At 43.2% G+C, this 57,287-nt stretch carries 68 protein-coding genes and 2 other annotated features (2 of these 70 cut by a window edge); of the genes, 2 read left to right on the top strand and 66 right to left on the bottom strand.

Annotated features, from left to right (window positions below; translation table 11 throughout):
- The 63 genes from QT711_RS09185 to QT711_RS09495 form a co-directional block, all read right to left on the bottom strand.
- On the bottom strand, nt 1-230 hold the beginning of the coding sequence (locus tag QT711_RS09185) for an energy-coupling factor transporter transmembrane component T family protein (RefSeq protein ID WP_317943653.1). Its footprint begins 574 nt before the window's first position; only the first 230 of its 804 coding nucleotides appear in the window; it begins with the start codon at nt 228-230; the stop codon falls past the left edge of the window.
- Nucleotides 230-1,099 carry an energy-coupling factor ABC transporter ATP-binding protein gene (locus QT711_RS09190; RefSeq protein ID WP_317943655.1) on the bottom strand — a complete coding sequence of 290 codons (870 nt, stop codon included), beginning with the start codon at nt 1,097-1,099 and terminating at the stop codon, nt 230-232. The genes QT711_RS09185 and QT711_RS09190 overlap by 1 nt, the downstream gene beginning before the upstream one ends.
- Complete coding sequence (locus QT711_RS09195; RefSeq protein ID WP_317943797.1) at nt 1,075-1,920, bottom strand: energy-coupling factor ABC transporter ATP-binding protein; 846 nt, start codon at nt 1,918-1,920, stop codon at nt 1,075-1,077. Before QT711_RS09195 ends, QT711_RS09190 begins: the two co-directional genes overlap by 25 nt.
- A gap of 291 nt (nt 1,921-2,211) precedes the next feature.
- The gene (gene rplQ / locus QT711_RS09200) at nt 2,212-2,592 is read right to left on the bottom strand and encodes a 50S ribosomal protein L17 (protein ID WP_317943657.1); all 381 of its coding nucleotides are present in this window, start codon (nt 2,590-2,592) and stop codon (nt 2,212-2,214) included.
- A gap of 30 nt (nt 2,593-2,622) precedes the next feature.
- Complete coding sequence (locus QT711_RS09205) at nt 2,623-3,567, bottom strand: DNA-directed RNA polymerase subunit alpha (RefSeq protein WP_317943659.1); 945 nt, start codon at nt 3,565-3,567, stop codon at nt 2,623-2,625.
- Nucleotides 3,568-3,702: 135 nt separating this feature from the next.
- On the bottom strand, nt 3,703-4,092 hold the full coding sequence (gene rpsK / locus QT711_RS09210) for a 30S ribosomal protein S11 (RefSeq protein ID WP_239430248.1): 390 nt from the start codon (nt 4,090-4,092) through the stop codon (nt 3,703-3,705).
- A 25-nt stretch (nt 4,093-4,117) separates the two neighbouring features.
- On the bottom strand, nt 4,118-4,483 hold the full coding sequence (rpsM, locus tag QT711_RS09215) for a 30S ribosomal protein S13 (RefSeq protein WP_317943661.1): 366 nt from the start codon (nt 4,481-4,483) through the stop codon (nt 4,118-4,120).
- Nucleotides 4,484-4,507: 24 nt separating this feature from the next.
- Nucleotides 4,508-4,621 (bottom strand): 50S ribosomal protein L36, encoded by a 114-nt coding sequence (gene rpmJ / locus QT711_RS09220; protein ID WP_076758849.1) that lies wholly within the window; start codon nt 4,619-4,621, stop codon nt 4,508-4,510.
- 40 nt (nt 4,622-4,661) lie between these two features.
- On the bottom strand, nt 4,662-4,880 hold the full coding sequence (infA, locus tag QT711_RS09225; RefSeq protein ID WP_060203457.1) for a translation initiation factor IF-1: 219 nt from the start codon (nt 4,878-4,880) through the stop codon (nt 4,662-4,664).
- On the bottom strand, nt 4,880-5,215 hold the full coding sequence (locus tag QT711_RS09230; protein ID WP_317943662.1) for a hypothetical protein: 336 nt from the start codon (nt 5,213-5,215) through the stop codon (nt 4,880-4,882). Before QT711_RS09230 ends, infA begins: the two co-directional genes overlap by 1 nt.
- A 92-nt stretch (nt 5,216-5,307) precedes the next feature.
- Nucleotides 5,308-5,961: an adenylate kinase gene (locus tag QT711_RS09235; protein ID WP_317943664.1), complete on the bottom strand. Its 654-nt coding sequence runs from the start codon at nt 5,959-5,961 to the stop codon at nt 5,308-5,310.
- Between the two features lie 49 nt (nt 5,962-6,010).
- On the bottom strand, nt 6,011-7,303 hold the full coding sequence (gene secY, locus QT711_RS09240; RefSeq protein WP_317943666.1) for a preprotein translocase subunit SecY: 1,293 nt from the start codon (nt 7,301-7,303) through the stop codon (nt 6,011-6,013).
- On the bottom strand, nt 7,303-7,743 hold the full coding sequence (gene rplO, locus QT711_RS09245; protein ID WP_317943668.1) for a 50S ribosomal protein L15: 441 nt from the start codon (nt 7,741-7,743) through the stop codon (nt 7,303-7,305). Before rplO ends, secY begins: the two co-directional genes overlap by 1 nt.
- Nucleotides 7,744-7,776: 33 nt before the next feature.
- Complete coding sequence (rpmD, locus tag QT711_RS09250; RefSeq protein ID WP_317943670.1) at nt 7,777-7,959, bottom strand: 50S ribosomal protein L30; 183 nt, start codon at nt 7,957-7,959, stop codon at nt 7,777-7,779.
- A gap of 13 nt (nt 7,960-7,972) precedes the next feature.
- Entirely contained in the window at nt 7,973-8,473 is a 501-nt protein-coding gene (gene rpsE / locus QT711_RS09255; RefSeq protein WP_317943672.1) for a 30S ribosomal protein S5, read from the bottom strand.
- Nucleotides 8,474-8,495: 22 nt separating this feature from the next.
- On the bottom strand, nt 8,496-8,858 hold the full coding sequence (rplR, locus tag QT711_RS09260) for a 50S ribosomal protein L18 (protein WP_317943674.1): 363 nt from the start codon (nt 8,856-8,858) through the stop codon (nt 8,496-8,498).
- A 32-nt stretch (nt 8,859-8,890) separates the two neighbouring features.
- Nucleotides 8,891-9,430, bottom strand: a complete 540-nt coding sequence (gene rplF / locus QT711_RS09265; RefSeq protein WP_317943675.1) for a 50S ribosomal protein L6 — start codon at nt 9,428-9,430, stop codon at nt 8,891-8,893.
- Between the two features lie 30 nt (nt 9,431-9,460).
- Complete coding sequence (rpsH, locus tag QT711_RS09270; RefSeq protein WP_317943676.1) at nt 9,461-9,859, bottom strand: 30S ribosomal protein S8; 399 nt, start codon at nt 9,857-9,859, stop codon at nt 9,461-9,463.
- A 29-nt stretch (nt 9,860-9,888) separates the two neighbouring features.
- A complete protein-coding gene (gene rpsN / locus QT711_RS09275; RefSeq protein WP_020062302.1) occupies nt 9,889-10,074 on the bottom strand; it encodes a 30S ribosomal protein S14 in 186 nt (61 codons plus the stop codon).
- Between the two features lie 19 nt (nt 10,075-10,093).
- A complete protein-coding gene (gene rplE, locus QT711_RS09280) occupies nt 10,094-10,633 on the bottom strand; it encodes a 50S ribosomal protein L5 (protein WP_317943677.1) in 540 nt (179 codons plus the stop codon).
- 26 nt (nt 10,634-10,659) lie between these two features.
- On the bottom strand, nt 10,660-10,971 hold the full coding sequence (gene rplX, locus QT711_RS09285; RefSeq protein ID WP_317943679.1) for a 50S ribosomal protein L24: 312 nt from the start codon (nt 10,969-10,971) through the stop codon (nt 10,660-10,662).
- Nucleotides 10,972-11,006: 35 nt separating this feature from the next.
- Nucleotides 11,007-11,375 carry a 50S ribosomal protein L14 gene (rplN, locus tag QT711_RS09290; RefSeq protein ID WP_317943681.1) on the bottom strand — a complete coding sequence of 123 codons (369 nt, stop codon included), beginning with the start codon at nt 11,373-11,375 and terminating at the stop codon, nt 11,007-11,009.
- Nucleotides 11,376-11,414: 39 nt separating this feature from the next.
- Entirely contained in the window at nt 11,415-11,678 is a 264-nt protein-coding gene (gene rpsQ / locus QT711_RS09295) for a 30S ribosomal protein S17 (protein ID WP_147057446.1), read from the bottom strand.
- A 17-nt stretch (nt 11,679-11,695) separates the two neighbouring features.
- The gene (rpmC, locus tag QT711_RS09300; protein WP_009499049.1) at nt 11,696-11,896 is read right to left on the bottom strand and encodes a 50S ribosomal protein L29; all 201 of its coding nucleotides are present in this window, start codon (nt 11,894-11,896) and stop codon (nt 11,696-11,698) included.
- A complete protein-coding gene (gene rplP / locus QT711_RS09305; protein ID WP_317943685.1) occupies nt 11,886-12,320 on the bottom strand; it encodes a 50S ribosomal protein L16 in 435 nt (144 codons plus the stop codon). Before rplP ends, rpmC begins: the two co-directional genes overlap by 11 nt.
- Nucleotides 12,321-12,322: 2 nt before the next feature.
- Nucleotides 12,323-12,979, bottom strand: a complete 657-nt coding sequence (gene rpsC / locus QT711_RS09310; protein WP_317943687.1) for a 30S ribosomal protein S3 — start codon at nt 12,977-12,979, stop codon at nt 12,323-12,325.
- 3 nt (nt 12,980-12,982) lie between these two features.
- Nucleotides 12,983-13,327: a 50S ribosomal protein L22 gene (gene rplV, locus QT711_RS09315; RefSeq protein ID WP_317943689.1), complete on the bottom strand. Its 345-nt coding sequence runs from the start codon at nt 13,325-13,327 to the stop codon at nt 12,983-12,985.
- A gap of 19 nt (nt 13,328-13,346) precedes the next feature.
- On the bottom strand, nt 13,347-13,625 hold the full coding sequence (rpsS, locus tag QT711_RS09320; RefSeq protein ID WP_060203421.1) for a 30S ribosomal protein S19: 279 nt from the start codon (nt 13,623-13,625) through the stop codon (nt 13,347-13,349).
- Nucleotides 13,626-13,688: 63 nt separating this feature from the next.
- Nucleotides 13,689-14,519, bottom strand: coding sequence for a 50S ribosomal protein L2 (rplB, locus tag QT711_RS09325; protein ID WP_317943690.1), 831 nt, complete (start codon nt 14,517-14,519; stop codon nt 13,689-13,691).
- Between the two features lie 33 nt (nt 14,520-14,552).
- Nucleotides 14,553-14,837 carry a 50S ribosomal protein L23 gene (rplW, locus tag QT711_RS09330; protein WP_248510330.1) on the bottom strand — a complete coding sequence of 95 codons (285 nt, stop codon included), beginning with the start codon at nt 14,835-14,837 and terminating at the stop codon, nt 14,553-14,555.
- Nucleotides 14,837-15,460 (bottom strand): 50S ribosomal protein L4, encoded by a 624-nt coding sequence (gene rplD / locus QT711_RS09335; RefSeq protein WP_317943694.1) that lies wholly within the window; start codon nt 15,458-15,460, stop codon nt 14,837-14,839. The genes rplW and rplD overlap by 1 nt, the downstream gene beginning before the upstream one ends.
- A gap of 24 nt (nt 15,461-15,484) precedes the next feature.
- Nucleotides 15,485-16,111: a 50S ribosomal protein L3 gene (rplC, locus tag QT711_RS09340; RefSeq protein ID WP_317943696.1), complete on the bottom strand. Its 627-nt coding sequence runs from the start codon at nt 16,109-16,111 to the stop codon at nt 15,485-15,487.
- 41 nt (nt 16,112-16,152) lie between these two features.
- Entirely contained in the window at nt 16,153-16,461 is a 309-nt protein-coding gene (gene rpsJ / locus QT711_RS09345; RefSeq protein ID WP_060203412.1) for a 30S ribosomal protein S10, read from the bottom strand.
- A 1,497-nt stretch (nt 16,462-17,958) separates the two neighbouring features.
- Nucleotides 17,959-19,146, bottom strand: a complete 1,188-nt coding sequence (gene tuf / locus QT711_RS09350) for an elongation factor Tu (protein WP_317943698.1) — start codon at nt 19,144-19,146, stop codon at nt 17,959-17,961.
- A gap of 125 nt (nt 19,147-19,271) precedes the next feature.
- The gene (fusA, locus tag QT711_RS09355; protein ID WP_317943700.1) at nt 19,272-21,350 is read right to left on the bottom strand and encodes an elongation factor G; all 2,079 of its coding nucleotides are present in this window, start codon (nt 21,348-21,350) and stop codon (nt 19,272-19,274) included.
- A 51-nt stretch (nt 21,351-21,401) separates the two neighbouring features.
- Complete coding sequence (gene rpsG / locus QT711_RS09360; RefSeq protein WP_207959161.1) at nt 21,402-21,872, bottom strand: 30S ribosomal protein S7; 471 nt, start codon at nt 21,870-21,872, stop codon at nt 21,402-21,404.
- 41 nt (nt 21,873-21,913) lie between these two features.
- Nucleotides 21,914-22,336 carry a 30S ribosomal protein S12 gene (gene rpsL, locus QT711_RS09365; RefSeq protein ID WP_317943702.1) on the bottom strand — a complete coding sequence of 141 codons (423 nt, stop codon included), beginning with the start codon at nt 22,334-22,336 and terminating at the stop codon, nt 21,914-21,916.
- A gap of 102 nt (nt 22,337-22,438) precedes the next feature.
- Nucleotides 22,439-22,687, bottom strand: a complete 249-nt coding sequence (locus QT711_RS09370) for a ribosomal L7Ae/L30e/S12e/Gadd45 family protein (RefSeq protein WP_317943703.1) — start codon at nt 22,685-22,687, stop codon at nt 22,439-22,441.
- A gap of 125 nt (nt 22,688-22,812) precedes the next feature.
- Entirely contained in the window at nt 22,813-26,406 is a 3,594-nt protein-coding gene (gene rpoC, locus QT711_RS09375) for a DNA-directed RNA polymerase subunit beta' (RefSeq protein WP_317943704.1), read from the bottom strand.
- A 170-nt stretch (nt 26,407-26,576) separates the two neighbouring features.
- Nucleotides 26,577-30,119, bottom strand: a complete 3,543-nt coding sequence (gene rpoB / locus QT711_RS09380; RefSeq protein ID WP_317943705.1) for a DNA-directed RNA polymerase subunit beta — start codon at nt 30,117-30,119, stop codon at nt 26,577-26,579.
- A gap of 213 nt (nt 30,120-30,332) precedes the next feature.
- Entirely contained in the window at nt 30,333-30,941 is a 609-nt protein-coding gene (locus QT711_RS09385; RefSeq protein WP_317943707.1) for a class I SAM-dependent methyltransferase, read from the bottom strand.
- Nucleotides 30,942-31,168: 227 nt separating this feature from the next.
- Nucleotides 31,169-31,534, bottom strand: coding sequence for a 50S ribosomal protein L7/L12 (gene rplL, locus QT711_RS09390; RefSeq protein ID WP_317943709.1), 366 nt, complete (start codon nt 31,532-31,534; stop codon nt 31,169-31,171).
- Nucleotides 31,535-31,609: 75 nt separating this feature from the next.
- Nucleotides 31,610-32,110, bottom strand: coding sequence for a 50S ribosomal protein L10 (rplJ, locus tag QT711_RS09395; protein WP_317943711.1), 501 nt, complete (start codon nt 32,108-32,110; stop codon nt 31,610-31,612).
- A gap of 33 nt (nt 32,111-32,143) precedes the next feature.
- Nucleotides 32,144-32,291 (bottom strand) — a sequence feature (ribosomal protein L10 leader region).
- Nucleotides 32,292-32,337: 46 nt separating this feature from the next.
- Entirely contained in the window at nt 32,338-33,036 is a 699-nt protein-coding gene (gene rplA, locus QT711_RS09400; RefSeq protein WP_317943712.1) for a 50S ribosomal protein L1, read from the bottom strand.
- A 116-nt stretch (nt 33,037-33,152) separates the two neighbouring features.
- Entirely contained in the window at nt 33,153-33,578 is a 426-nt protein-coding gene (rplK, locus tag QT711_RS09405; protein WP_060203386.1) for a 50S ribosomal protein L11, read from the bottom strand.
- Nucleotides 33,579-33,748: 170 nt separating this feature from the next.
- On the bottom strand, nt 33,749-34,282 hold the full coding sequence (gene nusG, locus QT711_RS09410; protein ID WP_317943713.1) for a transcription termination/antitermination protein NusG: 534 nt from the start codon (nt 34,280-34,282) through the stop codon (nt 33,749-33,751).
- Between the two features lie 149 nt (nt 34,283-34,431).
- Nucleotides 34,432-34,617, bottom strand: coding sequence for a preprotein translocase subunit SecE (gene secE / locus QT711_RS09415; RefSeq protein ID WP_317943715.1), 186 nt, complete (start codon nt 34,615-34,617; stop codon nt 34,432-34,434).
- 46 nt (nt 34,618-34,663) lie between these two features.
- Nucleotides 34,664-34,813, bottom strand: coding sequence for a 50S ribosomal protein L33 (gene rpmG / locus QT711_RS09420; RefSeq protein ID WP_317943717.1), 150 nt, complete (start codon nt 34,811-34,813; stop codon nt 34,664-34,666).
- 183 nt (nt 34,814-34,996) lie between these two features.
- On the bottom strand, nt 34,997-35,647 hold the full coding sequence (gene sigH, locus QT711_RS09425) for an RNA polymerase sporulation sigma factor SigH (RefSeq protein WP_371390409.1): 651 nt from the start codon (nt 35,645-35,647) through the stop codon (nt 34,997-34,999).
- A 69-nt stretch (nt 35,648-35,716) separates the two neighbouring features.
- Nucleotides 35,717-36,232 carry an NYN domain-containing protein gene (locus tag QT711_RS09430; protein ID WP_317943720.1) on the bottom strand — a complete coding sequence of 172 codons (516 nt, stop codon included), beginning with the start codon at nt 36,230-36,232 and terminating at the stop codon, nt 35,717-35,719.
- Nucleotides 36,229-36,987, bottom strand: a complete 759-nt coding sequence (gene rlmB / locus QT711_RS09435; RefSeq protein WP_317943721.1) for a 23S rRNA (guanosine(2251)-2'-O)-methyltransferase RlmB — start codon at nt 36,985-36,987, stop codon at nt 36,229-36,231. Before rlmB ends, QT711_RS09430 begins: the two co-directional genes overlap by 4 nt.
- Nucleotides 36,984-37,406 (bottom strand): Mini-ribonuclease 3, encoded by a 423-nt coding sequence (locus tag QT711_RS09440; protein ID WP_317943799.1) that lies wholly within the window; start codon nt 37,404-37,406, stop codon nt 36,984-36,986. The genes rlmB and QT711_RS09440 overlap by 4 nt, the downstream gene beginning before the upstream one ends.
- Before the next feature lie 5 nt (nt 37,407-37,411).
- Nucleotides 37,412-38,812 carry a cysteine--tRNA ligase gene (cysS, locus tag QT711_RS09445; protein WP_317943722.1) on the bottom strand — a complete coding sequence of 467 codons (1,401 nt, stop codon included), beginning with the start codon at nt 38,810-38,812 and terminating at the stop codon, nt 37,412-37,414.
- Complete coding sequence (cysE, locus tag QT711_RS09450; protein ID WP_317943724.1) at nt 38,793-39,461, bottom strand: serine O-acetyltransferase; 669 nt, start codon at nt 39,459-39,461, stop codon at nt 38,793-38,795. The genes cysS and cysE overlap by 20 nt, the downstream gene beginning before the upstream one ends.
- Before the next feature lie 58 nt (nt 39,462-39,519).
- Nucleotides 39,520-39,747, bottom strand: a binding site (T-box leader).
- 326 nt (nt 39,748-40,073) lie between these two features.
- Nucleotides 40,074-41,537, bottom strand: a complete 1,464-nt coding sequence (gltX, locus tag QT711_RS09455; RefSeq protein WP_317943726.1) for a glutamate--tRNA ligase — start codon at nt 41,535-41,537, stop codon at nt 40,074-40,076.
- Between the two features lie 166 nt (nt 41,538-41,703).
- Nucleotides 41,704-42,183 (bottom strand): 2-C-methyl-D-erythritol 2,4-cyclodiphosphate synthase, encoded by a 480-nt coding sequence (gene ispF, locus QT711_RS09460; RefSeq protein ID WP_317943727.1) that lies wholly within the window; start codon nt 42,181-42,183, stop codon nt 41,704-41,706.
- 11 nt (nt 42,184-42,194) lie between these two features.
- Nucleotides 42,195-42,878 (bottom strand): 2-C-methyl-D-erythritol 4-phosphate cytidylyltransferase, encoded by a 684-nt coding sequence (gene ispD / locus QT711_RS09465; protein WP_317943729.1) that lies wholly within the window; start codon nt 42,876-42,878, stop codon nt 42,195-42,197.
- A 15-nt stretch (nt 42,879-42,893) separates the two neighbouring features.
- Nucleotides 42,894-43,994: a PIN/TRAM domain-containing protein gene (locus QT711_RS09470; protein WP_317943730.1), complete on the bottom strand. Its 1,101-nt coding sequence runs from the start codon at nt 43,992-43,994 to the stop codon at nt 42,894-42,896.
- Between the two features lie 633 nt (nt 43,995-44,627).
- On the bottom strand, nt 44,628-45,995 hold the full coding sequence (gene radA, locus QT711_RS09475; RefSeq protein WP_317943731.1) for a DNA repair protein RadA: 1,368 nt from the start codon (nt 45,993-45,995) through the stop codon (nt 44,628-44,630).
- Nucleotides 45,996-46,066: 71 nt separating this feature from the next.
- Nucleotides 46,067-48,514, bottom strand: coding sequence for an ATP-dependent protease ATP-binding subunit ClpC (gene clpC, locus QT711_RS09480; protein WP_317943732.1), 2,448 nt, complete (start codon nt 48,512-48,514; stop codon nt 46,067-46,069).
- A 176-nt stretch (nt 48,515-48,690) separates the two neighbouring features.
- Entirely contained in the window at nt 48,691-49,773 is a 1,083-nt protein-coding gene (locus QT711_RS09485) for a protein arginine kinase (RefSeq protein WP_317943733.1), read from the bottom strand.
- Nucleotides 49,763-50,326: a UvrB/UvrC motif-containing protein gene (locus QT711_RS09490; protein ID WP_317943734.1), complete on the bottom strand. Its 564-nt coding sequence runs from the start codon at nt 50,324-50,326 to the stop codon at nt 49,763-49,765. Before QT711_RS09490 ends, QT711_RS09485 begins: the two co-directional genes overlap by 11 nt.
- 29 nt (nt 50,327-50,355) lie before the next feature.
- A complete protein-coding gene (locus QT711_RS09495) occupies nt 50,356-50,817 on the bottom strand; it encodes a CtsR family transcriptional regulator (RefSeq protein WP_317943736.1) in 462 nt (153 codons plus the stop codon).
- A gap of 609 nt (nt 50,818-51,426) precedes the next feature.
- Between QT711_RS09495 and QT711_RS09500 the strand changes: the two genes are divergently transcribed.
- Nucleotides 51,427-52,011, top strand: coding sequence for an N-acetyltransferase (locus QT711_RS09500; RefSeq protein WP_317943738.1), 585 nt, complete (start codon nt 51,427-51,429; stop codon nt 52,009-52,011).
- 304 nt (nt 52,012-52,315) lie between these two features.
- Here QT711_RS09500 and QT711_RS09505 read toward each other — a convergent pair whose 3' ends face one another.
- The gene (locus QT711_RS09505) at nt 52,316-52,789 is read right to left on the bottom strand and encodes a hypothetical protein (RefSeq protein ID WP_317943740.1); all 474 of its coding nucleotides are present in this window, start codon (nt 52,787-52,789) and stop codon (nt 52,316-52,318) included.
- Nucleotides 52,790-53,368: 579 nt separating this feature from the next.
- Here QT711_RS09505 and QT711_RS09510 point away from each other — a divergent pair.
- Entirely contained in the window at nt 53,369-54,898 is a 1,530-nt protein-coding gene (locus QT711_RS09510) for an AbgT family transporter (protein WP_317943742.1), read from the top strand.
- 72 nt (nt 54,899-54,970) lie between these two features.
- Here QT711_RS09510 and QT711_RS09515 read toward each other — a convergent pair whose 3' ends face one another.
- Together QT711_RS09515 and bioB are read right to left on the bottom strand one after the other, a co-directional pair.
- Complete coding sequence (locus tag QT711_RS09515; RefSeq protein WP_317943801.1) at nt 54,971-56,650, bottom strand: hypothetical protein; 1,680 nt, start codon at nt 56,648-56,650, stop codon at nt 54,971-54,973.
- Nucleotides 56,651-56,779: 129 nt separating this feature from the next.
- Nucleotides 56,780-57,287, bottom strand: the 3' portion of a protein-coding gene (gene bioB / locus QT711_RS09520) for a biotin synthase BioB (RefSeq protein WP_317943743.1). The gene runs 500 nt beyond the window's last position; only the last 508 of its 1,008 coding nucleotides appear in the window; its start codon lies beyond the right edge, outside the window; the stop codon is at nt 56,780-56,782.

The following is a 57,287-nucleotide window of genomic DNA, read 5'->3' on the forward strand; positions in this document are numbered from 1 at the left end:
ATAAGGAATAAGATAGGTTTTAAACCATTGAATAAAAAGTAGAGACGGATTCTGGCAACGAATATGATGAACAACGTAAATACTAACAACAAGCTATAGGTCACTGTATTATTCGCTAGAAACACTGCGATGATAAACATAAAAACAAATAGAAGTTTTGATCTTGGATCCAATTTATGGACGAATGAATCACCAGGTACATATCGGCCAAAAATCATTTTTTCTAGCATTAACGCTCACCTTCTTTCGTAAGCGCTTCTGCAATCGCAGCAGCCAATTGTTCTTCTGTCAGTGCTAACATGTTCAACTCTTTGCCAAACAACTTTTCTATGTCCCTCTGGAATGCCACAGAACGCGGTAAACCGAGTCTGTACGTCTTTAGCTTGTCCGCATCCGCAAACACCTCTTGCGGCGGTCCAGCCATTACAGAACGACCTTCATGCATGACTAGAATTTGATCGGCATATTTTGCGGCATCTTCCATACTGTGTGTGACGAGAATCGTTGTAAGATTCTCCTCCTCATGCAACCGATGAAACAGTTCCATAATTTCTTTACGTCCTCTTGGATCCAATCCAGCTGTTGGTTCATCCAAAATGAGAATGGACGGTTTAAACGCCAGAACACCTGCAATGGCAACGCGCCGCATTTGCCCACCCGATAAGTCGAATGGAGATTTTTCCGCAACATCCTCTGGTAGGCCTAACAACTTGATCAGCGCATGTGCCCGTTCTCTCGCTTCTTCCACAGGCACCCCGAAATTCAAAGGACCGAACATAATATCTTTCTCGACTGTTTCTTCAAAAAGTTGGTGTTCGGGAAATTGAAAAACAATTCCAACGTGCTGACGGATAGATTTCAACTCTTTCCCTTTTGTCTCAGATGTTATTTTTATATCGCCAACTTGTACGACACCCTCCGTCGGCTTTAGCAATCCATTTAAATGGAGCAATAACGTCGATTTCCCTGATCCGGTATGGCCGATTACAGCTGTATAGGATCCTGACTTTATTGTCGCATTAACTTCATACAATGCCTTTTTCTCAAAAGGCGTACCTTTCGCATAGGAGTAGCCTACTTGTTGAAGTGAGATGTCCATAACTCATTCACCAACTCTTCTTCTGTCATATGTTCACCTTGAAGTTGCACACCATGCTCCCGTAGCGATTTTGACACACGGTAAGCGAATGGCAAATCCAAACCGATTGCTTCAAGTTCTTCACCATGTGCAAAAATCTCTTCAGGCTTGCCTGTCATCATTAATTTTCCTTTATTCATCACAATGACGCGATCCGCCCTTAAAACTTCTTCTAAGTCATGTGTAATAGATAAAACGGTTAAACCGGTCGTGCGTTTTAAGTCATCAACGACACGAATTACTTCATCTCTACCTTGCGGGTCAAGCATTGACGTCGCTTCATCAAGAATTAATAGCTTCGGTTGCATCGCAAGCGCTCCAGCAATGGCGACACGTTGTTTTTGTCCACCGGAAAGATGGTGAGGTTCATGATTCAGAAACCCTTCCATTTTCACTTGTGCCAATGAATCATACACACGAGGCACCATTTCCTCAAAAGGGACTCCGTTATTTTCTAAAGAGAATGCAACGTCATCTTGTACTGTGGAACCGACAAACTGGTTATCTGGATTTTGAAATACAATTCCCATTTTAGAACGAATTGACCATAGTGTGTCTGCATTTAACTGCTCTAAGAAAACGTTCACTTCTCCTTCTTCCGGAAAAAGCAGTCCAATCATAAGTTTTGCTAGCGTTGACTTGCCTGATCCGTTGTGGCCAACTATTGCAATCCACTCACCATCACGGACTGTGAACGATACATCATCTATCGCCTTACGTGGATTTGTCTCATCTGATTCATATGTATACGACACATGATCCAACGATAAAATTTCTTTCACATCTTTCACCCCCGGCATTTCTTCGATTATGTATAAAGATTGAATTCTATAATATTTCATGAGAATAAATAAAAAAAGCGCGCACCTCATCCGAAGAAATGCGCTCAATTCTATTCTGATAATGGGTGCTCAATCCTTATCAGCGGATGAGATGCGTAGAGCTAGACCGATCAGCTATACTGTCGATCGTAACACTCAGCTTTTAATATTTGTCGTATAAATCATTATTGATGAAAAGGGTGTGGCTGTGCGTATGACAGACACACCCTTACATAGTTATTTAATACAAAATTACACTAGCTCAATTACGACAACAGGTGCTCCGTCTCCACGACGAGGTCCCATCTTCATAATACGTGTGTAACCGCCTTGGCGATCTGCGTAACGTGGTGCAACAGTATCGAACAATTTTTGAAGTGCAAAGATTTCTTTCTCATTACCTTCTTCGTCCGCAGTTGTCACCAACTCGCGACGGATGAATTGTGCAGCTTGACGGCGTGCATGCAAGTCACCGCGCTTACCAAGAGTGATCATCTTTTCAACGACTGAACGCAATTCTTTCGCACGCGCTTCAGTTGTTTGGATGCGCTCATGTACGATAAGGTCTGTCGCTAAGTCGCGAAGCATTGCTTTACGTTGTGAACTTGTGCGTCCAAGTTTTCTGTAACCCATAGAAGTTTCCCTCCCTCAATCTATATGTTCTTAATCTTCCAAGCGTAACCCAAGGTTCAACTCGTCCAATTTTGCCTTCACTTCTTCAAGTGATTTACGGCCCAGGTTGCGCACTTTCATCATTTCGTCTTCTGACTTGTTTGCAAGTTCGAGGACTGTATTGATGCCTGCACGTTTCAGGCAGTTATAAGAGCGAACAGAAAGATCGAGCTCTTCGATAGTCATCTCAAGCACTTTTTCTTTTTGGTCTTCTTCTTTTTCTACCATGATTTCTGCAGATTGTGCTTCGTCTGTCATGCCAACAAAGATGTTAAGATGCTCCGTCAGGATTTTGGCTCCGAGCGAAACAGCTTCTTTCGGACCGATGCTACCATCTGTCCAAATATCAAACGTCAACTTATCAAAGTTCGTACTTTGACCTACACGAGTATTCTCGACTTGGAAATTGACGCGTGAAACTGGAGTGTAAATAGAGTCGATCGGAATTACACCAATCGCAAGATCCTCACGTTTGTTTTGATCAGAAGGTGCATAGCCTCGCCCACGAACAGCATACATACGCATACGTAAATGGCCGTTCTTGCCGAGTGTGGCGATTTGAAGATCAGGATTTAATACTTCGACATCACTATCATGAGTAATGTCTGCAGCAGTCACCTTGCCTTCACCTTTTACATCTATTTCAATCACTTTCTCGTCATCTGAATAGATTTTAAGAGCAAGTTTCTTCACATTCAAAATAATTGTTGCAACGTCTTCAACGACACCTTCAATTGTAGAGAATTCATGAAGAACTCCGTCGATCTGGATAGATGTCACGGCAGCTCCTGGCAATGATGAAAGAAGCACGCGGCGCAAGGAATTCCCTAAAGTATTTCCGTATCCACGTTCCAATGGTTCAATAATGAACTTACCAAACTTGGAATCTTCACTGATCATAACTGTTTCAATCTTCGGTTTCTCAATCTCGATCATTTATTTACCCTCCTTCAAAACGTCTAGTATAGTGGCCGTTCCATATTGAAATCGATTATCAAATACGATCACCATGCAATCACACAATCATTTTTGCCAAAAATTGTGCTTCTCAATCAATTGGAAAACAAACCATTACACACGACGACGTTTTGGTGGGCGGCAACCGTTATGCGGAACCGGAGTTACGTCTCTAATAGCAGTTACTTCAAGACCTGCAGCTTGTAGTGAACGGATAGCAGCTTCACGACCAGCACCTGGTCCTTTAACAGTAACCTCCAAAGACTTTAAGCCGTGCTCCATAGCAGCTTTAGCAGCTGTTTCAGCAGCCATTTGTGCAGCAAACGGAGTTGATTTACGAGATCCTCTGAATCCTAATGCACCTGCACTAGACCAAGAAAGGGCATTCCCGTGGCTATCAGTGATCGTTACGATTGTATTGTTGAACGTCGAACGGATATGTGCAATACCAGTTTCAATATTCTTTTTCACACGACGTTTACGAGTTTGTTGTTTACGTGCCATGTCTACGAAAAACCTCCTTTACCTATTATTTCTTCTTGTTAGCAACTGTCCGTTTAGGACCTTTACGTGTACGTGCGTTGTTTTTCGTGTTTTGTCCACGAACAGGTAATCCACGACGGTGACGGATTCCACGGAAGCTTCCGATTTCCATCAAACGTTTGATGTTTAAAGAAGTTTCACGACGAAGGTCCCCTTCAACTTTCAAACCGTCGATTTGCTCACGGATTTTATCAAGTTCTGCTTCAGTAAGATCGCGAACGCGAGTATCTTCAGAAATACCAGCTTCAGCAAGGATCTTTTGTGCAGTTGTTTTACCAATTCCAAAAATGTATGTCAATGAAATGACTACGCGCTTATCGCGCGGTACGTCTACACCAGCAATACGTGCCATATAGATTGTGCACCTCCCTTTGTATTAGCCTTGTCTTTGTTTATGTTTTGGATTTTCACAGATTACCATTACTCGGCCGCGTCTGCGAATAACTTTACATTTTTCACAGATCGGTTTTACAGATGGCCTTACTTTCATCTTACCCAACCTCCTTCAATATTCCGGAGTTGCAAAAGTTTTATTTGAAACGGTATGTGATACGACCGCGTGTCAAATCATAAGGTGAGAGTTCCATCGTCACTTTGTCACCAGGTAGGATACGGATAAAGTGCATGCGGATCTTGCCTGAAACATGTGCAAGAATCGTATGACCGTTTTCCAATTCCACCTTGAACATCGCGTTCGGCAACGTTTCGACTACGGTACCTTCAACTTCAATTACGTCGTCCTTCGCCATCAATCCTGTCTCCCTTCTATATCCAATAAAGGTCTTAACCATCGAGCGGCAACTGTCGCCTTCAAAGCTTCCTTCAACATATGTCCGGATTGCATGAGTGATGTTCGAAAGACGTCTGTCACACTTCGTTTCCCGTTAGTCAGTCCCCGACTTTTGTTGTGGAAAATCGCATCGGAAAAGACACAAACGACAGGATTGCCGTTGGTGCACTCCAACTTTGCGGAATATTTCCGGACACATTCTACATTATATCCACCGAAATGAATATTTGCATGTACAACGTCCCAAAAACGTTCTACTAGTGGATGATCACCAATTCCTATACCGGGCACCATATGCTTTTGCAGCTCGTTAATTAAACGTTCTTTCCGTGCAATAGTGCGATGCTGCCCACAATATGGCGTGCATGAATTGCGTCCGGAAAGGATCACTGGCCACTCTCTTGTAAGATCGCGTCCAGGTCTTTAAAAACATCATTGATGTCTTTTTGACCATCTATATTCGTCAACACGCCTTTATTGTCATAAAACGCTAAGAGCGGTGCTGTTTGATTCATATTTACTTCCAGACGGTTCGTGACAGTTTCCGGATTGTCATCCGCTCGCTGATAAAGTTCCCCGCCATCCTTGTCACATACACCTTCAACCTTAGGTGGATTGAACTGTAAGTGGTAGGATGTGCCGCATACTTTACAAATTCTGCGACCGGTCAATCTAGCGATAAGTTCATCTTTTTCTACTTTGATGTTAAGCACATGCTCAATTTTCCGTCCCATGTCCAAAAGCAACGCATCGAGTGCTTCTGCTTGAGGAACTGTTCTTGGAAAACCATCAAGTAGGAATCCATTATCACAGTCGGATTTGCTTAATCGTTCACGAACGATACCAATTGTCACTTCATCAGGAACAAGAGCACCTTGATCCATGAACGATTTTGCTTTGACTCCAAGTTCCGTGCCTTCCTGAATAGCAGCACGGAACATATCGCCTGTAGAAATATGAGGGATTTCGTACTTCTCGACAATTTTGTCTGCTTGTGTACCTTTACCGGCACCCGGCAGACCCATTAAGACGATATTCATACGTCTTGCCCTCCATCCGTATTCAAAACAGGAAAACCTGAGTTGAATATTATTTCATGAACCCTTTGTAATGCCTTTTCACAAGTTGTGATTCAAGCTGTTTCATCGTTTCAAGGGCAACCCCGACGACGATTAGCAAGCTTGTTCCTCCAATTTGAAGGGACTGTGGAAGGCTAGCCAAGTTTATGAAAAGAATTGGCATGACTGCAACGACAGCTAGGAAAATCGAGCCGACAAATGTCAGTCTATACAAAGTGCTTGTTAAATAATCTTGCGTGTTTTGACCTGGACGAATGCCAGGAATATACGCGCCTTGTTTCTTCAGATTATCTGCCATGTTTTCCGGATTCACTTGAATGAATGCATAGAAATACGTGAAGGCAAGAATGAGTGCTACATACAAGATCATCCCGATCGGTTCATTGTAATCAAATGTCCGCGCGATGAATTTCGTAACACTGTTTTCTCCAAAGAAATTAGCAATTTGTTGTGGTGTAATGAAGAACGCCACCGCAAAGATTACTGGAATAACTCCTGCAGCATTCAATTTCAATGGCAAGTGAGTTTGTTGTCCAGCCGACGATTGTTGACGACCAGTCATGCGTTTTGCATATTGAATTGGAATTTTACGAAGTGCTTCTTGTACGTAAATCACTCCGACGATGATTGCTAATACAACAATCAACAACAATACCATCATTGCAATACGGATATACAACGCGTCACCCGCATCTTGAATTTGGGATGCATACAACTGTGACAATGACGTTGGAATTGCTGAGACAATTCCCGCAAAGATAATAATGGAAATCCCATTACCAACACCTTTTGCAGTAATTTGCTCACCAAGCCATAGCAAGAAAGAAGTACCCGCAGTTAACACAATCGCAATTACTACATATGTAGCAATTCCTTCATCTTTAATCAACGTACCACCAAACATTTGGTTGAATCCAAATGACATAGCAATCGCTTGAATGAAAGCAAGAACGACTGTGAAATATCTTGTAAATTGCGCAAGCTTCCGTCTACCGACATCGCCTTGCTTCGCCCATTCAGTAAACTTCGGAACAACATCCATCTGCAATAATTGCACAATGATGGAGGCAGTGATGTACGGCATGATTCCCATCGCAAAAATGGAGAACTGACCTAACGCACCACCACCAAATGTGTCCAAGAGGTTAATGAATGAGTTGTTTGACTGTTGTAAAGCCGTGGCATCAACGTTTGGGACTGGAACGAAAGATCCTAGTCTGAATACGATGAGCACTAGTAGTGTGAAAATGATTTTAGACCTGATATCTCTAACGCGCATAAAGTTGGAGATTGTCTGAAACATTAAATCACCTCAGTTTGCCCGCCCGCTTTCTCGATCGCTTCTTTTGCAGAAGCAGAGAATTTATGAGCTTTGACAGTAATCTTTTTCTCAAGAGTCCCATTGCCAAGAATCTTAATTCCTGATTTTTCATTGCTCACGATTCCAGTTTCAATCAACAATTCAGGTGTAACTTCGGTACCTTCGTCAAAACGGTTAAGTACGTCCAAGTTCACGATTGCGTATTCTTTACGGTTAATGTTCGTAAATCCACGCTTCGGAAGTCTTTGGAAAAGTGGAATTTGTCCACCCTCAAATCCAAGACGAACGCCTCCGCCAGAACGAGCGTTTTGCCCTTTATGACCTTTACCGGAAGTTTTCCCTGTACCGGAACCGATTCCACGACCAATGCGTTTACGTGATTTACGTGCGCCTTCAGCTGGTTTCATCTCGTGTAATTTCATCTTATCGGCACCTCCTTATTCTGAAAATCTAACTTATTGTTCTTTAACAGTGACTAAGTGGCTTACTTTATTGATCATGCCACGAATCGCAACATTGTCTTGATGCTCAACTGTTTGATTCATCTTACGTAGACCGAGAGCTTCAACTGTTTTACGTTGTGCCGGCTTTGCGCCGATGACACTTTTCGTAAGGGTGATTTCAAGTTTGTTTGCCATTGTGTTTCCCCCCTTAACCTAACAGTTCTTCTACGGATTTTCCGCGCAATTTAGCAACGTCTTCAGCGCGTTTCAAATTCTTCAATCCTTCAATTGTAGCACGAACCATGTTAATCGGTGTGCTTGATCCTAAGGATTTTGAAAGGATATCCGTGATGCCTGCAAGTTCAAGTACCGCACGGACAGGTCCTCCGGCGATTACTCCTGTACCAGGTGCTGCAGGTTTGATAAGGATTGTTCCTGCACCAAAACGTCCAAGGATTTCGTGCGGAGTCGTTCCTTTAACCATTGGTACTTCGATTAAGTTCTTCTTCGCATCTTCGATCGCTTTACGGATCGCATCTGGAACCTCTTGTGCTTTACCAGTTCCGAAACCGACACGGCCGTTTTTATCACCGACAACGACAAGTGCTGTAAAGCGGAAACGACGTCCACCTTTCACTACTTTCGCTACGCGGTTGATCGTTACTACGCGTTCTTCGAATTCACTTCTATTCTGATCATTACGACGCATGAAATATGTCCCTCCTTCTTAATTAAAATTCCAGACCATTTTCGCGTGCTGCGTCTGCAAGAGCTTTAACACGGCCGTGAAATAAGTATCCGCCACGGTCGAAAACAACCGATTTGACATCTTTTTCAACGGCTTTCTTCGCGATCATTTCGCCAACTTTAGCTGCTGCTTCAGCATTCGCTTTAGAGTCCATTTCGAACCCTTTATCCATAGTGGAAGCACTAGCAATCGTTACGCCAGTTACGTCATCGATTAATTGTGCATAGATATGTTTGTTTGAACGATAAACATTCAAGCGTGGACGCGTTGAAGATCCGCTGATTTTCGTACGCACACGTGCGTGACGTTTTTTACGGACAGCGTTCTTATCTTGTTTCGTAATCATCGTGGTCACTCCTTCCGAATGCCTAAGCGGCATTATTTACCTGTTTTACCTTCTTTACGACGGATTTGTTCGCCTTCGTACTTAATACCTTTACCTTTATAAGGCTCTGGTGGACGTACTTTGCGAATGTTCGACGCTAGAGCACCAACACGTTCTTTATTAATACCGCGAACGATAATTTTTGTATTGGCAGGAACTTCAACTTCAATTCCTTCTTCCGGTGTGAATTCAACCGGGTGAGAGTAACCAACATTCAATACTAGTTTTTGGCCTTGAAGTTGAGCACGGTACCCAACCCCGATCAATTCTAGTGTACGTTCGAATCCTTTAGATACACCAACAACCATGTTGTCTAAAAGTGAACGAGTTGTTCCGTGCATGGAACGGTGTTCTTTAGAATCAGAAGGACGAGTCAACGTAATGATGTTGCCTTCTTGTTCGATTTTAATATCAGCGTTAAATGTATTTGTAAGTTCGCCTTTAGGGCCTTTAACAGTAACTTGGTTATTATCAGCGATTGTAACCGTTACGTTTTCAGGTACCTCGATTGGGCGTTTACCAATTCGGGACATCCTATTGCACCTCCATTCAATTGTTACGGATTACCAAACGTAAGCTACGACTTCTCCGCCTACTTGTTTTGCACGTGCTTCCTTATCAGTAAGGAGACCGTTTGACGTGGATACGAGGGCGATACCTAGGCCATTCAAAACTTTAGGTACTTCATTCGTTTTTGCGTAAACGCGAAGACCAGGTTTTGAAATACGTTTAAGACCAGTGATAACACGCTCGTTGTTTTGACCATATTTAAGGAAAATGCGGATAATGCCTTGTTTGCTATCTTCCACATATTCAACATCGCGAATGAAACCTTCACGCTTTAAGATTTCTGCGATTTCTTTTTTCATGTTTGAAGCAGGTACTTCAAGCTTCTCGTGGCGAACCATGTTCGCGTTACGGATGCGTGTAAGCATGTCTGCAATCGGATCACTCATTGTCATTACATTAACCTCCTTCCCAAGTTAGGGGATTACCAGCTTGCTTTTTTGACGCCAGGAATTTGTCCCTTATATGCGAGTTCGCGGAAACAAATACGGCAAAGTTTGAATTTGCGATATACAGAATGCGGACGACCACAGCGCTCGCAACGTGTATAATCTTGAACTTTGAACTTTGGCGTACGTTTCTGTTTTGCGATCATTGATTTCTTAGCCACGTTTTCGCCTCCCTTTAGTTTACTTTTGGAACGGCATGCCGAACTGCGTTAATAACTCACGTGCTTCTTCATCGGAGTTAGCAGTCGTAACGATGACGATATCCATTCCGCGTACTTTAGATACTTTATCGTAGTCGATTTCAGGGAAAATTAGCTGTTCCTTCACACCAAGTGTGTAGTTACCGCGACCATCGAATGATTTTTTAGAAACACCACGGAAGTCACGTACACGCGGAAGTGAAACTGCAATCAGCTTATCCAGGAATTCGTACATGCGCTCACCACGAAGTGTTACTTTAGCTCCAATCGGCATTCCTTCACGTAGACGGAAACCAGCGATTGATTTCTTCGCTTTTGTAACAACTGGCTTTTGACCGGAAATGATTGTTAGATCTTCCACTGCCGCGTCAAGTGCTTTAGAGTTCTGAACAGCATCACCAACACCCATATTGATGACGATTTTTTCTACTTTAGGTACTTGCATTACTGAACTATATTCAAACTTGCTCATTAGAGCAGGTGTGATTTCTTTTGAAAACTTATCTTTTAATCGGCTCATCAGTTGGACCTCCTTTCATCCATTACTCATTTATCCAGCGCTTCACCGGATTTTTTAGCAATACGAATCTTCTTGCCATCTTCGATTTTGTATCCAACGCGAGTAGGCTCGCCTGTTTTAGGATCGATTGGCATGACATTAGATACATGGATAGCTGCCTCTTGGCTGATAATTCCGCCTTGAGGATTTGCTTGGTTCGGTTTCGTATGTTTCTTTACGATGTTGATACCTTCAACAAGCACGCGATCCTTTTTGGGGAAAGCAGCTAAGATTACGCCGGTCTTACCTTTATCTTTTCCGGTGATGACCATAACTTTATCGCCTTTTTTAACGTGCATTTTATCGCACCTCCTTGATTGGCACTGTCATGTAATTAAAGAACTTCTGGAGCAAGTGAAATGATTTTCATGAAGTTGCTGTCGCGTAGTTCGCGGGCAACAGGTCCGAAAATACGTGTTCCACGTGGACTCTTGTCATCACGGATGATAACACATGCGTTTTCGTCAAACGTAATGTAGGAGCCATCTTTACGACGCACCCCGCTTTTTGTACGGACGATAACAGCTTTGACAACTTCACCTTTCTTGACAACGCCACCAGGTGTTGCTTTTTTCACTGTTACAACAACGACATCACCGATGTTTGCAGTTTTACGACCTGTTCCACCTAGAACTTTAATCGTTAACACTTCACGTGCACCTGAGTTATCGGCAACTTTCATACGACTTTCTTGTTGAATCATTGAGGCTACCTCCTCTCGGAATTTACTTTCCGAACGATATTAGATGATGACCGCTTTTTCGACTACTTCAATGAGGCGGAAACGCTTTGTAGCTGAAAGTGGACGAGTTTCCATAATGCGAACTACGTCGCCGATTTTCGCTTCATTAAGTTCATCATGGGCCTTGAATTTTTTAGAGTACTTTACACGTTTGCCGTATAAAGAGTGTTTTTTGTGTGTTTCTACCATTACGGTAACCGTCTTATCCATTTTGTCAGATACGACACGGCCTGTGTACACTTTGCGCTGGTTACGCTCAGTCATGGCTGCAACCTCCTTCATCAGTTATTTGCACTGATCTCTCTTTGACGTATTACAGTTTTCATGCGCGCAATCGATTTGCGAACTTCACGGATGCGTGCAGTGTTTTCTAATTGTCCTGTCGCTAATTGGAAGCGAAGGTTGAAAAGCTCTTCTTTCAGTGATTTTACCTTTTGCTCGATTTCTGCAGTTGTCAAGTCACGGATTTCTTTAGCTTTCATTAGACTCACCACCAATTTCTTCTCGTTTTACAAACTTGCTCTTAACCGGCAGTTTGTGAGATGCGAGGCGTAGAGCTTCACGAGCAACTTCTTCTGACACACCTGCGATTTCGAACATTACACGACCTGGTTTTACTACTGCAACCCAGCCTTCTACAGCACCTTTACCGGAACCCATCCGGACTTCAAGAGGCTTTTTCGTATATGGCTTGTGTGGGAAGATGTTGATCCAAACTTTACCGCCACGTTTCATGTAACGTGTCATTGCGATACGAGCTGATTCGATTTGTCGGTTTGTAACCCAACCTGATTCAGTTGATTGAAGACCGAATTCACCGAATTGAACAGATGCTCCGCCTTTCGTAGTTCCGCGCATTTTACCACGGAATACACGACGATATTTAACGCGTTTAGGCATTAACATAATTAGTTGCCTCCTTCCTCAGAGTTCTTCTTCACTGGAAGGACTTCTCCCCGGTAGATCCATACTTTTACGCCAAGCTTACCATATGTAGTGTCAGCTTCTGCGTGTGCATAGTCAATGTCTGCACGTAATGTATGAAGGGGAACAGTACCTTCACTATAGTGTTCCGCACGAGCGATGTCAGCACCGCCAAGACGTCCGGATACTTGTGTTTTAATTCCTTTTGCACCAGAACGGATTGTACGTTGAATTGCTTGTTTTTGTGCACGACGGAAAGATACACGGCTTTCTAGTTGGCGAGCAATTGATTCTGCAACCAATTTCGCGTCTAGATCAGCACGCTTGATTTCTACGATGTTGATGTGTACACGCTTGCCAGTAATGTTATTCAAAGCGTTACGAAGTGCTTCTACTTCAGAACCGCCTTTACCGATAACCATACCCGGCTTCGCAGTGTGAATTGTAATATTGACACGCTTTGCAGCACGCTCGATTTCCACTTTGGAAAGTGCAGCGTCAACTAGGCGTTTTTCGATATATTCACGGATTTTCAAGTCTTCGTGTAAAAGGTTTGCATAGTCTTTTTCAGCATACCATTTAGAATCCCAATCACGAATGACACCAACCCGTAAACCATTAGGATGTACTTTTTGACCCACGAATTACCCCTCCTTCTTTTCGGATACCACTACAGTGATGTGGCTAGTACGTTTATTAATCGCACTTGCACGACCTTGTGCACGTGGACGGAAACGTTTCATTGTTGGACCTTCATCAACGAATACTTCGCTGACTACAAGGTTCTCAACATCCATTTCATAGTTGTGTTCAGCATTAGCGATTGCTGATTTCAATACCTTTTCTACAACCGGAGATGCCGCTTTAGGCGTCAGGCGTAGAATCGCGACAGCTTCACCGATTTTCTTGCCCCGGATAAGATCAACGACCAAACGGACTTTGCGAGGAGCAATACGGACTGTGCGGGCAGTAGCTTTTGCTTGTTGCATCAGATTAACCTCCTCTCAATTAACGTCTTGTTTTCTTATCGTCAGCGCCATGACCTTTGTATGTGCGCGTAGGTACGAATTCACCTAGTTTGTGACCAACCATATCTTCAGTCACATAGACAGGTACGTGTTTGCGTCCGTCGTAAACTGCAATCGTCAATCCGATGAAAGATGGGAAGATTGTAGAACGGCGTGACCAAGTTTTAATGACCTGCTTTTTCTGTGCATCTTTTTGAGCATCGACCTTTTTCATTAGATGATCATCTGCAAAAGGTCCTTTTTTCAAGCTGCGGCCCATGTAGAAACCTCCCTCCGTGATGATCGTACTACGGTCCTTTCAACGAACCGCAGTGTCACCACATTATTTTTTACGGCGACGAACAATAAGTTTGTCGGATTTGTTGTTTTTCTTACGTGTTTTGTAACCAAGAGCTGGTTTACCCCAAGGTGTAACAGGGCTTGGACGACCGATTGGCGTACGTCCTTCACCACCACCGTGTGGGTGATCGTTAGGGTTCATGACAGATCCACGTACAGTTGGGCGTTTACCCATCCAACGAGAACGACCTGCTTTACCGATGTTGATCAATTCGTGTTGCTCGTTACCTACTTGACCGATTGTAGCGCGGCAAGTTGATAAGATCATACGAACTTCTCCTGATTGTAGACGGATGATGACATATTTGCCTTCACGACCTAGTAGTTGTGCAGAAGTTCCTGCAGAACGTACCAATTGTCCACCTTTACCAGGTTTTAGCTCAATGTTATGGATAGTAGAACCCATTGGGATGTTTTCAAGTGGTAGTGTGTTACCTACTTTGATATCCGCTTCTGGACCTGACATTACTGTCATTCCTACTTGTAATCCTTTTGGAGCTAGGATGTAACGTTTTTCCCCATCAGCATAGTTGATTAGGGCAATGTTTGCAGAACGGTTTGGATCGTATTCGATCGTAGCAACGCGTCCTGGAATGCCATCTTTCCGACGTTGGAAATCGATGACACGGTATTGGCGCTTGTGGCCTCCACCTTGGTGACGAACAGTCATTCTACCTTGGTTGTTACGTCCGCCTTTACGCTTGAGTGGTTCAAGCAATGATTTTTCCGGCTTTGTAGCTGTAATTTCAGCAAAGTCAGAAGAAGTCATGTTACGACGTCCGTTGGAGGTAGGTTTGTATTTCTTAATCGCCATTTGTGTTCCCTCCTTCGTTTATTTACGTTTCAATTACATTTCGAAAAGTTCGATGTCTTTAGAGTCAGCAGTCAATGTAACAATCGCTTTACGACGTTTGTTAGTGTATCCTGCATGTTTGCCCATACGCTTGAACTTACCTTTGTAGTTCTGAACGTTGACTTTCTCTACTTTTACTCCGAAGATTTCTTCTACAGCTTGCTTAACGTGTGTTTTGTTAGCGCGCGTATCTACTTCGAAAGTGTATTTCTTAAGTTCCATTTGTTCTGAAGAACGCTCGGTAATGACCGGACGTTTTAGTACATCACGTGCTTCCATTAACCAAGCACCTCCTCAATTTTCTGTACAGCATCTTTTGTTACAACAAGGTTGTCATGTGCAACGATGTCAAGAACGTTGATGCCGTTAGCAGTAACTACGCTAACTCCAGGAATGTTACGAGCAGACAATGCTACCGCTTCATCTAAATCAGCTGTTACGAATAACGCTTTTTTATTAATTGAAAGATCTTTAAGAACTTTCGTGAATTCTTTTGTCTTTGGTGCATCGAATGTAAGGCTATCTAACACGATGATTTCTTCATCGCGAACTTTCGTAGAAAGCGCAGATAGAAGTGCCAAACGACGAACTTTCTTAGGAAGCTTGTAGCTGTAGCTTCTTGGAGATGGTCCGAATACGATACCGCCTCCACGCCATTGTGGTGAACGGATTGAACCTTGACGTGCACGACCAGTTCCTTTTTGGCGCCATGGTTTACGGCCACCACCAGCAACTTCCGCGCGAGTTTTTGCTTTATGATTACCTTGGCGTAACGATGAACGTTGTTGAACCAAAGCTTCAAATAATACAGCTTCATTTGGCTCGATTCCGAAGATCGCTTCGCTCAATTCGATATCGCCAACTGAAGAACCTGTTTGACTTAGTACGGATACTTTAGGCATTTTTGTTTCCTCCTTCCTTAAGAATTAGTTCCCTTTAATTGCGCTTTTCACTTGGATAAGTGATTTACGTGCGCCTGGAACGTTACCTTTGATTAGTAGCAAGTTACGCTCAGCGTCAACTCGTACGATTTCAAGGTTTTGGATCGTAATTGTGTCTCCACCAGTACGTCCTGGTAATTTCTTCCCTTTGAATACACGTTGTCCGTCAACCGCACCTAGTGAACCTGGTGCACGGTGGAAACGAGAACCGTGACTCATTGGTCCGCGTGAGAATCCGTGGCGCTTAATAACACCTTGGAACCCTTTACCTTTTGATACTCCTGTAATATCGACAATATCGCCTTCTGCGAATGTATCGACTTTGACTTCCTGACCAACTTCGTACCCATTAACGTCTCCGCGGAATTCGCGAATGAAGCGCTTAGGTGCCGTTTCAGCTTTAGCAACGTGTCCTTTTTCAGGTTTGTTCGCTAGCTTTTCACGTTTGTCGTCGAATCCAAGCTGGATTGCTTCGTAACCGTCCGTTTCAATAGTCTTCTTTTGAAGAACTACGTTTGGAGCAGCTTCAATCACAGTTACTGGAATGAGATCGCCGTTTTCAGCAAAAATTTGCGTCATACCGACTTTTCTCCCTAAGATTCCTTTGGTCATTTGTCACACCTCCTGAATTTGATTAGTTTTATTTTTATCGATTAAAGTTTGATTTCAATGTCAACGCCAGATGGTAAATCAAGTTTCATTAACGCATCAACAGTTTGTGGTGTTGGGTTAACGATATCGATTAGACGTTTGTGCGTACGCATTTCAAACTGCTCGCGCGAATCTTTGTACTTATGTACCGCACGAAGTACTGTATAAACAGATCTTTCAGTTGGAAGAGGTATCGGACCTGATACGCTTGCACCTGAACGTTTTGCTGTTTCTACAATTTTTTCAGCTGACTGATCAAGAATTCTGTGATCATATGCTTTTAAACGGATACGAATCTTCTGTTTTGCCATTACTTTCCCTCCTTTTCGCCTATTTTCTAGACATTCTCCACGAAAATTTCCCACACACATGCCATGGCAAAGCGGCCGGGTGTGTCGGCAACCTCTCGCTTCATCGCAGTCAAAGACCAACATTCAACATTATACACAAGGAAATAGAATCTCGCAAGTCTTTTGGCGAAATTCTTTCTCAAGCTTTTTTATTATAATAGGATATATTATTTTTTTCAACTGTTATGAGGGAGTAAAGATTGGAAATACGCGATTCGCTGCCTAATTTGATTGCTATTCAACTTGTCCATTTTGAATTAGCTTCACACAAATGATACTTAATTTAATCAGTAGAATGAATGCGATGATACATACGCTAGATAGGAATTTACACTGCGCACCACCATTGAATAATCTAAAGCATTTAAAGTAAGGAGGAATATAGATATTAGATTGACGAAGAGTTGATCATGATTGCGTTCGACAGCGCGTAAAGAGGAGATAATGCTTTTTATTTGTAGCTAGTGTTTTTTCAAATAAACCGCATAATTCTTTAATTCTCCGCAAAATTTGTTAGATTTCAGCATATTTAGCTAGAAGAGCGCATAGTACTGTAGTTTTCCTCATATTACTGCAAAACGCCGCAATACTTGGAATCACTCAGCGTACTAGTGAGATGCAGCGGAATTCATATAGATGCTTTGACTTTTTAGTAAGGGTATTCTTTCGCGATATGATGATTTAGGTAAAAGTTGGCTTCGATGACTATTGTTTTCTTATAGAAGAACGGTAGATGCTTGTGTTGCTTGGTTCTTTAAAGACTGACTAAGAAAATAGCGCTTAATAGATTCAATCAAACATTTTGCTAGTACCGCGCGGCAGTTGGTTGATCGGTAAATTCTCTGGTCGCGCTAAATGGGCTTTGACAAATTAACGGTTTGGTTGGAGAGGAATACTAATATGGAAGGATTTTGAGGGGTTATGCGGTGTTTCCTGTGGTTATGCTGTGTTCTGAGGAGTTTATGCCGCGTTTAAGATGATTATGCGGTGTTCTGAAGAGTTTTGCCGCGTTCGAAGTGATTATGCGGTGTTCTGAGGAGTTTTGCCGCGTTTGAAGTGATTATGCGGTGTTCTGAGGAGTTTTGCCGCGTTTGAAGTGATTATGCGGTGTTCTGAGGAGTTTTGCCGCGATTGAGGCGATTATGCCGCGTTACAGAGAAATATGCGGCGTTTGATGCGAATATGCTGCGTTACAGAGAAATATGCTGCGTTTGATGGGATTATGCCGGGTTACAGGGGAATATGCTGCATTTGATGCGATTTTGCGGCGTTCTATGGAAATATGCTTTGCATGAGGCGAATATCCGACGTTCCAAGAAAATACATTGTGATTTAATTGATTATAAGTCGATCGAAAAAGTTTCGAGCTTACTAGCATGTTTAATGAAGATTCTATGGAACACGCTAATCACCCCAAAATAAAAACCCCGCATATGCGGGGTTTTAGTTTGAAAAGGATTACTTTTCGATTGTTGCTACAACGCCAGCTCCAACTGTACGTCCACCTTCACGGATTGAGAATTTAGTTCCTTCTTCAATCGCGATTGGAGAGATTAGTTCAACTGTCATTTCAACGTTGTCGCCAGGCATAACCATTTCCACGCCTTCTGGAAGTTGGATGATACCAGTTACGTCAGTTGTACGGAAGTAGAACTGAGGGCGGTAGTTAGAGAAGAATGGAGTGTGACGTCCACCTTCTTCTTTTGATAGAACGTATACTTCTGATTTGAATTTAGTGTGTGGTGTGATTGTACCTGGTTTAGCAAGTACTTGACCACGCTCGATGTCTTCACGTGCTACACCACGAAGAAGTGCACCGATGTTGTCTCCAGCTTCTGCATAGTCAAGAAGCTTACGGAACATTTCAACACCTGTTACAGTTGTTGATTTTGGCTCTTCAGTCAAACCGATGATTTCAACTACATCGCCGACTTTAACTACTCCACGCTCTACACGTCCAGTAGCAACTGTACCACGACCAGTGATTGAGAATACGTCCTCAACTGGCATCATGAATGGTTTTTCAGTGTCACGTGGTGGTGTTGGGATGTACTCGTCAACAGCGTTCATAAGCTCAACGATTTTCTCTTCCCACTCAGGCTCACCTTCAAGAGCTTTAAGAGCAGAACCTTTGATAACTGGTAGGTCATCGCCAGGGAACTCGTACTCAGAAAGAAGGTCACGGATTTCCATTTCAACTAGTTCAAGAAGTTCTTCGTCGTCTACCATGTCACATTTGTTCATGAATACAACAAGGTAAGGAACACCTACTTGACGTGAAAGAAGGATGTGCTCACGAGTTTGTGGCATTGGGCCGTCAGCTGCAGATACAACTAGGATCCCGCCGTCCATTTGTGCTGCACCAGTGATCATGTTTTTAACATAGTCAGCGTGACCTGGGCAGTCAACGTGTGCGTAGTGACGAGTTTCAGTTTCGTACTCGATGTGTGAAGTATTGATTGTAATACCACGCTCTTTTTCTTCTGGAGCGTTGTCTACGTCAGCGTATGATTTCGCTTCTCCACCCATTCTTTTTGAAAGAACTGTTGCGATTGCAGCAGTCAAAGTTGTTTTACCATGGTCAACGTGACCAATTGTTCCGACGTTAGCATGCTGTTTGGAACGATCGAATTTTTCTTTACCCATTATGGAATTCCTCCTTAAAAATATGAATGTTTTTAGCTTTATTGGTATGGATGCTGAAGAGAAAATTCCCTTCAACTATCCATATCTTACAAGTAATCATCTAGAGAAACAAGGATGAATTGTTATTATGCACCTTTATTTTTCTTGATAACTTCTTCTGCAATTGATTTCGGTACATCTTCGTAGTGATCGAACGACATGGAGAATACTCCACGACCTTGCGTGTTTGAACGAAGAGCTGTTGCATATCCGAACATTTCTGCAAGTGGAACCATTGCACGAACAACTTGTGCGTTACCACGAGCGTCCATACCTTCCACGCGACCACGGCGTGACGTGATGTCACCCATGATGTCGCCCAAGTATTCTTCCGGAATGATTACTTCTACTTTCATCATTGGCTCAAGAAGAACTGGGTTACATTTTGCAGCGGCATTTTTAAGTGCCATGGAAGCAGCGATCTTGAACGCCATCTCGTTGGAATCGACATCGTGGTAAGAACCATCGAAAAGACGAGCTTTAACGTCAATTAACGGATAACCAGCAAGAACACCATTGTTTAGTGAGTCACGAAGACCAGCTTCAACGGAAGGAATGTATTCACGAGGAACAACCCCACCGACGATACCGTTCGTGAATTCGAAGCCTTTTCCTTCTTCGTTTGGAGAGAATTCAATCCAAACGTGTCCGAATTGACCACGACCACCTGATTGACGTACGAACTTACCTTCAACTTCCGCAGCGCCACGGAATGTTTCACGATAAGATACTTGTGGTGCACCAACGTTTGCTTCGACTTTGAACTCACGACGTAGACGGTCAACGATGATATCAAGGTGAAGTTCACCCATACCAGCGATGATTACTTCGCCTGTTTCTTGGTCAGTGTGCGCACGGAAAGTTGGATCTTCTTCTTGCAGTTTTGCAAGGGCAGTACCCATCTTGTCTTGGTCACCTTTTGTTTTTGGTTCGATTGCAACAGAGATAACCGGCTCTGGGAATTCCATGGACTCAAGGATGATTGGTGCTTTGTCGTCACAAAGTGTGTCACCTGTTCCAGTATCTTTTAAGCCGACTGCAGCTGCAATTTCACCAGCATGTACTTCAGCGATCTCTTCACGGTGGTTTGCGTGCATTTGAAGGATACGTCCTACACGTTCACGCTTACCTTTTGTAGAGTTCTTTACATAAGAACCTGATTGAAGAACACCAGAGTATACGCGGAAGAATGTAAGCTTACCAACGTAAGGGTCTGTCATAACTTTGAATGCCAATGCAGAGAATGGCTCTTCATCGCTAGCATGACGCTCTTCTTCTTCTTCAGTATCAGGGTTGATACCTTGCATTGAAAGGATATCAGTTGGTGCTGGTAAGTAATCGACAACTGCGTCAAGTACTAATTGAACACCTTTATTTTTGAATGCAGTACCGCAAACTACTGGGTAGAATTCTACCGCTAGTGTCGCTTTACGGATTGCAGTTTTGATTTCTTCTACTGAAAGCGTTTCGCCGCCAAGGTATTTTTCCATAAGATCTTCATCGAAGTCAACAATTGCTTCGATTAACTTCTCACGGTACTCTTCAGCTTGTGCTTGATATTCTTCAGGAATATCGCCCACTTCAACGTTCATACCCGTATCATCCGGATAGAAGTTTGCTTTCATTTCGATCAAGTCGATAATTCCAGAGAATGTATCTTCTGAACCGATTGGAAGTTGGATTGGATGTGCATTTGCTTGCAAGCGATCATGTAGAGTGCTTACAGAGTAAAGGAAATCCGCACCTGTCTTGTCCATTTTGTTAACGAAAACTAGACGTGGTACGCCGTAGTTTGTCGCTTGACGCCATACTGTTTCTGTTTGCGGTTCAACACCCGATTGAGCGTCAAGTACCGTTACAGCACCATCCAATACACGTAGAGAACGTTCAACTTCAACTGTGAAGTCAACGTGACCCGGAGTATCGATGATGTTTACGCGATGGCCTTTCCAACTAGCTGTTGTCGCAGCAGATGTGATTGTGATTCCACGCTCTTGCTCCTGCTCCATCCAGTCCATTTGGGAAGCACCTTCGTGTGTTTCTCCAATTTTATGGATCTTACCTGTGTAATAAAGGATCCGCTCAGTCGTTGTTGTCTTACCAGCGTCGATGTGAGCCATGATACCAATGTTACGAGTATTCTCAAGGGAGAACTCTCTAGCCATTTTGTATAACTCCTTCCGTTTCGGATTAAGGTGTTAAGAGACCATCCGATCTTACCAGCGATAGTGAGCGAATGCTTTGTTGGCTTCAGCCATTTTATGCATTTCTTCACGGCGTTTCACGGATGCACCTGTGTTGTTAGAAGCGTCAAGGATTTCATTCGCAAGACGTTCTTCCATTGTTTTCTCACCGCGTGTGCGAGAGTAGTTCACAAGGTAACGTAATCCGAGAGTCGTACGGCGCTCAGGACGAACTTCAACCGGAACTTGATAGTTAGCACCACCGACACGGCGAGCACGTACTTCAAGTACAGGCATAACGTTGTTCAAAGCAGCTTCAAATACTTCAATTGGATCTTTTCCAGAACGTTCTTTAACAAGTTCGAACGCACCATAGAGGATTTTTTGGGATGTACCTTTTTTACCGTCTACCATCATTTTGTTGATAAGACGAGTTACAAGCTTGGAATTGTAAATCGGATCTGGTAATACGTCACGTTTTGCAACAGGACCTTTACGAGGCATATTGTTTTCCTCCTTTCGAAATAATCATTTCGTAAGTATCATTAGTTTTTCTTTTCTTTAGGGCGTTTTGCTCCATATAGAGAACGGCTTTGCATACGGCCAGTAACACCAGCAGTATCAAGTGCACCACGTACGATATGGTAACGAACACCCGGTAAGTCTTTTACACGTCCTCCACGGATAAGAACAACGCTGTGTTCTTGAAGGTTGTGTCCTTCACCAGGGATATATGCGTTAACTTCCAAAGTGTTTGTCAAACGAACACGCGCATATTTACGAAGAGCCGAGTTTGGTTTCTTCGGAGTCATTGTACCCACACGAGTACAAACACCTCTTTTTTGTGGCGAGTTGACGTTTGTCATCGACTTTTTGAAGCTGTTATAGCTTTTTCCTAGAGCTGGAGCCTTTGAATTGTCCGATTTCGATTTACGAGGTTTGCGGACTAATTGATTAATTGTAGGCATTGGATTTCCTCCTTTCACTGTGCTTTTGTAAGACCACACATCCAGGTGGTTCATTTTTGGGGTAAAAACAAAGTCTTTGTGTTTCTAACAACACAAAAACTACTATACAGTAATGGCGACTACAGCCGTACCGACTTGAATGCCGCATGTTCGACCAAGCTTTTCCCTTGAGTCGACATAATTTACTTGGACACCTCGGAGTTTCGCTTCTTCTAAGACAGAAGCAACGAGTTTCTCTTCAGCATCTTTGGCAATAACGACTTCTTTTACTACGCCTGTCTTTATCGCTTTAACCGTTTGCTTTGTACCGATGATCGTCTTCTTTGCCTGTTCGACTTTTTCGTAAGACATAACGTACATCCTCCAAAGTACAGACATTCAACTATCAACCTTTTGTATATTATCATCTATCAATAGCTGTGTCAACAATAAAGAAGAAAAACGGGGAGGAGTTTTTTCTCCCCGTTTTCGTAACATTAATTTTCGGTTGCGACTGCTAAATCGTCACCTTGTTCCATTTGGATTTGGCGATAACGCTGCATCCCTGTTCCAGCTGGTACGAGTTTACCAATGATGACATTCTCTTTCAATCCGAGCAATTCATCTGTTTTACCTTTAATCGCTGCATCTGTCAAGACGCGCGTTGTTTCTTGGAACGAAGCTGCCGATAGGAATGATTCCGTCTCAAGCGAAGCTTTTGTAATACCAAGGATAACTGGTCTTGAAGTTGCTGGAGCTTTGCCGTTCTTTAACACTTCAGCATTCGCTTCTGCGAACTGATGAATATCGAGCAATGAGCCTGGAAGTAAATCTGTGTCGCCTGCTTCGATTACACGAACTTTACGGAGCATTTGGCGAACCATTACTTCTACGTGCTTATCACCGATTTCAACACCTTGCATACGGTAAACTTTTTGTACTTCTTTAAGAAGATACTCTTGAACAGTTGCAACATCTTTAACAATAATCAATTCTTTCGGATCGATAGAACCTTCAGTGATGCTATCTCCTCGATCGATCATATCGCCGACTGCAACTTTCAAGCGGGCATTGTATGGAGCGAGATACTTACGTGTCTCCACTTCACCTTGAATGGTAATCTCTTTTTGGCCTTCGCGGATTTCATCAATCTCAGTGACTTCACCTTTAATTTCTGAAATGACTGCTTGCCCTTTCGGATTACGCGATTCGAAAATCTCTTGGATACGTGGAAGACCGGATGTAATATCGTCCCCGGCAACCCCACCTGTATGGAAAGTACGCATTGTAAGCTGTGTACCTGGTTCTCCGATTGACTGGGCAGCGATAATACCAACTGCCTCACCGACTTCAACCGTTTCACCTGTCGCAAGGTTAATGCCGTAACATTTCTTACAAACACCATGTTTTGTATTACATGTAAATGCAGAACGGATTGTAAGTTTTTCAATTCCAGCATCGATAATTGCATTTGCAAGGTCAGCTGTAATGAGTCCGTCTTTCGCTACAATCACTTCACCTGTTTCAGGGTGACGGATTGTTTTCTTCGTATGACGGCCTTCGATACGTTCTTCGAGGGTTTCGATAATTTCTGTTCCCTCTTTAAGTGCACTTACTTCTAAGCCACGATCTGTACCACAATCATCTTCACGCACAATTACGTCTTGTGCAACGTCAACTAGACGACGCGTCAAGTAACCGGAATCGGCAGTTTTCAGTGCTGTATCGGCAAGACCTTTACGCGCACCGTGTGTAGAGATGAAGTACTCGAGAACCGTCAGACCTTCACGGAATGATGACTTGATCGGTAGTTCGATAATACGACCAGCCGGGTTGGCCATCAATCCCCGCATTCCTGCGAGCTGTGTAAAGTTGGACGCATTACCACGGGCTCCTGAGTCACTCATCATGTAAATCGGATTTGTATTTTCAAGAGAGTCCATCAGTTTGTCCTGGATGACGTCTTTCGCATTACTCCAATAAGAAATGACGCGATCATAACGCTCTTCTTCCGTAATGAGACCACGACGGAATTGTTGCGTCACTTTATCCACTTTACTTTGTGCTTCTTGTAAAATCTCATCCTTATTCGGCAAAACAACGATGTCGGAAATACCAACTGTAATTCCAGCACGAGTTGAATATTTAAATCCAAGGTTCTTCATACGGTCTAGCATACGAGAAGTTTCCGTAATATGGAACTTCTTGAAGATTTCCGCGATGATGTTTCCTAGAATTTTTTTACGGAACGGAAGGACAAGTTCACTATTTTGAATATGTTCCTTCACATTGACAGTCCCATCAATGAAATAGCGATCCGGCGTTTCGATTTGCAAGTTATGATTCGTCGGTTCATTGATGTACGGGAATGTTTCAGGAAGGATTTCATTGAAAATGAGCTTCCCTACTGTCGTCAATAGGAATTTATTATTTTGAGCTTCTGTAAATGTCGGGTTGTTCAATGATCCGGCATGAATAGCAATTCTTGAGTGAAGATGTACATGACCTGTTTGGTATGCAATCAATGCCTCATTCATATTGCTGAAGATTGAACCTTCACCGATGGAACCTGCTCTCTCCAATGTTAAGTAGTAGTTCCCTAATACCATGTCTTGGGAAGGTGTAACGACAGGTTTTCCGTCTTTCGGGTTCAAGATGTTTTGCGCTGCAAGCATGAGCAAACGTGCTTCAGCTTGTGCCTCTGCAGAAAGCGGCACGTGAACAGCCATTTGGTCACCGTCGAAGTCAGCGTTATACGCTGTACATACGAGCGGGTGAAGTTGAATAGCACGCCCTTCAACCAACATTGGTTCGAATGCTTGAATCCCAAGTCTGTGAAGAGTAGGGGCGCGGTTCAATAAGACCGGATGCTCTTTAATGACTTCTTCGAGTACGTCCCATACTTCAGAATGTAATCGTTCGATTTTACGCTTCGCACTTTTAATGTTATGCGCAAGACCACGTTCAACCAACTCTTTCATGACAAAAGGCTTGAACAATTCGATTGCCATTTCTTTCGGAAGTCCACATTGGTACATTTTCAAGTTAGGTCCAACGACAATTACCGAACGGCCAGAGTAGTCAACACGTTTTCCTAATAGGTTTTGACGGAAGCGACCTTGTTTCCCTTTCAACATATGAGAAAGAGACTTCAATGGACGGTTACCTGGTCCTGTTACTGGACGGCCACGACGACCATTATCGACTAACGCATCGACAGCTTCTTGCAACATACGTTTTTCGTTCTGCACGATAATACCAGGAGCACCTAAATCAAGTAGACGTTTTAACCGGTTGTTTCGGTTAATGACTCTTCGGTAAAGATCGTTCAAGTCAGAAGTTGCGAAACGACCACCGTCCAACTGTACCATCGGGCGAAGTTCTGGCGGGATGACAGGTAGTACTTCAAGAACCATCCATTCAGGACGGTTTCCAGAGTTACGGAAAGACTCGACGACTTCCAAGCGACGAATTGCACGCGTACGTCGTTGACCTTGTACAGTCTTCAACTCTTCTTTCAGCATTTCTGTTTCCTTATCCAAGTCAATCGCCATCAAAAGTTGTTCGATTGCTTCTGCACCCATAGCCGCTTGGAATTTCGAGCCGTACTTTTCACGGTATAGTCTATATTCCTTTTCAGAAAGCAGTTGTTTGCGTTCAAGTGGTGTATCTGCTGGATCTACAACTACATATGAAGCAAAATAAATAATCTCTTCCAAAGCACGTGGGGTCATGTCTAAGATGAGACCCATTCTGCTTGGAATTCCTTTGAAGTACCAGATATGTGTAACTGGAGCTGCAAGTTCGATATGTCCCATACGTTCACGACGTACCTTTTGTCGCGTCACTTCAACGCCACAACGATCACAGACAACGCCTTTGTAACGTACACGCTTATACTTACCGCAATGACATTCCCAGTCCTTTGTAGGACCAAAAATCCGCTCACAGAATAAACCGTCTTTCTCCGGTTTCAGTGTACGGTAGTTAATTGTTTCTGGTTTTTTCACTTCACCATATGACCAAGAACGAATCTTGTCAGGTGAAGCAAGGCCGATTTTCATATACTCAAAATTGTTTACATCTATCAAGGAGCCTACCTCCCTCTTATCTTATCTCCGCGATGGATTCTCATCAATATCGTTAAAATAGGGGAGTCTTCTTCAAAACTCCCCTATCCAATTCTGGTTACTATTATCTAAGCATCTATCCTACTTGCAATTCTGTAGGATTTCATTCTTTGACCATCTGCTGCAGTGACTTATACAGTTTGATCTTCAGCCATGAGATTCAATGCGTCAGTTGGTTGCATATCGTCGTCGTCATCAAGATCACGCATTTCGATTTCCTCGAATTCTTCTGTCAGCATTTTCACGTCCAAACCAAGACTTTGAAGTTCCTTGATCAATACTTTGAATGATTCAGGAACACCTGGTTGAGGTACGCTTTGTCCTTTGACGATCGCTTCATAAGTTTTCACACGTCCGACAACGTCATCCGACTTGACTGTTAGAATTTCTTGCAATGTATAAGCAGCCCCATAAGCTTCAAGCGCCCATACTTCCATCTCTCCGAAACGCTGTCCACCGAACTGAGCTTTACCGCCAAGTGGTTGTTGCGTAACGAGTGAGTAAGGACCTGTAGAACGAGCATGCAATTTATCGTCTACCATGTGCGCAAGTTTAATGAGGTACATGACACCGACCGAAACACGATTGTCAAACGGTTCACCAGAGCGTCCGTCATAAAGGATCGTTTTCCCATCACGGTTCATGCCCGCTTCTTCCATTGTAGACCACACATCTTCTTCGTTCGCTCCGTCAAATACTGGAGAAGCCATATGGACACCTAGGTTACGTGCTGCCATTCCTAAGTGCATTTCCAATACCTGTCCGATATTCATACGTGATGGAACGCCTAGTGGGTTCAACATGACATCAATCGGTGTACCATCTGGAAGGTATGGCATATCCGATTCAGGCAAGATACGGGAGATTACCCCTTTGTTACCATGACGTCCGGCCATTTTATCCCCAACGGAGATTTTACGTTTTTGAACGATGTACGCACGGACGAGCTGGTTAACGCCTGGTGGCAGTTCGTCACCATCTTCACGATTAAACACTTTTACGTCTAGTACAATTCCACCTGCACCATGTGGCACACGTAGGGATGTATCACGGACTTCACGCGCTTTTTCACCGAAAATAGCATGAAGAAGTCTTTCTTCTGCAGTAAGTTCCGTAACTCCTTTAGGGGTTACTTTACCAACGAGAATGTCTCCATCGCGTACTTCTGCACCGACGCGGATAATTCCACGGTCGTCAAGATTGCGAAGCGCTTCTTCACCAACGTTTGGAATATCTCTCGTGATTTCCTCAGGTCCGAGTTTCGTATCACGTGCTTCTGACTCGTATTCTTCAATATGAATTGAAGTGAAGACATCATCTTTTACAAGACGTTCGCTCATAATGATCGCATCTTCATAGTTGTAACCATCCCATGTCATGAAGGCAGTGAGGACGTTACGCCCTAAAGCAAGCTCTCCGCTATCCATGGAAGGACCATCTGCTAGGATGTCACGTGGTTTTACACGATCTCCTACGCTAACAATCGGTCGTTGGTTATAGCACGTCCCTTGGTTAGATCGGATGAAGTTTTCAAGCTTATAAATTGTGAGATCGCCTTTCACTTCTTTGTCGTCAACCGTTTCAATACGGCGAATGCGGATTTCTTTCGCTTCCACATGCTCGACAATTCCGTGATATTTTGCAATAACGGCAGCTCCAGAATCACGCGCTGATACGTGCTCCATACCTGTACCTACGAAAGGCGCCTCAGGGTTTAATAAAGGAACAGCTTGACGTTGCATGTTCGCTCCCATGAGTGCACGGTTGGAGTCATCGTTTTCCAAGAATGGAATACAAGCTGTCGCAGCAGACACGACTTGCTTAGGCGATACATCCATGTAATCGATCTGTTCACGTTTGAAGACTGTGTTGTCACCTTGGAAACGGCCAACAACTTCTTCATTGACGTATGAACCATCGTCGTTTAACAGAGCGTTCGCTTGTGCCACAACGTAATTATCTTCGATATCTGCAGTCAAATAATCAATTTGTTGTGTAACACGATTCGTTTCAGGATCCACTTTCCGATAAGGTGTTTCAATGAAACCGAATTTGTTCACTCGCGCAAATGTAGATAAGGAGTTGATCAATCCGATGTTCGGACCTTCCGGCGTTTCAATTGGACACATACGGCCATAGTGAGAGTAGTGAACGTCACGCACTTCCATTCCCGCACGTTCCCTCGTCAATCCACCTGGTCCGAGTGCAGATAATCTACGTTTATGTGTCAATTCTGCAAGAGGGTTCGTCTGATCCATGAACTGGGATAGCTGAGAGCTACCGAAGAACTCTTTAATTGACGCAATAACTGGACGGATGTTGATTAACTGTTGAGGAACGATTGATTGTGTATCGTTAATGGACATACGTTCTTTTACAACACGTTCCATACGGGACAAACCAATACGGAATTGGTTTTGTAGGAGTTCACCTACAGAACGAAGACGACGGTTACCAAGGTGGTCGATGTCATCCGTGTTCCCTACACCATGTAGCAAGTTGAAGAAATAACTGATGGACGCAACGATATCCGCTGGCGTAACATTTTTGATGGATTCATCAATGCTCGCATTGGAGATGACGTTAATCACTTGTTTTTCTTCACTCTTAGGTGCGTAGATTTTTATCGTCTGAATCGTTATGTCATCTTCAAGAACTCCACCTACGTGAGAAATCTCTTCAATACCGACACCTTTTTCAAGATGAGGGAGTATACGATCTAAAGTCCGGCGGTCAATAAGCTGGTCTTTTTCAAGTAGGATTTCACCTGTTTCAGGATCCACAAGCGTCTCAGCAAGTGTTTGATTGAAAAGGCGGTTTTGCAAATGAAGTTTTTTGTTCATCTTGTAACGACCTACGTTCGCCAAATCATAGCGTTTTGGATCGAAGAAGCGGGAGTAAAGTAAGCTTCTAGCGCTTTCCAACGTTGGTGGTTCGCCAGGACGTAAGCGCTCATAAATTTCAAGCAACGCTTTTTCGGAGTTTTCCGTATTGTCCTTTTCCAACGTATTCCGTAAGTATTCATTATCGCCAATCAAGTCGATAATTTCTTGGTCTGTCGAGAAACCAAGCGCGCGAAGAAGAACTGTAATTGGTAATTTACGTGTACGATCGATACGGACATGAACGACATCTTTCGCATCCGTTTCGTACTCTAACCAAGCTCCACGATTTGGAATAACCGTTGCCGCAAAGCCACGCTTACCGTTCTTATCTGTCTTATCATTGAAATAGACACTTGGAGAACGAACAAGCTGGGATACGATAACCCTTTCCGCACCGTTGATGATGAACGTTCCGTTTTCTGTCATAAGTGGGAAATCACCCATGAAAACGTCCTGCTCTTTCACTTCTTCGGTTTCTTTGTTGTGCAAACGTACTTTCACACGCAATGGCGCAGCATACGTAACGTCACGTTCCTTCGACTCATCAACAGGGTATTTCGGTTCACCAAGCTGATAATCAATGAACTCCAATGAAAGATTACCTGTGAAATCCTGAATCGGTGAAATGTCTCGAAACATTTCACGTAGTCCTTCTTCTAAGAACCACTCATAAGATGCCGTCTGGATTTCAATCAAATTCGGCAGCTCGAGAACTTCATTGATCCGCGCGAAACTTCTGCGCTGACGGTGTTGACCATACTGAACTAAATGACCTGTCAACTCTTTCACCCCTCAAAACAATATTAGTCCTTTGCGAAATCATAAAAATAGTGTATGATATCGAAAAAACAAAAAGAAAACGAGTTCCGGCAAGAGCTCATTTTCGGTTTAACAATCTTTTATCCATTGCCAGTATGCCTTAGTTTACCAAAACTTATGCAAAAGGGCACACGACCGCATTATATTATTTATGCATTTTACAATACTACCACAACGTTAGCCTTACGTCAACATTTTTTGGGCTTTCAGAATAAAGTACCCTTTTTTCTTTTCGACCGTTTCCACATTACCAAAAAGGTCTTCTAAATGTGCGATTGTAGAAGGAGCACCTTGCTTCTTTTGAATAACAACCCACAACACTCCGCCATTCGCCAACTTTGAAAAAGCGCCGTCGTAGATGCTGAATACCGTCTCTTTTCCTGCCCGGATTGGCGGATTTGTCAAAATAGCAGAAAAGCCTTCCATTTCTACAGAAGACAGTGCATCACTCGGATAGATTTCGACGTTTTGTATGCCATTCATTTCCGCATTTTCTTTCGCTAACGCCATCGCTCGCTCATTCACATCTACCATGTGAACTGTCCGATCCGGAAAAGATGCGGCAACCGATAAACCGATTGGGCCATACCCACAACCAACATCAAGCAAATTCCCTTCGGTTTCATTCATCCGAAATGCATCCGCAAGCAAGCGCGAGCCAAAATCCACTTCTCCCTTACTGAATACACCAGCATCCGTTTTAAAACGAAGTTGAACGCCACGGACCGTCGCACTCCATTCTTTCGGATCGCTTTTCACGGTAGGATTTTTAGAATAATAATGATCTGCCATTTCGTTCCTCCCTTCCTAACGAAAGGTTATCCAAATTTCTTTAAATATATCGTTATGCACAAAGTAAATGAAACGTTTCTTCATTACACAAGCGATACAGCACTTGCTTCAGAAAGATCCTTCATTCAACTAAATTCTCAAGCCTCATGCTACAAACTTTTTTGAGCAGAGATAAAAAAACGAAGAAAAGCCCGTCAACCGACGAGCCTTTCTCCCGTATAGAAAAATTACTTGATTTCGATTCCAGCGCCAACTTCTTCAAGTTTCGCTTTCATTTCTTCAGCTTCTTCTTTAGAAACGCCTTCTTTGATTGCTTTAGGAGCGTTATCAACTACTTCTTTCGCTTCTTTCAAGCCAAGGCCAGTAAGTTCACGTACAACTTTGATAACCTTGATTTTTTGGTCTCCTGCAGAAGCAAGAACTACGTCGAATTCAGTTTGCTCAGCAGCCGCTTCACCAGCACCTGCACCGCCAACCATTGCAACTGGAGCTGCAGCAGTTACGCCGAATTCTTCTTCGATTGCTTTTACTAGGTCGTTTAATTCAAGAACTGTCATTTCTTTAATCGCGTCAAGGATTTGTTCTTTAGTCATTATATGTTCCTCCTAAATAGGTTTTGTTTTGTCGGGTTTAACCCGCATATTGTCGTTCAGGCAACTTGATGGTGATTAAGCGCCTTGTTCCTCTTTTTGCTCTGCAACAGCTTTTGTTGCAAGCGCGAAGTTGCGCATTGGAGCTTGTAGAACGCTGAGTAGCATAGAAAGTAGACCTTCGCGTGATGGAAGTTCTGCCAATGCCTTAACATCTTCTACAGAAGCAACCGCACCTTCGATTACACCTGCTTTGATTTCAAGTTTGTCGTTCTTCTTAGCGAAATCGTTAAGGATTTTCGCAGGAGCGACTACATCTTCGTTAGAGAATGCAATTGCATTCGGTCCCACAAGATGTTCGTTCAAACCTTCAAGTCCTGCAGCTTCAGCAGCACGGCGAGACATTGAGTTTTTGTAAACTTTGAAGTCAATACCTGCTTCACGAAGTTGCTTACGAAGTTCAGTTACTTGGCTGACGTTTAGACCACGATAGTCAACAACGACAACAGAAACTGCTGATTTCAATTTACCTGAAATCTCTTCAACAACTGCTTGTTTAGCTTCAATTACTTTGCTCATCTTGACACCTCCTATAAGAATTCGGGGTCATTTATACCGATATGAAAAGCCCTCGGGCTCTACAAAGTAGAACACGAGGGCAGAAAAGTCGTCATCTTTAACGTGAAAGAGCGTCTTGTCCTCGGCAGGAAATTAAGCGAGTAATCGCACCTGCTGTCTACGGTACAAATGATTTAGTTCACAACAAACGAAATCTTACTACAAGATTTCAAACTTGTCAATGGTTTTTATTTAATAACTACAGAAGAAGGATCAACTTTGACCGCAGGACCCATTGTAGTCGTAATGTTTACAGACTTCATGTATGTCCCTTTCGCTGCAGCTGGTTTCGCTTTTTGAACAGTTTCAAATACAGTTTTGAAGTTTTCTTCAAGCTTTTCGTTATCGAAAGAAGCTTTTCCGATTGGCGCATGGATAATACCAGCTTTGTCCGCACGGTATTCAACTTTACCTGCTTTGATTTCTGCAACAGCTTTCGCAACATCAAATGTTACTGTACCTGTTTTAGGGTTTGGCATTAAGCCTTTTGGTCCTAGTACACGACCGATTTTACCAACTTCGCCCATCATGTCCGGAGTTGCAACGATAACGTCGAAATCGAACCAGCCTTGTTGGATTTTAGTGATATACTCTGCATCGCCTACGAAGTCTGCACCAGCAGCTTCCGCTTCTTTCAACTTTTCGCCTTTAGCGAAAACGAGTACGCGCTGAGTTTTACCAGTTCCGTTTGGAAGCACAACTGCCCCACGGATTTGCTGGTCGTTTTTACGAGTGTCGATTCCAAGACGGAATGCAACTTCAACAGTAGCATCAAAGTTTACTGTGCTCGTTTTTTTAGCAAGCTCAATCGCTTGTGACAATTCATACGCTTGTGTACGGTCGACAAGTTTCGCTGCTTCAGTGAATTTTTTACCTCTTTTAGCCATTTGCTATTTCCTCCTCATTGTGGTTTTAACGGATTGAACCTCCCACGAATAAGGGTTGCGTGTCCTAACGACAAGCGCAACCCCCACTACAAAGAAACACGTTACGGTCACACGAATCAGTCTTCGATCGTGATTCCCATACTGCGCGCAGTACCTTCAACCATTGCCATCGCTGCTTCAACTGATGCTGCGTTTAGATCCTGCATCTTTTGTTCTGCAATTTCGCGAACTTTATCACGTTTTACAGTAGCAACCTTCTTTTTGTTAGGCTCTCCTGAACCTTTTTGAAGATTAGCTGCAACTTTCAACAACACTGCTGCTGGTGGAGTTTTTGTAATAAAAGTGAATGAACGGTCCTCAAATACAGTTATTTCAACAGGAATGATTAAGCCTGCTTGATCTGCTGTACGTGCATTGAAATCTTTACAGAATCCCATGATGTTAACACCTGCTTGACCTAGTGCTGGTCCAACTGGTGGTGCTGGGTTTGCTTTACCTGCAGGGATTTGCAATTTCACAATTTTGGTAACTTTTTTAGCCACGAGACACACCTCCTTAAGTCCGTGATGTGGTAATTGGGTTGCCCCTCCCACTCAATATGTGTCTGCCGGTTTTCCCGGTAGAATTTGGTTAATCCGTCCAGACTGTTCAGATTACAGTCTGACCTTTGAAATGATACCATTATTCTGCCTATCTTGCAAGTGGTATTCACTTATATTTTTTCAACTTGTGCAAAGTCGAGTTCCATAATTGTTTCGCGTCCAAACATATCGACAGTAACACGCACTTTCCCTTTGTCCTGATCGATTTCTTCTACTTTCCCTTGGAAATGCGCGAATGGTCCTTCTAACACTTCAATCATTTCGCCGACTTCAAAATCGACTTCTGTTTTAGGCTCTTTCATGCCCATTTGCTTCAAGATGAAATCCACTTCCTCAGGTAAAAGAGGCGTCGGCTTCGCTCCCCCACCGGATGAACCGATAAAGCCCGTCACTCCAGGTGTGTTTCGAACGACATACCAAGAATCATCCGTCATAATAATTTCCACGAGGACATATCCTGGGAAAGTTTTTTTCATAACCGTTTTTTTCTTTCCGTCTTTAAAATCCGTTTCTTGCTCTTCAGGAATGACGACACGGAATATTTTATCTTGCATACCCATTGTCTCTACACGTTTTTCAAGGTTTGCCTTCACCTTATTTTCATACCCTGAATACGTGTGGACAACGTACCAATTTTTCTCCATTTCCATAATGACAAGGACTGTGTCCGTCCCTCCTTTTAAAAAATAAATAACATTTTTTCAACCCGTAATGCGCTATTTCCAAAGAAAAGAAAAAACCCGTACATAGTACAAGACGGGATATTTTCGACAAGGATATTCATGCTGCCTTATTATAACGCAATATACCATTCCATTACTTCTGAAATGCCTAAATCCACTAAACCAAAGTATACCGCCATAAAGATGACTGTAAAGATTACAACAATTGTATAACGTGTTAATTCTTTACGCTTTGGCCAGCTGACCTTCCTCATTTCAGAGACGACATTTTTCAAGAAACCAGTTAATTTCCCCATGCACTCGTAGACCTCCGAATATTATATAGATTACTGCATATTGCAATCAGATTGTCTGCTTATGTTCTGTATGTGTATTGCAATGATTGCAAAACTTCTTCACTGTAAATCGTTCTGTTGCTTGTTTATTGCCGGCCGGAATTACATAATTCCTCGACCCGCAACGCTCACAGCACAAAATCATCTTTTTAGACATTTTCTCACCCTAAACTCGTGTCATGCAAATGTTGTAAATAGTTTAAGTACATCGTCATTGTCTTGCTAAAGAGTACCATCTTACCTACACGATGTCAACACAATGGAAAATGCTTGGTAATCGCCACAATTGCCTTTTGGATGCATCAAACACTACCATTCTCTAAAGCTATTTTGGGACAAATTAATATACAGCATCTATTTGCATATGACGTTCCAATTTACGTTTAATCCGTTGTAATGCATTATCCACTGACTTTACTTGTCGATTCAACTCATCTGATATTTCTTGATAAGACTGGCCATCCAAATACAGCGACAACACTTGCTTTTCGAGTCCACTAAGAACTTTATTGATTTCACCTTCCATATGGACATAATCTTCCTTGAAAATCATTAAGTCCTGAGGATCATCAAGATCAGAACTAGCGATGACATCTAATAATGTCCGCTCCGATTCTTCATCATACACTGGCTTGTCCAAAGAGACGGAAGTATTCAATGGAATATGCTTCTGTCGAGTAGCGGTCTTAATCGCCGTAATAATTTGCCGTGTAATGCACAATTCAGCGAACGCTTTGAATGAACTCAATCGATCATCACGAAAATCACGGATCGCTTTATAAAGGCCAATCATTCCCTCTTGAATAATATCTTCGCGGTCTCCCCCCATCATGAAATAAGAGCGCGCTTTCATTTTGACAAAAGATTGATATTTGGTAATAAGAAAATCAAGTGCGTCCGCGCTCCCCCTTTGAACACAGATGATAAGCTCTTCATCGGAAAGTCCCGTGAAGTCAGTAGTGCCCCCATGAACGTATGTCTTTCCCACCAATCGCCACACCCCGATTCGTTATTGCCATTTCAACTAGTATACCGTATGGAAAAATTTTGCGTCAACCGTTCATTTCATTCCACGGCGCCATTTTTCAAATATTTCAGCAACATCATCAGACAGTTGAATCTTGGAAAACGGGCGTTGCTCTTGGATTACTTTCACTTTCTTTGAGATGATTTGATCAATTTCATTCATCTCGATTTCTAGTTCTCTCGCAGACTTCCTTAACGCACCTTGCGCAAAAATGACCCACTGCTCCGTTAAATCAGACGTCGCTACATGAATTTGTACACGACGCCCACTCAGTTCAGCAACCATTTTTTCAATCCGCTCATCCGCTGTTTCATTTTCTCGCGTAAAAACGACTTCCACTTGATGTTTTAAATTTTTCTTTTCAATGCCCGGCATTAAATGTGCATCAAAAATCACGACAACCCGCCAACCCATATGCGCTTTGTATTCTGCCATCCGTTCGATTAAACGGTCTCGCGCATCTGCAAGGCTGTCTGATTTTAGAGTTCTCAACTCAGGCCAAGCTCCAATTACGTTGTAGCCATCGACAAGTAAAATTTCCTGTTTCATGACTCAGAACGATGACAATCGCGTTTACGGAACACTTCATACATGAGCAATGCCGCAGCAACAGATGCGTTTAAAGACGTAACTTGTCCAACCATCGGCAAATGATAGAGAAAATCACATTTTTCCTTCAAAATGCGAGACATCCCTTTCCCTTCACTACCAATAATGATCGCTAGCGGTAACGTCGCATCCATTTTTCGATAGTCTTGAGAGCCTTTTGCATCCGTGCCTGCTATCCACACATTTCTTTTTTTCAGATCTTCCACTGTTTGAGATAAATTATTGACACGAACGACAGGAATATGCTCGATCGCCCCCGTCGACGCCTTCGCAACTACACCCGTCAAACCGACAGAACGACGCTTTGGAATAATGACGCCATGCACCCCCGTTGCATCCGCTGTACGAAGTATAGAACCTAAATTATGTGGATCTTCCAGTTCATCTAGGATTAGAAACAGAGGATCTTCTCCTCGTCGCTCCGCTATCGCAAACAAATCATCCAATTCTGCGTATGCATACGCAGCAACTGAAGCAATGACCCCTTGATGATTCACATCGAGCATGCCATCCAGTTTCTGTTTCGGCACAGCTTGTACAAGCACACCTGCTTGTTTTGCAAGCGAAAGAATCTCCCCTATGCTTTTTTTATTCAACCCTTCAGCGATCCAGATCTTATTTAACTCTCTACCTGATCGGAGGGCCTCCACTACTGGATTTTTACCACCAATCAATTCCGATTCCTGATTTGTCATGATGCACCCTCCTCATTAGGCTTTTCAATGAATTGCACTGTTTTCGTAATAATTTCTTCCACTCGCTCGTGCTTCCCAAGTAAATGCAAGTAGCCAAGAACCGCCTCAAACCCCGAGCTATGATTATACGTTACAACATCTGTGTTTTTAGGAACGGAACCAGACTTCGCGTTCCGACCGCGACGCAACACGGCTTCCTCCTCCTCCGTGAGGAAACCGTCCTGTTGCATCATTTTCACACTCGCAGCTTGTGCTTTTGCGGAAACGTACTTCGTCGCTTCTTTATGGAGAATATTCGGTTTCACACGACCCGAGCGCAATAGATGCTCCCGAATTGCCTGTTCATAAACAGCATCCCCCATATAGGCAAGTGCCAACGCATTTAATTGCTTGACGTCTATATCGCGCAATGTATACACGGCACTCACCCTCTCTTCCACCGCGTGCCTTGTGCAGTGTCTTCCAAAATAATACCTTGTTGTTTTAATACATCACGTATTTCGTCTGCACGTTGGAAGTTCTTCTCACGACGAGCAGTCAGCCGTTCTTCAATAAGCTGTTCAACGTCTTCATCCAACAAGTCCTGCTCTTGTTCAAATGGCAACCCAAGCACACCCATTAAACGATCAAATGTCTCGATGAAGTATGTTAATACAGTAGTTTGTGTATTTTTCTCCTTCAGATAAACATTCGCCGTCTTCGCAAGTTCAAAAATCGCCGCAATGGCATTTGCCGTATTAAAGTCATCGTCCATCGCCTCTTCAAACTGGCGGACCACTTCATCCACTTTGTACGTCCAAATGTCTTGCTGATCGCCAAGGTCTGCCGACAAATCCAAACGGTGTTGCAAATTGGTGTACGCTGTTTGAATGCGCTCCAACCCATTTGCGGCACTTTCCACTAGTTCTTGTGAAAAATTCACTGGATGACGGTATTGAACAGACAGCATGAAGAACCTAAGCACTCTCGGACTAATTTTTTGGCGGATATCATGCACAAGAATAAAGTTCCCTAGTGATTTCGACATCTTTTCATTATCAATATTAATATAGCCATTATGCATCCAATAGCGCGCAAATTGCTTCCCTGTCATCGCTTCGGATTGCGCAATTTCATTTTCATGGTGTGGGAATGTCAAATCCTGACCACCCGCATGGATATCAATCGTATCGCCCAAATGCTCTCTTGCCATAACAGAACATTCAATATGCCACCCAGGACGACCATGCCCCCAAGGACTGCTCCAAGCGATTTCTCCTTCTTTGGCAGATTTCCATAATGCAAAGTCTAGCGGATTCTCTTTAATCCCACTATCCTCAATGCGCGCTCCGACTTTCAACTCATCGATTGATTGATGTGACAGCTTGCCATACCCATCAAAACTGCGCGTACGGAAATACACATCTCCTTGCGCTTCATACGCATACCCTTTGTCAATCAACACTTGAATAAATTCCACAATGTCGTCAATATGCTCCGTCACTCGCGGATGGGCATTCGCTTTTGTGCAACCAAGTGCACCAACATCTTCGAAATACGCGTTAATGAAACGATCTGTTAGCTCCCCAACCTCTTCACCGAGCTCATTTGCCGTCTTTATGATCTTATCGTCCACATCTGTGAAGTTCGAAACAAAATTCACTTCATAGCCACGATACTCCAAATATTTTCGTACCGTATCAAACACAATAACCGGCCTTGCATTTCCAATATGGATGTAGTTGTAGACAGTCGGTCCGCACACATACATCTTCACCTTACCTTCTTCCAAAGGAATAAAAGGCTCTTTCTTTCGCGTCAATGAGTTAAAAATTTGAATGCCCATCAAGATTCCCCTCTTTCTTTTCTAATTCTTCTATTCGTTTTTTCAGCATTGCGATTTCATTTTCCAATTGGTTACACGTATCAGTAACCGGATCCGGCATATTCCGGTGATCGTGTTTATCCTTCACACGTACGCCGTTTGTCATGACGACCTTCCCCGGTATGCCGACAACCGTCGAATCAGCAGGTACATCTTTTAACACGACAGAACCTGCGCCCACTTTACTATTGTCTCCGATTGTAATAGAGCCTAACACTTTCGCCCCTGAAGCGACTAGCACATTGTTCCCTAGCGTCGGATGACGTTTGCCTTTCTCTTTCCCAGTCCCACCAAGTGTAACCCCTTGATACAACGTGACATCATCTCCAATTTCACACGTCTCACCGATAACAATCCCCATGCCATGGTCAATGAACAACCGGCGACCAATCGTCGCACCTGGATGTATTTCAATTCCCGTAAAAAACCGACTGATCTGTGAGATAAATCGCGCTAGAAAGGACAGATTCCGTTTATACAACGCATGCGCAAGCCGATGCGCCCAAATCGCATGAAGCCCTGAATACGTCAACACCACTTCGAAAGTGCTCCGTGCTGCAGGATCCTGTTCAAATATGCATCTAATGTCTTCCCTCATCCTACGTATCACTCCACTTCCTCCTATCTCACTTCTTTTCAAAACACAAAAACGCCCCTGTCCATAATTAGACAGAGACGCATATATGCGCGGTTCCACTCCGCTTGGAAGAAACCAGTGACCTGGCCACTTCCCGCTTATCGCCTATTAACGCTGGCGAAGCGTCCAGCCTACTTCACTTTTCGGCACGGCACTCAAAGGGGCATTTCCGTATTACAGAGGCACAGATCACTTCCAGCCGACGATGATCCTCTCTGAAGCGCATGCAATACGTACTTCTCCTTATCAAAGCTTTCTATATCCAAAACTATAATTGACTATACGAACGACGTACTTCGATTATGCACGAAGACGCACACCCTTGCAACTCTAAAACGACGCAACCCTTAGAACTACTTAGAACAAAGCATAACAACTTGAATCCCAGCATAACTCTTCAGAACACCGCATATTTCTTCAAAACACAGCATAGCTCCTCAGAACGCCGCATATCTCCTAAAATCACAGCATAGCTCCTCAGAACGCCGCATAACTCTTCCAATCACAGCATAACTCCTCAGAACGACGCATATCTCTTCAAATCACAACATATCTCCTCAGAACGCCGCATAACTCCAAATCAACTCAAGCTTTCGCATACTTCGAAACGCGCTCAATTGTCGTTTCCTTGCCAATCAACGCAATGGAATCCGGCAACTCTGGTCCGTGCGCTTGACCCGTCGCTACTACACGAATCGGCATAAACAAATTCTTTCCTTTATGGCCTGTTTCCTTTTGCACATTTTTAATTGCTGCCTTGATGGAAGCCGGATCAAACGATTCCAACTCCTCCAATTGACGTTGGAAAGCAGCCATTACTTCTGGCACTTGTTCGCCCGCCAAGATTTCTTTAGTTTGTTCATCATATTCAATATGATCCGTGAAGAATTGGGCGGTCAATTCAACAATTTCAGCTCCATAACTTAGTTGCGCTTGGTACAAAGCAATCAAATCATGAACCCACTTGCGTTCCTCTTCCGTCATCTCCTCGTTCACACGACCTGCCGCTTGCAAATGCGGTAACGTCAACTCGACGACTTCATCCAAACTTAATTTTTTAACGTACTGGTTATTCATCCACGTCAATTTTTGTTTATCAAACATAGATGGAGACTTAGATAGACGACTTTCATCGAACAACTCAATGAGTTGATCCTTCGTAAAGATCTCCTCTTCTCCAACTGGAGACCAACCGAGCAACGCAAAGAAATTAAACATCGCTTCCGGTAAATAACCTAGGTCCTTATATTGGGAAATGAACTGAATAATCGACTCATCACGTTTAGATAGCTTTTTCCGATCCTCATTGACAATTAACGTCATATGACCAAAACGTGGATAGTCCCATCCGAACACATCATAGATCATTAATTGCTTCGGCGTATTCGTCAAATGCTCTTCTCCACGGAAAACATGTGAAATTTTCATCAAATGGTCATCAATGACAACCGCAAAGTTATACGTCGGGATACCGTTCGCTTTCACAACTACCCAATCACCAACATCTTCTGATTCAAATACAACTTCTCCACGAACAAGGTCATCCACTTTATACGTCACGTTTTCAGGCACGCGCATACGGATTGTATACGGCATACCAGCCGCTTCTTTTTCAGCAACCTCTTCAGCAGTCAGATTTCTGCAAGTGCCCGCATACATCGGCGCAGCAATGCCAGCACTTTTTTGCTTCTCGCGCTCAGCTTCCAACTCTTCTGTTGTACAGAAACATTTATACGCATGACCGCCATCAAGCAACTCTTGCGCATATTTCGTATAGAGATCCAGACGTTCCATTTGGCGATACGGACCATAGTCCCCACCGATGTCTACCGATTCGTCGTACTCGACGCCAAGCCACTTCAAATTATCAAGTTGTGATAACTCACCCGCTTCAATATTACGGGCAATATCGGTATCCTCAATTCGGATAATGAATTTCCCGCCGTGATGTTTTGCGAATAAGTAATTGAATAATGCCGTCCGGGCACCACCGATATGTAAATGGCCAGTCGGACTTGGCGCATAACGTACTCGTACTTCTGTTGTCATTAAAAGCATCTCCGTTCATGTTTGATTCAAGTGTCATTTTATCACTGCTGAAGCTGATTTAAAAGGGCGATGAACGTATTGCTCGTCTATCATTGCCAATGAAGCACTATTCCCTTGCTTCATTGGACAACACGTTTTGACTCGCGGTCCATGGCCCTTACAGCATTTATTCGTTTTTCAAAAGAAGAATTGTCGCCATCGAAGCAATTCCTTCTTCTCTACCGACAAACCCTAACTTTTCAGTCGTTGTCGCTTTCACGTTCACTTGCGATACATCTGCATGCAACAGTTCTGCAATACGCGCACGGATTGTCTCGATATGAGGCGCCATTTTAGGTTTCTGCGCCATAATCGTACAATCGATATTGCCTAACCGATAACCTTTCTGTTCAACAATGCTCCACACTTTTTCAAGCAGAACCGCTGAGTCAGCATCTTTAAAAGCAGCATCCGTATCCGGAAAATGTCTGCCTATATCCCCTTCACCAATCGCCCCTAAAGCAGCGTCCGTCACAGTATGTAACAATACATCCGCATCTGAATGGCCGATCAGCCCTTTATCATACGGAATGGTAATCCCACCAATTATTAATGGACGTCCTTCTGCAAACTCATGCACATCAAACCCTTGTCCAACTCGAATCATCCAAACCCCTCCTACTGTCTACGTTTCAAGAGGACTTCACCAAATAGCAAGTCCTCACTCGTCGTCATTTTCACATTATCGTACGTACTTTCAACGATGCGAACAGGCACACCAAGCTGTTCCACAATCATCGATTCGTCCGTCCCTAAAAAACCATCTGCTTCCGCCTTTTCAGAAGCTTCCTTTAGAAGTTCATAACGAAAAGCTTGTGGTGTCTGAATGGACCACAATTTTGAGCGGTCTACCGTCTGTTCCACTACACCATCGACAGTCACTTTAATCGTATCCTTAACAGGCACTCCCGCAATGGCTGCGCCGTACTCACTTGCCACCTCAACGAGTTTACGAATGACATCTTGGTGAATGAACGGACGTGCTGCATCATGCACGAGCACAACTCCGCCATCTTGATGCGCTTGAATGCAAGCAGCTACACTTTGTTGCCGCTCCGCACCACCAGGAACCATCGCCTTTACTTTCGTTATGCCGTATGCCTGGAGCATCTGTTCAATGGTCGGTCGCTCTTCCGGTTTGACGGATAAAATCATTCCTTCACAGTTGTGATCCCGCTCAAACACATCCAATGTATGCATGAGAATCGGCTTTCCCGCCAACTCCAAAAATAATTTATTGAACCCCGCTCCCATGCGGCGCCCACTTCCTGCAGCAGGGAGCATTACAGTATAAGTCTCCATCAACAAGCCTCTTCCTTACGATTTTGCCGATTTCCCATTCTTCGGTTTCGCAAAAATCATTCTTCCAGCAGAAGTTTGCAACACACTCGTAACGACAACATCGATTGTGTTCCCAATATGCGATCTACCTTCTTCAATGACGATCATCGTTCCATCATCCAAGTATGCAACTCCTTGGTTATGCTCTTTACCGTCCTTGATGACAACGACATGCATCTCTTCACCTGGAATGACGACCGGTTTCACAGCGTTTGCCAAGTCATTAATATTCAACACATCGACACCGTGTAAATCAGCTACTTTATTCAAATTAAAATCGTTCGTCACAACAAGACCATTCATACTTTTAGCAAGTCGCACAAGTTTCAAGTCCACTTCCGCAACATCATTAAAATCTTCATCGGTAATCAAAACACTCGGGCCGTCTTCCGTTTGCAACCTTTTCAACACATCAAGCCCTCTTCTACCTTTCGTCCGTTTCAACGAATCCGACGAATCAGCAATATGCTGAAGCTCTGTCAGCATGAACTGCGGAACAACGAGCACACCTTCAAGAAACCCAGTCGCTGCAATATCAGCAATACGCCCGTCTATAATGACACTCGTATCGAGAATCTTATTGACTTTTGCTTCTGATTGAACAGAAGCATCCGACCCATCCTTCTTCTTTTGGCTACTAGTTCGCATCGCAAATAAAGCATGCAAAAATTCTTCTCGTTTCTTGAACCCTACTTGGAAGCCAAGATACCCAAGCAAGATTGAAAGCAATATCGGAAGAATGGAAGTAATAATCGGGATTTCAATACTACTTAATCCGAAACTGACTAAAAACGCAACACTTAATCCGACAATCAACCCGATTGTCCCAAATAGCAAGTCAAAAATTGGCGCTTTCAACAACAAATCTTCCATCCACTTAATAAAATTGACGATCGGATCTGCGATGAACAGACCTAGTAAATATAATACAATTGCCCCTAAAACTGCAGCTACATATGGATTGTCAATCATCGGCTGAGAAGTAAAAGAAGATAAAGTAAATAAATACGGTAAAAATAATACGCCGAGTGTCCCTCCTACAAGGAGCAATCCAATTTGCACCACTCTTTTCAACATGCACAACACCTCCATTTCATTATTCAATACTATACATGTTTTTTAGCGCATTCGCTGTTCTGAACCATTGACATCACTTGATTTCCTACTATGGTTAGGACTCTCAAACATCCGTCAAAGTTCCTGCCCCCCTTATGCATCCCCCTCTTATTTACAGAACGTCAGGCGCTCGGGTCGCTTCAGGCCAGACGCATAAGGCAAAGAACGCCTTATGGTCTTGCCTTCCAGCGCCTGTCGCGCCTAAACGACGTTCTACGCTTTTGGTGACATCCAGCTCCGAACGTCAGGCCCTCGGGTCGCTTCAGCCTAGACGCATAAGGCAAAGAGCGCCTTATGGTCTTGCCTTCCAGCGCCTGTCGCGCCTAAACGACGTTCTACGCTTTTGGTGACATCCAGCTCCGAACGTCAGGCGCGCGGGTCGCTTTAGGCCAGACGCATAAGGCAAAGAGCGCCTTCTGGTCTTGCCTTCCAGCGCCTGTCGCGCCTAAACGACGTTCTCCGCTTTTGGTGACATCCAGCTTCGAACGTCAGGCGCTCGGGTCGCTTCAGGCCAGACGCATAAGGCAAAGAGCGCCTTCTGGTCTCGCCTTCCAGCGCCTGTCGCGCCTTAACGACGTTCTCCGCTTTTGAACATTAAAACACTGTTTTTAATGCTTGGCTTACTGTTTCGACGCCTATGACTTCGATTCCTTTTGGGAAGTCCCATCCGCCGATGTTGGAGGCCGGGATGAAGACTCGTTCAAATCCGAGTTTGGCTGCTTCGATGACGCGTTGTTCAATACGGGAAACGCGGCGAACTTCTCCTGTCAAACCGACTTCGCCTATGAAACAATCTGTCGCCCCCGCAGCCGCATCGCGGTAACTAGAGACGATGCTGACTAACACTGCTAAATCGATTGCCGGTTCATCCAGTTTTACACCACCCGCAACTTTTATATACGCATCTTGCGCTTGCAACAGCATCCCCATTCTTTTTTCCAGAACAGCCATGAGCAATGACACACGGTTTTGATCAATACCTGTCGCCATTCGCTTCGGATAATTAAAACTCGAAGGCGTCACAAGCGCTTGGATTTCAACAAGAATTGGACGGGTTCCTTCCATGGATGCCACGACAGTCGAACCCGCTCCGCCTTGGGATCGTTCTCGCAAAAATAATTCTGATGGATTCAACACTTCTTTTAAACCAGACTGCAACATCTCAAAAATAGCAATTTCATTTGTCGACCCGAATCGGTTTTTCACACTGCGCAAAATCCGATACGTATGGTGACGCTCCCCTTCAAAATACAGAACCGTATCCACCATATGTTCCAGTAGCCGCGGACCTGCAATCTGTCCATCTTTTGTTACATGTCCGACGATGAAGATCGCGATATTTTGCGTCTTTGCTATGCGCATTAATTCCGCAGTACATTCCCGCACTTGCGAGACACTTCCTGGAGCTGACGTTACTTCCGGATGATGAATCGTTTGAATGGAATCCGCAATGACAAACTTCGGTTGAACGTCATTAATCGTTTCATGAATCTTGGACAAGTCTGTTTCTGCATAGATATACAATTCATCCGACGTAACACCAAGCCGTTCTGCACGCAATTTTGTTTGTCGAATGGATTCCTCTCCTGATATGTACAATACTCGCTGTTGTTGGTTCGCAAGAAGAGAAGAAACTTGAAGTAGTAACGTTGATTTCCCTATTCCTGGATCGCCACCTATGAGCACAAGGGAGCCTGGTACAATTCCGCCACCTAACACACGATTCAATTCGCCTAGCTCCGTTTTCACCCTCGGTTCCTCTGCCGTCTGAATGGAATTGATTGGTTGGGCCTTTTGATGAACGGTTTCTGTATGCTGGAATGCACCACGAGGACCTTTACTTACAATTTCAACTTCCTCGTCCATCGTGTTCCATTGGCCACAACCCGGACATCTTCCCATCCATTTTGGCGATTCATATCCACAATCCCTACACATGAATTTCGTCTTTCGTTTTGCCATAGTACCCTCCATCTATGAAAAAAGACGGCCCGATTCCGTAGAAATGCGAATTCTACGGAAGGGCCATCCAATTATTGATTTTCCGCCACTGCTTCGCGTTCCGTCTTCACGACGAACTTGTCATCTTCCACATCGACAACCACTTTACCACCTGTCAGAACCGTGCCTTTCAACAGTTCCTCCGATAAGCGATCCTCGACATGTTTTTGAAGTGCACGTCTCAACGGACGCGCGCCATAATCCGGGTCATACCCTTCTGACGCAATCTTCGTTTTTGCTTCATCTGTCAATTCAAGCGTAATATCTTGTTCAGCCAAGCGTTTCGTCAACTCATTAGACATCAGCGTCACAATTTCACGCAAGTGATCTTTTTCAAGTGAATGGAATACAATCATTTCATCGACACGGTTCAAGAATTCCGGACGGAACGCTTTTTTCAGCGCATCCAACATCTTGGACTTCATGCCTTCGTAGTCTTGTTCACCGTCTTGAAGATTAAAACCGACATACCGATTTTGCTTCAACGCATCTGCTCCGACGTTAGACGTCATAATAACGACTGTGTTCCGGAAGTCGACCGTACGTCCTTTCGAATCCGTCAATCTTCCATCCTCCAACACTTGCAATAAGATGTTGAATACATCCGGATGCGCTTTTTCAATCTCATCGAGTAAGACAACCGAATACGGCTTTCTACGCACTTTTTCCGTTAACTGGCCGCCCTCATCGTATCCTACGTAACCTGGAGGTGAACCAACAAGTCGGGACGTCGCATGCTTCTCCATATACTCGGACATGTCAATTCGAATCATCGCATCTTCATCACCAAACATTGCTTCCGCTAGCGCTCTTGCAAGTTCGGTTTTACCTACACCCGTCGGTCCGAGGAAAATGAACGAACCGATTGGACGCTTCGGATCTTTCAATCCTGCACGCGCTCTTCGGATTGCCCGGGAAATTGCCATTACAGCTTCACTTTGACCGATGACACGCTCATGAAGCAACTCTTCCATGTTCAACAGTTTTGCAGTTTCCGTTTCAGCAATTTTTGCTACCGGAACCCCTGTCCACATCGCGACGACTTCCGCAATGTCATTCACCGTCACTTCAGACTCTTTTTTCCCTTGTTTCTCTTTCCAAGCCGTTTTCGTCTTTTCGAGTTCTTCTTTCATTTTTTGTTCTTTATCGCGGAATGATGCAGCCTTTTCAAATTCCTGGCTTTGCACCGCGGCATTCTTTTCATGGCGAATCGCTTCCAATTTAGATTCCAGTTCTTTCAAATTCGGTGGCGTCGTATACGAACGTAAACGTACTTTAGAACCGGCTTCATCTATCAAGTCAATCGCTTTGTCCGGCAAGAAGCGATCGGAAATGTATCGATCGGACATCTTCGCCGCAGCTTCAATTGCCTCATCCGTAATTTTCACACGATGATGCGCTTCATAACGATCACGCAAACCGTTAATAATTAGGATCGTCTCTTCCACTGTTGGTTCATCTACTTGAATTGGCTGGAAACGTCTTTCAAGCGCCGCATCTTTTTCGATGTATTTTCGGTATTCGTCAAGTGTTGTCGCACCGATACATTGCAATTCACCACGTGCTAACGATGGTTTCAAAATATTGGACGCATCAATCGCCCCTTCAGCACCACCTGCACCAATCAATGTATGCAACTCGTCTATAAATAGAATGATATTACCGGCTTGACGGATTTCCTCCATCACTTTTTTCATCCGGTCTTCAAACTCACCACGATATTTTGTACCTGCAACAACTGTACCCATATCAAGCGTCATGACACGCTTATCTCGCAAGATTTCAGGTACTTCATTGTTAACAATTTGCAACGCAAGCCCTTCTGCAATTGCGGTCTTACCCACACCCGGCTCACCGATTAAGACCGGATTATTTTTCGTGCGGCGAGCAAGTACTTCGATAACACGGGTGATTTCCTTGCTACGACCGATGACTGGATCTAAAGAACCTTCACGAGCGACTTCCGTTAAGTCGCGCGCCAGACTATCTAATGTAGGCGTTGAGGCAGATGCGGATGAACTTTGAGAACCGACAGCTGTATCATTACTGCCTAACAATTGAAGAACCTGTTGTCTTGCTCTGTTCAAGCTAACACCCGCATTATTTAACACGCGTGCAGCAACGCCTTCCCCTTCGCGAATAAGCGCTAACAGAATATGCTCCGTGCCAATGTAAGAGTGTCCTAATTTACGCGATTCATCGACAGACAACTCAATGACTTTTTTCGCTCTCGGTGTGTAATGAACGATTGGACCAACTTCCTTAGAACCTGATCCAACAAGGCTTTCGACGCCTTTTTCAATGGTTTCAAAGCTGACGTCGATCGCTTCCAATGCTTTTGCAGCAATGCCGCCACCTTCACGTATAAGTCCTAATAAAATATGTTCTGTGCCTATTGATTCATGTTTCATTCGGATCGCTTCTTCTTGTGCAAGTTGCAACACTTTTTGTGCACGCTGTGTAAAACGATTGAACATCATATGCATTCCACTCCTTTTATTTACCATCTAAACTGTTTTTCGCATGACGCTCACGAAAAATACATCTCTTTTACTCTATTCAATCAGGCCATCAAGCAACCCAATTCCACTAAATTGACTTTGACTATCTTTGACTTAATTATAATAAAAAGAAAAGTCCCTTGCAAAATACTTGCTTACTTTTCTTTATTATTTTCTTCTTGTTGTCGATCTGGTCGCAACCGTTCCCTGAATAAATTCGCTCTGAAAATATCCCGTTCTTCTGCAGTTAACTCTGCTTTCGCATATTGCTGTAAAAAGCCCGGTTGCATGAAAACCATCAACTCATTCAATATAGACATATCAATGTCTTCGATAATATTTAAATCAATACCGAGACGGACATCCGACAGGCAACGTGCAGCTTCCCCAGATGGTAGTAGTCGAGCGTACGTGATGATGCCGAGTGATCTAAACAATTTGTTTTCCAACGCGACGCGTGACTTGGAGAGCAGTAGTTCCCGCGAACGACGTTCATGGGCAATTAATCGTAACGCCACATTTTTCAAGTCCGCTAAAATCTCTTTCTCCGTTTTCCCTAAAGTCGTCTGATTTGAAACTTGATAAATATTCCCTGGCGCTTCACTGCCTTCACCATAGCTCCCTCTTACAACCATCCCTAGTCGGGTGATTGCAGGAATAATTCGATCGATTTGTTTTGTAATCGTTAAAGCCGGTAAATGCATCATGACTGATGCTCGCATGCCCGTACCCGTATTTGACGGGCAACTCGTCAAGTACCCGAACGCTTCATCAAAAGCGTATGGCAATTGGCCTTCCAAATAATTATCAACTGTATCCGCCTGCTCATAGGCATTTTCAAGTTGGAACCCCGGATAGATACATTGAATTCGGATATGGTCTTCCTCATTCACCATTATGCTGATCGTTTCGTCTTCCGATAAGAGGACTGCACCGTGCCGTTTTGAATCTGTCAGTTGAGGGCTGACGAGATGTTTTTCGACGAGAACTTGTCGATCGAGTAATGGCAGCTCAGACATCTTCATATAGGCATACCCTTTTTCTCCAGAATTAAGCAATGCAGTTGAAACTGCTTCATCGATTTTGTGAGCTTCTTCAGCAGTGAATGCAATTGGGAAGCGATATCCCTTTAAATTTCGAGCTAACCGGATTCTTGTCGACATGACGATATCTGCATGCTCGCCACTCGATTTCATCCAACCGGTAACCGCATCCTCCATGAATTTATCAATTGACATCGCCAACATCACCTCCGTCCGCACATTGCGCCAAGCGAAGTTTCAATGCATTCGCCTCGTCCCTCAATGTGGCCGCATCTTCAAACCGCTCCGCCTCAATCGCTTGTTGCATTTCCATTCGAATTTCCTCTATTTTCTTCTTCAAAGCGAACAATTCATTGAATGAAACAGGAATTTTCCCAACGTGTGTCGTATGGCCATTATGGAGTTTGCTCAAAACACGTGGCAATCGCTCTTTGAACGTCGTATAACAAGTAGGGCATCCAAACTTCCCAACGTCTAAAAATCGTCTAAACGTCAATTGACAATCAGGACACTTTGGCCCCTCCGGTAAGCTATCCCTCGTTTGTTGGAAAGGTTGAACTGAGTCCGTACCACCAAACCAATGGGAGAGGAACTGTTGAATCGAAAGCGGTTCCTGGTTCGGATCCAAGTGAAACATTTGCGATTGGAATGCGCATTTGTCACACAAATGACGTTCGGTTGTCCCATTCGCATTTTCCTGTGTGAAAATTACGGAAGCCTGCCGTTCTTTACAGTTATCACAATTCATCATCTCACCTCTTCGTCATGCTACGCTTGTCATTTGTATAAGAGTGTCATTAATACCGATTGTAAAACCCGTGCCCGTATGATGTCCCGCTCCGGCAATGGGAAATGGAGCGTATTCCGATCTACAGCCGCTAAGATAATTCTCGCTTCTCGCTCAGAAATAGCTTTCTCCTCGAGCATCCTGAGCACTACATCTTCCGCCATCGTATACGTGACACCTTGATGGATGCTCTCTAAAATATGTTCAATCAATTCTTTGTGCGAGTTTGTTTGAACGCGGTAAATTCGTATATACCCGCCACCACCTCGTTTGGACTCGACAGCGTACCCACGTTCTACTGTAAACCGTGTGTTAATGACGTAATTGATTTGGGAAGGAACACATTGAAATTTCTCAGCTACTTCGCTTCGTTTAATCTCAATTGTTCCACTATCTTCTTTTTCGATAATACCCTTCAAATACCCTTCTATAATGTCAGAAATGTTTCGCATATTTTCACCTCTTTCCTCTTGGTGACAAGTCACTGACTTTGACTATCTTTGACTTAATTGTACACGAATAAAACTTGTAAATGCAATTGAAATGCTACCTTCCAGCCATCAAACTCTCTCTTCCATTCAGTCACTATCCCCCAAACTGAGAATTCACAGTCACATTTTGAATGAATACATCATATATTGACAAAGTACTCTTCAACTCTTTTTAGAAACCCCGTAAGAGTTGATGCATACTTTTTTCTTGTTTATAATAGATTTTAGAGGGTAATAAAGTAGTTGAGGATTTTTTTCTGACCTCTTTTTTCCTCGTCACAGAGTTGCGTTCAAGAGGACTGATGAACTGTCGATTGCAAACAATCCCAATTCTTCACCCTGAAGCAATCTGTCCTTTTGAATAGAATTGCGTCTTGATGTATTTACACATAAATTCGAGTGTTCTCGAACAAAACCCTCTACTGATTCACAACATCTAACCGAGGCGTGATTTGGATTTGACAGAACAAAAACCTACAGACACTCTGTCAAATGCACGCAAAACTCTCTTCACGAACCCCAAAACAAAAAGCTCCAGGTACACCCATACCAATGGAGGAGATTTTCAGCATGAACTGGTACGAAAAATTAAGTGAGTATTTCCCGATCGAAGAAATGAAGTCCAAAGAACATATGGACGCCCTATTGAAAGACAAGAAAAACGTCTACATCAAAGAAGAAGGACCGCATCATGTCCTCATGTATGCAGAAACTGAAACATTCATTTTCATCGACTACTTATTTGTCTCCGCTCAATCCCGCGGTGCAGGTCTCGGACGAAAGCTTTTGACATCCTTAAAAGCAAAAGGAAAGCCGATCATTTTAGAAGTGGAACCGGTTGATTACGAAGATACAGACACCGCTAAACGTCTGAAATTTTATGCACGCGAACAATTTCATCACGCGCGACGAATCGGATACAGCAGACGCTCGCTCGCAACCGGCGAACAAACGGAACTCGAAATCCTTTTCTGGTCCCCGACAGACGCCGATGAGGAGACCGTCTACGAAGCGATGAAAACAACATATGAAGAAATCCATACGTATAAGGATGAGACATTTTACGGTGATCAATACGACCCGACCGATAAAGTTTTAGTTTTTGAAAAAGAACGCAAACAAAACATTCTTGAATCCTTTGTAGCAACAAAATAATGAAAAAGCAGCCTCTCCACAGTGAGGCTGCTTTTTCTATGTAGATGAAAATTTCTTCAGTGTTCATAAACGATTAAAACGTTGTTGACGATAGCTGATAGTATATGGGTGTGTTAGGGAAAGAAAATAAAGGAGGAAAAACTTTTTGTTAAAAGCTTTCGATGATTTAAGGAAGCAAAAGGATTTGCGTAGTTTGTAAGTAATCTTCCATGCGGAGAGGATTTTTTTCTACACATGGAAGCTTCATGAATATTCATCTTGTACAAAAAACTGCTCAACTAAAAGGAAGAATTAATGAAATACTTTATATTAAATCCTTATGAAATTTTACAGTTTCAAAGTACATGAACTTCTTCGTGTCTTCTTGAATTTCAGGATGAAGTTCTTTAAACCAATCTGCTTCAAGATCTTCTTCTGCGCATACATCACCTCTCCAAAAAGTGATACCTAATTTTGGAAAAACATACATGAAACCAAATTTGGAATCACTATTTCTAATATAGGGAGAGATAGCATCGAAGTGCTCTATGAGCTTTTCAGCTTTCGTATTAATAACATCAATCCCCTTGAAATTGCAGTAAAAATTATTTTTTAGATCATTTACAATCAAATGAATATATTGCACTCCTCCCTCTTCATCATATTCAAAATGAAATGTGTAATCATAGCAATTATACTTTTCAATGTAAATTTTATTAACACGTTCTGCTTCTTCTTCCTTCATTCCAAACTTGAATAATCCAACTGAATACCCTTCTTGAACTGTTAATTCTACCATTGCACACCTCCATGAATGTGTTGTTACAAAACTTCTTGGAATCAAAAAAAGGCAAAAAAATGTACACGCATTCCTTTTTGCAAATCACGATAGCCTGATAACCAACCCGTCAAAGTGTCAAAACCCATTTGGCGCGACAAGAATTATACAGAAAAAACAGATCTCCGCGGAACACTTTAAACGCCGCATAACGCACGCAAAAATCCACTTATTATCCCAGCCATTTACAAGTCACTTAATAACAATAATACTGAAAATTCAATTGAAAAGATACCTTTTGTCCGGTTAATCATCGTTAATTTGTAAAAAACATCCTACGCGCCATGCCACTTCACTTACTCTAATCTACCCGCGAATCCATTTTCCGCATAAATCTTGCAAACTGCTCATATCTGGTCACAACTCCGCATACTTCCTCAGAACAACGCTTATTCCCACAAAACGCCGCATACTTTTTCAAAACGCCGCAAAACCATTTTCCACAAAAAAAGTTATTGAATTTCTCAGAATCTATGACATAATGAATGTTATTCTTTAATACGTTACAGTAAAGAAGCACTATATCTAGGGGGAATGCAAATGGTCGCTACAACCGAAACAAAAAAGAAGGGATTGTTCAACAGATTCCTTGATTTCATTGAGAAGTATGGAAACAAACTACCTGATCCAGTTATGTTATTTGTCTACATCGCTGGTATTATCTTACTTTGTTCGGCAATTTTCGGAGCACTTGGAACGAGTGCGACGAATCCAGGAACGGGCGAAGAGATTAAAGTTGTCAATTTGTTAAATGGTGAAGGGCTCATTATGATTTTGACGAACTTAGTCAAGAATTTTACGAGTTTCCCACCGCTAGGACTCGTTCTCGTCGTCATGTTAGGCGTTGGATTAGCTGAATCGACAGGTTTAATCGGAACGGTCATGAAAACGACGATTTTGAATGCACCTAAAAAGATTATCCTACCGACAATTGTACTTGTCGCAATTTTAGGGAATGCAACAGCAGACGCAGCCATGGTTGTTCTACCTCCTATCGTTGCGATGATTTTCATTGCACTTGGCAGACATCCGATCGCGGGACTTGCTGCAGCATATGCATCTGTCGCAGGCGGTTTTTCAGCTAATCTAATTATTAGTGTACTGGATCCTCTTGTTTATGGATTCACAGAAATTGGCGCACACATTTATGATCCGACCTATTCTGGCAATCCAGGCATGAACTATTACTTTTTAGCCGTTTCTGCATTGCTGCTTGTCCCTGTGGCCGTATTCGTTACAACGAAAATTGTAGAGCCTCGCCTCGGTAAATATGATGGTGTCACTGAAACATTAGAAGAAGTCACTGCTTTAGAAAAGAAAGGACTTAAATGGGCTGGACTTTCTGTTGCAGTCATCCTCTTGACTGTCTTAGCATTATCTCTTCCGGAAAATGCATTATTGAGACATCCGGAAACCGGTAGCCTGACAACTTCGCCACTAATGGACAGCTTAGTACCAATCATGATGCTAGTTTTCCTTGTACCATCCATTGTTTATGGAAAAATCGTCAAATCCGTCAATAACTCTAAAGATTTTGCAGATCACTTAGCGAAAGCTATGTCTGGTATGGGCATGTATATCGTTATCGCATTTGTCGCAGCACAAATGATTGCGTACTTTAACTGGAGTAACCTCGGTCCAATTGTCGCGATTAAAGGCGCAGAAACCCTTCAAGCACTCGGCTTAAAAGGACTTCCTTTGTTCATCGGATTCATCATCGTGGCTGCACTCATCAATTTCTTAGTTGCAAGTTCGTCTGCAAAGTGGGCAATCCTTGCACCTGTTTTCGTTCCGATGTTCATGATCATGGGCTATAGTCCAGCTTTAACACAAGCTGCTTATCGGATTGGTGATTCCATTACAAATCCGATTACACCAATGCTTGCTTACTTTGCAATTGCGTTAACATTTGCGAAGAAATACGATTCTAAGATTGGAATCGGTACATTCATGACTTCACTGTTGCCGTACTCCATTGCGTTCGCCATCATGTGGATCATTCTTTTCGCCGCTTGGTATTTACTCGGTATTCCGTTAGGACCTCAAGGCGAATTATTCATACAGAAATAAAAGAAGGGTCGCTCCGCACATGGAGCACCCTTCTTTTTGTATACTTTTCCTTCCAACTAAGCACATCTCAAATTACTCGATTGTAATGTTCGTCATCTCTTTGACTGGTAAGAAAAGCTCGCCTGTTGCCAAGTACGTGATGGCTAATCGATCTCCTTCTTGCACATATATTGCTAAAGGAACTACTTCAGTTGAAACAACATAGTTCGTTCCGTCATCCGATAAGATGGATACGATGGTGAAATCTCCCGCACGTTCCTTATAGACACGCAAAACAGTTGCAACCGTCTTTTCTTCTTTTGCACTTGAACTACCATCAACAGAACTGCCTCCACGTTGTAAAGCTGCTTTGTACAGCTTCAACGCTTCATTCGGTGAGTTTGCAAAAACAGAGATTTCAGGATTAGCAGCCGATACGATAAAGTAATTTTGTAAGAAACCGTTTGAGTCAAGTACTGGCGTCAGCCAACTCGCTTCTCCATAGAAATTGTAGAGAACCGGCATTTCCCCCGTCCATTTCTTCTCAATAAATTTCTTCTCAATAATTTGAAGAGCCCCTTGTGAATCCATATATGATTCTTCCAGGTTACCAGTGTAGTAAGTCGCTTTGCCCGTACGTCCATCCGTTAACGCATAGCCGAGCATCGAGTCAACTTCTTCTTTTGGACTTGTGAAATCTGTAAAATAATACATATGGCCATTTTCATCGAAGATCGGACTGACATTCGATTCAGTTCCTTCATCAGAAGGCAATTTCACATCTTTCTTCCCGACAATTGAATTCCAGAAACCATGAACATACTTTCCAAAATAACTATTTTGCAGACTGACTGCTTCTGGTGAAACAGCGCCATCGATGTAATCAGGAATTTCGTTTAGTGCAAACTGCTCCACTTCCCCAGTTTTAGGGTCCACCATTACAATTCCGTGGACGTCAAATCCATTCCTTGCTGTGATGAATTCTCCGTAAGACCTAATATAATGCGGCTCACCTTCGTCATCAATTTCAAGTTGTACATCCCCGTAAAAAATGAGATTTGGAAATTCCATTCGCATATGCCGCTCTACTTGTTTGTGGAAAAACGAAGAAGGCGTATAGACCATTTCCGACTTCACAAACTTAGGGTTATCAGCTGAATCCGTGGCACTCATTGTGAAATAGCCTGGTGTTGTCTTACCATTCAACCATTTAAAGAAACCCGAGAATTCAACAGGAGCAATGTACACAAACTCCCCATTCACTTTTTGAATTTGCAAATGACCCAGCTCGTAAAAGCTTGTATTCGGCACTTGTCCAAATGCTTTTTTCATTTTATTCCTTGCAAATTTCGGTGGTACACTTGCTGGTGTTTTTGATTCATCAAATGCCTTAATCTCAACTTGCTGATCCATCTCTACCGCTTGAAATTTTTGGTCAGCATTAAAAAGTGGCGCACTCAAAATATACACACTTCCTAACAATGCGACTACAAATAAGATACCTTTGACAGACCGTTCTTTCCCGGTAGCAAACACTACGCCGGCGAGTGTAGCAACAAGAACGAATGCCCATAACGACGTCCAGTTTCGATCCAAATTCGTTAGGTAATAGACGCCAAAAGTAAGTATGGATAGTAATAACGTTGTAGATAAAATAGCCGTGATACGGTTAAATTGAACTTTATTGGATTCTGAAGATCCACTAGAGATCGGTACAACTATGACCGCAAATGCCACACCTGCAGCGATCGAAAATAGTAATAAATCGATCATAAAACCACTCTCTTCTTTTAATAAATTTGTATGTAAGTTACTATACGAATGAATAGCCATTTCGTTTCATTCGAATGAAAAAAGCTATCTGGAACAGGCAATTTTCTCACCTGTCAGATAGCAAAATAATTAACGTAATTCCACAGCTTCTCTCTTCAACGGTTCCAAATCAATTTCAAAGCCCATATCCTCAAGCATTTGCCGATCACGATCACTCTCTTGACCCGCTGTCGTCAAGTAATCGCCGATGAAAATTGAATTCGCCGGATAGAGACCAAATGGTTGAAGTGATCGTAAATTCACTTCACGTCCACCGGAAATCCGAATCTCTTTTGTCGGGTTGATGAAACGGAATAGACACAACACTTTTAAGCAATAGCGCGGCGTCAATTCGTTCGTCCCTTCAAGCGGCGTCCCATCTACGGCATGCAAGAAGTTGACAGGGATCGAATCTGCGTCCATCGCATGCAAACTTCTCGCCATCGCGAGTACGTCTTCCTTTGTCTCTCGCATACCAACTATGACACCTGAACACGGTGAAATGCCCGCTTCTTTAGCCAACTCCACTGTATTCACGCGGTCGTCATACGTATGCGAAGTTGTAATGCTTTCATGATGCGCTGCGGATGTGTTGATG

Origin of the sequence: Sporosarcina saromensis, from assembly GCF_033253735.1 — a bacterium.
GTDB lineage: Bacteria > Bacillota > Bacilli > Bacillales_A > Planococcaceae > Sporosarcina > Sporosarcina saromensis.

Excerpts from the sequence above, each read along its gene's own strand:
- QT711_RS09190 (WP_317943655.1), bottom strand. The coding sequence starts at position 1,099 with ATGGACATCTCACTTCAACAAGTAGGCTACTCCTATGCGAAAGGTACG.
- rplQ (WP_317943657.1), bottom strand. The coding sequence starts at position 2,592 with ATGGGTTACAGAAAACTTGGACGCACAAGTTCACAACGTAAAGCAATG.
- QT711_RS09205 (WP_317943659.1), bottom strand. The coding sequence starts at position 3,567 with ATGATCGAGATTGAGAAACCGAAGATTGAAACAGTTATGATCAGTGAA.
- rpsK (WP_239430248.1), bottom strand. The coding sequence starts at position 4,092 with ATGGCACGTAAACAACAAACTCGTAAACGTCGTGTGAAAAAGAATATT.
- rpsM (WP_317943661.1), bottom strand. The coding sequence starts at position 4,483 with ATGGCACGTATTGCTGGTGTAGACGTACCGCGCGATAAGCGCGTAGTC.
- rpmJ (WP_076758849.1), bottom strand. The coding sequence starts at position 4,621 with ATGAAAGTAAGGCCATCTGTAAAACCGATCTGTGAAAAATGTAAAGTT.
- infA (WP_060203457.1), bottom strand. The coding sequence starts at position 4,880 with ATGGCGAAGGACGACGTAATTGAAGTTGAAGGTACCGTAGTCGAAACG.
- QT711_RS09230 (WP_317943662.1), bottom strand. The coding sequence starts at position 5,215 with ATGGTGCCCGGTATAGGAATTGGTGATCATCCACTAGTAGAACGTTTT.
- QT711_RS09235 (WP_317943664.1), bottom strand. The coding sequence starts at position 5,961 with ATGAATATCGTCTTAATGGGTCTGCCGGGTGCCGGTAAAGGTACACAA.
- secY (WP_317943666.1), bottom strand. The coding sequence starts at position 7,303 with ATGTTTCAGACAATCTCCAACTTTATGCGCGTTAGAGATATCAGGTCT.
- rplO (WP_317943668.1), bottom strand. The coding sequence starts at position 7,743 with ATGAAATTACACGAGATGAAACCAGCTGAAGGCGCACGTAAATCACGT.
- rpmD (WP_317943670.1), bottom strand. The coding sequence starts at position 7,959 with ATGGCAAACAAACTTGAAATCACCCTTACGAAAAGTGTCATCGGCGCA.
- rpsE (WP_317943672.1), bottom strand. The coding sequence starts at position 8,473 with ATGCGTCGTAATGATCAGAATAGAAGTGAATTCGAAGAACGCGTAGTA.
- rplR (WP_317943674.1), bottom strand. The coding sequence starts at position 8,858 with ATGATTACGAAACAAGATAAGAACGCTGTCCGTAAAAAACGTCACGCA.
- rplF (WP_317943675.1), bottom strand. The coding sequence starts at position 9,430 with ATGTCCCGAATTGGTAAACGCCCAATCGAGGTACCTGAAAACGTAACG.
- rpsH (WP_317943676.1), bottom strand. The coding sequence starts at position 9,859 with ATGACAATGAGTGATCCGATTGCAGACATGCTTACACGCATCCGTAAC.
- rplE (WP_317943677.1), bottom strand. The coding sequence starts at position 10,633 with ATGAGCCGATTAAAAGATAAGTTTTCAAAAGAAATCACACCTGCTCTA.
- rplX (WP_317943679.1), bottom strand. The coding sequence starts at position 10,971 with ATGCACGTTAAAAAAGGCGATAAAGTTATGGTCATCACCGGAAAAGAT.
- rplN (WP_317943681.1), bottom strand. The coding sequence starts at position 11,375 with ATGATTCAACAAGAAAGTCGTATGAAAGTTGCCGATAACTCAGGTGCA.
- rpsQ (WP_147057446.1), bottom strand. The coding sequence starts at position 11,678 with ATGACTGAGCGTAACCAGCGCAAAGTGTACACAGGCCGTGTCGTATCT.
- rpmC (WP_009499049.1), bottom strand. The coding sequence starts at position 11,896 with ATGAAAGCTAAAGAAATCCGTGACTTGACAACTGCAGAAATCGAGCAA.
- rplP (WP_317943685.1), bottom strand. The coding sequence starts at position 12,320 with ATGTTAATGCCTAAACGCGTTAAATATCGTCGTGTATTCCGTGGTAAA.
- rplV (WP_317943689.1), bottom strand. The coding sequence starts at position 13,327 with ATGCAACAAGCAAAAGCTACTGCCCGCACAGTCCGTATTGCTCCTCGC.
- rpsS (WP_060203421.1), bottom strand. The coding sequence starts at position 13,625 with ATGGGCCGCAGCTTGAAAAAAGGACCTTTTGCAGATGATCATCTAATG.
- rplB (WP_317943690.1), bottom strand. The coding sequence starts at position 14,519 with ATGGCGATTAAGAAATACAAACCTACCTCCAACGGACGTCGTAACATG.
- rplW (WP_248510330.1), bottom strand. The coding sequence starts at position 14,837 with ATGGAAGCACGTGATGTACTAAAACGTCCGGTCATTACCGAGCGTTCT.
- rplD (WP_317943694.1), bottom strand. The coding sequence starts at position 15,460 with ATGCCTAAAGTATCCGTACTAAGTCAAACAGGTTCTTCAGTTGGCGAT.
- rplC (WP_317943696.1), bottom strand. The coding sequence starts at position 16,111 with ATGACCAAAGGAATCTTAGGGAGAAAAGTCGGTATGACGCAAATTTTT.
- rpsJ (WP_060203412.1), bottom strand. The coding sequence starts at position 16,461 with ATGGCAAAACAGAAGATTCGTATCCGTTTAAAAGCATATGATCACAGA.
- tuf (WP_317943698.1), bottom strand. The coding sequence starts at position 19,146 with ATGGGTAAAGAAAAATTCGATCGTTCCAAACAGCATGCTAACGTCGGA.
- fusA (WP_317943700.1), bottom strand. The coding sequence starts at position 21,350 with ATGGCTAGAGAGTTCTCCCTTGAGAATACTCGTAACATTGGTATCATG.
- rpsG (WP_207959161.1), bottom strand. The coding sequence starts at position 21,872 with ATGCCTCGTAAAGGTCCTGTTGCAAAACGTGACGTATTACCAGATCCG.
- rpsL (WP_317943702.1), bottom strand. The coding sequence starts at position 22,336 with ATGCCTACAATTAATCAATTAGTCCGCAAACCTCGTAAATCGAAATCG.
- QT711_RS09370 (WP_317943703.1), bottom strand. The coding sequence starts at position 22,687 with ATGTCTTACGAAAAAGTCGAACAGGCAAAGAAGACGATCATCGGTACA.
- QT711_RS09385 (WP_317943707.1), bottom strand. The coding sequence starts at position 30,941 with ATGGCAGATCATTATTATTCTAAAAATCCTACCGTGAAAAGCGATCCG.
- rplL (WP_317943709.1), bottom strand. The coding sequence starts at position 31,534 with ATGACTAAAGAACAAATCCTTGACGCGATTAAAGAAATGACAGTTCTT.
- rplJ (WP_317943711.1), bottom strand. The coding sequence starts at position 32,110 with ATGAGCAAAGTAATTGAAGCTAAACAAGCAGTTGTTGAAGAGATTTCA.
- rplA (WP_317943712.1), bottom strand. The coding sequence starts at position 33,036 with ATGGCTAAAAGAGGTAAAAAATTCACTGAAGCAGCGAAACTTGTCGAC.
- nusG (WP_317943713.1), bottom strand. The coding sequence starts at position 34,282 with ATGGAGAAAAATTGGTACGTTGTCCACACGTATTCAGGGTATGAAAAT.
- secE (WP_317943715.1), bottom strand. The coding sequence starts at position 34,617 with ATGGGGAAATTAACTGGTTTCTTGAAAAATGTCGTCTCTGAAATGAGG.
- rpmG (WP_317943717.1), bottom strand. The coding sequence starts at position 34,813 with ATGTCTAAAAAGATGATTTTGTGCTGTGAGCGTTGCGGGTCGAGGAAT.
- QT711_RS09430 (WP_317943720.1), bottom strand. The coding sequence starts at position 36,232 with ATGAAACAGGAAATTTTACTTGTCGATGGCTACAACGTAATTGGAGCT.
- rlmB (WP_317943721.1), bottom strand. The coding sequence starts at position 36,987 with ATGACAAATCAGGAATCGGAATTGATTGGTGGTAAAAATCCAGTAGTG.
- cysS (WP_317943722.1), bottom strand. The coding sequence starts at position 38,812 with ATGGGCATTCAAATTTTTAACTCATTGACGCGAAAGAAAGAGCCTTTT.
- gltX (WP_317943726.1), bottom strand. The coding sequence starts at position 41,537 with ATGACAACAGAAGTACGAGTACGTTATGCGCCAAGTCCGACTGGCCAT.
- ispF (WP_317943727.1), bottom strand. The coding sequence starts at position 42,183 with ATGATTCGAGTTGGACAAGGGTTTGATGTGCATGAGTTTGCAGAAGGA.
- ispD (WP_317943729.1), bottom strand. The coding sequence starts at position 42,878 with ATGGAGACTTATACTGTAATGCTCCCTGCTGCAGGAAGTGGGCGCCGC.
- QT711_RS09470 (WP_317943730.1), bottom strand. The coding sequence starts at position 43,994 with ATGTTGAAAAGAGTGGTGCAAATTGGATTGCTCCTTGTAGGAGGGACA.
- radA (WP_317943731.1), bottom strand. The coding sequence starts at position 45,995 with ATGGCAAAACGAAAGACGAAATTCATGTGTAGGGATTGTGGATATGAA.
- clpC (WP_317943732.1), bottom strand. The coding sequence starts at position 48,514 with ATGATGTTCAATCGTTTTACACAGCGTGCACAAAAAGTGTTGCAACTT.
- QT711_RS09485 (WP_317943733.1), bottom strand. The coding sequence starts at position 49,773 with ATGTCAATTGATAAATTCATGGAGGATGCGGTTACCGGTTGGATGAAA.
- QT711_RS09490 (WP_317943734.1), bottom strand. The coding sequence starts at position 50,326 with ATGAATTGTGATAACTGTAAAGAACGGCAGGCTTCCGTAATTTTCACA.
- QT711_RS09495 (WP_317943736.1), bottom strand. The coding sequence starts at position 50,817 with ATGCGAAACATTTCTGACATTATAGAAGGGTATTTGAAGGGTATTATC.
- QT711_RS09500 (WP_317943738.1), top strand. The coding sequence starts at position 51,427 with ATGAACTGGTACGAAAAATTAAGTGAGTATTTCCCGATCGAAGAAATG.
- QT711_RS09505 (WP_317943740.1), bottom strand. The coding sequence starts at position 52,789 with ATGGTAGAATTAACAGTTCAAGAAGGGTATTCAGTTGGATTATTCAAG.
- QT711_RS09510 (WP_317943742.1), top strand. The coding sequence starts at position 53,369 with ATGGTCGCTACAACCGAAACAAAAAAGAAGGGATTGTTCAACAGATTC.
- QT711_RS09515 (WP_317943801.1), bottom strand. The coding sequence starts at position 56,650 with ATGATCGATTTATTACTATTTTCGATCGCTGCAGGTGTGGCATTTGCG.